This is a genomic window from Streptomyces sp. NPDC006296 (genome assembly GCF_040613235.1).
In the GTDB taxonomy this organism is placed as follows: Bacteria; Actinomycetota; Actinomycetes; order Streptomycetales; family Streptomycetaceae; genus Streptomyces.
The window spans coordinates 1-53,268 of record NZ_JBEXRT010000045.1; the positions used below are offsets into that span (position 1 = coordinate 1).

Annotated in this window: 46 protein-coding genes and 2 pseudogenes; 23 read left to right on the forward strand and 25 right to left on the reverse strand. The window is 74.1% G+C overall.

Features of this window, described 5'->3' with window-relative positions; translation table 11 throughout:
• Positions 1–52: 52 nt before the first annotated feature.
• Positions 53–1,417: a dipeptidase gene (locus ABZ172_RS25415; protein ID WP_356886795.1), complete on the reverse strand. Its 1,365-nt coding sequence runs from the start codon at positions 1,415–1,417 to the stop codon at positions 53–55.
• Positions 1,418–1,611: 194 nt separating this feature from the next.
• Between ABZ172_RS25415 and ABZ172_RS25420 the strand changes: the two genes are divergently transcribed.
• Positions 1,612–2,877 carry a geranylgeranyl reductase family protein gene (locus ABZ172_RS25420; RefSeq protein ID WP_356886797.1) on the forward strand — a complete coding sequence of 422 codons (1,266 nt, stop codon included), beginning with the start codon at positions 1,612–1,614 and terminating at the stop codon, positions 2,875–2,877.
• 659 nt (positions 2,878–3,536) lie between these two features.
• On the opposite strand, the gene ABZ172_RS25425 is transcribed toward ABZ172_RS25420, so the two are convergent.
• The 4 genes from ABZ172_RS25425 to ABZ172_RS25440 form a co-directional block, all read right to left on the reverse strand.
• Entirely contained in the window at positions 3,537–4,145 is a 609-nt protein-coding gene (locus tag ABZ172_RS25425) for an SMI1/KNR4 family protein (protein WP_356886799.1), read from the reverse strand.
• Positions 4,146–4,259: 114 nt separating this feature from the next.
• On the reverse strand, positions 4,260–4,556 hold the full coding sequence (locus ABZ172_RS25430) for a DUF6332 family protein (protein WP_356886801.1): 297 nt from the start codon (positions 4,554–4,556) through the stop codon (positions 4,260–4,262).
• Between the two features lie 346 nt (positions 4,557–4,902).
• Complete coding sequence (locus tag ABZ172_RS25435) at positions 4,903–5,271, reverse strand: hypothetical protein (RefSeq protein WP_356886803.1); 369 nt, start codon at positions 5,269–5,271, stop codon at positions 4,903–4,905.
• Positions 5,272–5,350: 79 nt separating this feature from the next.
• Positions 5,351–6,574, reverse strand: a complete 1,224-nt coding sequence (locus tag ABZ172_RS25440; protein WP_356886805.1) for an MFS transporter — start codon at positions 6,572–6,574, stop codon at positions 5,351–5,353.
• 121 nt (positions 6,575–6,695) lie between these two features.
• Here ABZ172_RS25440 and ABZ172_RS25445 point away from each other — a divergent pair, with 121 nt between their 5' ends.
• Positions 6,696–7,910, forward strand: a complete 1,215-nt coding sequence (locus ABZ172_RS25445; protein WP_356886807.1) for an ROK family protein — start codon at positions 6,696–6,698, stop codon at positions 7,908–7,910.
• A gap of 125 nt (positions 7,911–8,035) precedes the next feature.
• Here the strand turns inward: ABZ172_RS25445 and ABZ172_RS25450 are convergent, their stop codons facing one another.
• Positions 8,036–8,563 carry an ATP-binding protein gene (locus tag ABZ172_RS25450; protein ID WP_356886809.1) on the reverse strand — a complete coding sequence of 176 codons (528 nt, stop codon included), beginning with the start codon at positions 8,561–8,563 and terminating at the stop codon, positions 8,036–8,038.
• 215 nt (positions 8,564–8,778) lie between these two features.
• Positions 8,779–9,087: a hypothetical protein gene (locus tag ABZ172_RS25455; protein ID WP_356886876.1), complete on the reverse strand. Its 309-nt coding sequence runs from the start codon at positions 9,085–9,087 to the stop codon at positions 8,779–8,781.
• 300 nt (positions 9,088–9,387) lie between these two features.
• On the opposite strand from ABZ172_RS25455, the gene ABZ172_RS25460 reads away from it, so the two are divergent.
• Positions 9,388–10,521 carry a PLP-dependent cysteine synthase family protein gene (locus ABZ172_RS25460; RefSeq protein ID WP_356886811.1) on the forward strand — a complete coding sequence of 378 codons (1,134 nt, stop codon included), beginning with the start codon at positions 9,388–9,390 and terminating at the stop codon, positions 10,519–10,521.
• A gap of 25 nt (positions 10,522–10,546) precedes the next feature.
• On the opposite strand, the gene ABZ172_RS25465 is transcribed toward ABZ172_RS25460, so the two are convergent.
• Together ABZ172_RS25465 and ABZ172_RS25470 are read right to left on the reverse strand one after the other, a co-directional pair.
• On the reverse strand, positions 10,547–10,981 hold the full coding sequence (locus tag ABZ172_RS25465; RefSeq protein WP_356886813.1) for an SRPBCC family protein: 435 nt from the start codon (positions 10,979–10,981) through the stop codon (positions 10,547–10,549).
• Between the two features lie 36 nt (positions 10,982–11,017).
• Complete coding sequence (locus tag ABZ172_RS25470) at positions 11,018–11,848, reverse strand: DeoR/GlpR family DNA-binding transcription regulator (protein ID WP_356886815.1); 831 nt, start codon at positions 11,846–11,848, stop codon at positions 11,018–11,020.
• A 314-nt stretch (positions 11,849–12,162) separates the two neighbouring features.
• Between ABZ172_RS25470 and ABZ172_RS25475 the strand changes: the two genes are divergently transcribed.
• Complete coding sequence (locus ABZ172_RS25475; protein WP_356886878.1) at positions 12,163–14,454, forward strand: hypothetical protein; 2,292 nt, start codon at positions 12,163–12,165, stop codon at positions 14,452–14,454.
• Here ABZ172_RS25475 and ABZ172_RS25480 read toward each other — a convergent pair.
• The 4 genes from ABZ172_RS25480 to ABZ172_RS25495 form a co-directional block, all read right to left on the reverse strand.
• A complete protein-coding gene (locus tag ABZ172_RS25480) occupies positions 14,424–16,856 on the reverse strand; it encodes a right-handed parallel beta-helix repeat-containing protein (RefSeq protein WP_356886817.1) in 2,433 nt (810 codons plus the stop codon). The two genes, ABZ172_RS25475 and ABZ172_RS25480, sit on opposite strands and share 31 nt — an antisense overlap.
• 205 nt (positions 16,857–17,061) lie before the next feature.
• Positions 17,062–17,673: a hypothetical protein gene (locus ABZ172_RS25485; RefSeq protein WP_356886819.1), complete on the reverse strand. Its 612-nt coding sequence runs from the start codon at positions 17,671–17,673 to the stop codon at positions 17,062–17,064.
• A 139-nt stretch (positions 17,674–17,812) separates the two neighbouring features.
• Positions 17,813–18,637 carry an MOSC N-terminal beta barrel domain-containing protein gene (locus ABZ172_RS25490; RefSeq protein ID WP_356886821.1) on the reverse strand — a complete coding sequence of 275 codons (825 nt, stop codon included), beginning with the start codon at positions 18,635–18,637 and terminating at the stop codon, positions 17,813–17,815.
• A 46-nt stretch (positions 18,638–18,683) separates the two neighbouring features.
• A complete protein-coding gene (locus ABZ172_RS25495) occupies positions 18,684–19,184 on the reverse strand; it encodes a DUF6643 family protein (protein WP_356886823.1) in 501 nt (166 codons plus the stop codon).
• Between the two features lie 264 nt (positions 19,185–19,448).
• On the opposite strand from ABZ172_RS25495, the gene ABZ172_RS25500 reads away from it, so the two are divergent.
• Entirely contained in the window at positions 19,449–20,771 is a 1,323-nt protein-coding gene (locus ABZ172_RS25500; protein ID WP_356886880.1) for a TerD family protein, read from the forward strand.
• Positions 20,772–20,795: 24 nt separating this feature from the next.
• On the opposite strand, the gene ABZ172_RS25505 is transcribed toward ABZ172_RS25500, so the two are convergent.
• Complete coding sequence (locus ABZ172_RS25505; protein ID WP_356886825.1) at positions 20,796–21,977, reverse strand: glycosyltransferase; 1,182 nt, start codon at positions 21,975–21,977, stop codon at positions 20,796–20,798.
• Positions 21,978–22,035: 58 nt separating this feature from the next.
• Between ABZ172_RS25505 and ABZ172_RS25510 the strand changes: the two genes are divergently transcribed.
• The 11 genes from ABZ172_RS25510 (at position 22,036) to ABZ172_RS25560 (ending at position 32,894) form a co-directional block, all read left to right on the forward strand.
• Complete coding sequence (locus ABZ172_RS25510; RefSeq protein ID WP_356886827.1) at positions 22,036–22,827, forward strand: aspartate/glutamate racemase family protein; 792 nt, start codon at positions 22,036–22,038, stop codon at positions 22,825–22,827.
• A 69-nt stretch (positions 22,828–22,896) separates the two neighbouring features.
• On the forward strand, positions 22,897–23,460 hold the full coding sequence (locus ABZ172_RS25515; RefSeq protein WP_356886828.1) for a hypothetical protein: 564 nt from the start codon (positions 22,897–22,899) through the stop codon (positions 23,458–23,460).
• Positions 23,461–23,516: 56 nt separating this feature from the next.
• Entirely contained in the window at positions 23,517–25,154 is a 1,638-nt protein-coding gene (gene lnt, locus ABZ172_RS25520; RefSeq protein WP_356886830.1) for an apolipoprotein N-acyltransferase, read from the forward strand.
• Between the two features lie 9 nt (positions 25,155–25,163).
• On the forward strand, positions 25,164–25,643 hold the full coding sequence (locus tag ABZ172_RS25525) for an NUDIX domain-containing protein (RefSeq protein ID WP_356886832.1): 480 nt from the start codon (positions 25,164–25,166) through the stop codon (positions 25,641–25,643).
• A gap of 582 nt (positions 25,644–26,225) precedes the next feature.
• Complete coding sequence (locus ABZ172_RS25530) at positions 26,226–27,095, forward strand: STAS domain-containing protein (protein ID WP_356886834.1); 870 nt, start codon at positions 26,226–26,228, stop codon at positions 27,093–27,095.
• Entirely contained in the window at positions 27,092–27,469 is a 378-nt protein-coding gene (locus tag ABZ172_RS25535) for an STAS domain-containing protein (RefSeq protein WP_356886836.1), read from the forward strand. The genes ABZ172_RS25530 and ABZ172_RS25535 overlap by 4 nt, the downstream gene beginning before the upstream one ends.
• Positions 27,466–27,891 carry an anti-sigma regulatory factor gene (locus tag ABZ172_RS25540; RefSeq protein ID WP_356886838.1) on the forward strand — a complete coding sequence of 142 codons (426 nt, stop codon included), beginning with the start codon at positions 27,466–27,468 and terminating at the stop codon, positions 27,889–27,891. The genes ABZ172_RS25535 and ABZ172_RS25540 overlap by 4 nt, the downstream gene beginning before the upstream one ends.
• Positions 27,879–29,075 (forward strand): ATP-binding SpoIIE family protein phosphatase, encoded by a 1,197-nt coding sequence (locus ABZ172_RS25545; RefSeq protein WP_356886840.1) that lies wholly within the window; start codon positions 27,879–27,881, stop codon positions 29,073–29,075. Before ABZ172_RS25540 ends, ABZ172_RS25545 begins: the two co-directional genes overlap by 13 nt.
• Entirely contained in the window at positions 29,072–30,841 is a 1,770-nt protein-coding gene (locus ABZ172_RS25550; RefSeq protein WP_356886842.1) for an ATP-binding protein, read from the forward strand. Before ABZ172_RS25545 ends, ABZ172_RS25550 begins: the two co-directional genes overlap by 4 nt.
• Entirely contained in the window at positions 30,838–32,496 is a 1,659-nt protein-coding gene (locus ABZ172_RS25555; RefSeq protein WP_356886844.1) for a fused response regulator/phosphatase, read from the forward strand. Before ABZ172_RS25550 ends, ABZ172_RS25555 begins: the two co-directional genes overlap by 4 nt.
• A 68-nt stretch (positions 32,497–32,564) precedes the next feature.
• Positions 32,565–32,894 (forward strand): STAS domain-containing protein, encoded by a 330-nt coding sequence (locus ABZ172_RS25560; RefSeq protein WP_356886846.1) that lies wholly within the window; start codon positions 32,565–32,567, stop codon positions 32,892–32,894.
• A gap of 254 nt (positions 32,895–33,148) precedes the next feature.
• On the opposite strand, the gene ABZ172_RS25565 is transcribed toward ABZ172_RS25560, so the two are convergent.
• The 3 genes and pseudogenes from ABZ172_RS25565 to ABZ172_RS25575 all read right to left on the reverse strand — a co-directional run.
• Positions 33,149–34,546: an MFS transporter gene (locus tag ABZ172_RS25565; RefSeq protein WP_356886848.1), complete on the reverse strand. Its 1,398-nt coding sequence runs from the start codon at positions 34,544–34,546 to the stop codon at positions 33,149–33,151.
• A gap of 181 nt (positions 34,547–34,727) precedes the next feature.
• Positions 34,728–36,551: a sugar-binding domain-containing protein gene (locus ABZ172_RS25570; RefSeq protein WP_356886850.1), complete on the reverse strand. Its 1,824-nt coding sequence runs from the start codon at positions 36,549–36,551 to the stop codon at positions 34,728–34,730.
• A 75-nt stretch (positions 36,552–36,626) separates the two neighbouring features.
• Positions 36,627–37,034: pseudogene (locus tag ABZ172_RS25575) on the reverse strand (carbohydrate ABC transporter permease); the annotation flags it as partial.
• Here ABZ172_RS25575 and ABZ172_RS25580 point away from each other — a divergent pair.
• Together ABZ172_RS25580 and ABZ172_RS25585 are read left to right on the forward strand one after the other, a co-directional pair.
• Positions 37,034–37,771, forward strand: a pseudogene (locus tag ABZ172_RS25580) (substrate-binding domain-containing protein); the annotation flags it as partial. The pseudogenes ABZ172_RS25575 and ABZ172_RS25580 sit on opposite strands and share 1 nt — an antisense overlap.
• A gap of 147 nt (positions 37,772–37,918) precedes the next feature.
• Positions 37,919–38,839 (forward strand): AEC family transporter, encoded by a 921-nt coding sequence (locus tag ABZ172_RS25585; protein WP_356886852.1) that lies wholly within the window; start codon positions 37,919–37,921, stop codon positions 38,837–38,839.
• A 238-nt stretch (positions 38,840–39,077) separates the two neighbouring features.
• Here the strand turns inward: ABZ172_RS25585 and ABZ172_RS25590 are convergent, their stop codons facing one another.
• On the reverse strand, positions 39,078–40,205 hold the full coding sequence (locus ABZ172_RS25590; protein ID WP_356886854.1) for a polyprenyl synthetase family protein: 1,128 nt from the start codon (positions 40,203–40,205) through the stop codon (positions 39,078–39,080).
• Positions 40,202–41,224, reverse strand: coding sequence for a tetratricopeptide repeat protein (locus tag ABZ172_RS25595; protein WP_356886882.1), 1,023 nt, complete (start codon positions 41,222–41,224; stop codon positions 40,202–40,204). Before ABZ172_RS25595 ends, ABZ172_RS25590 begins: the two co-directional genes overlap by 4 nt.
• Positions 41,225–41,571: 347 nt before the next feature.
• Between ABZ172_RS25595 and ABZ172_RS25600 the strand changes: the two genes are divergently transcribed.
• Positions 41,572–41,790, forward strand: coding sequence for an MbtH family protein (locus tag ABZ172_RS25600; protein WP_356886884.1), 219 nt, complete (start codon positions 41,572–41,574; stop codon positions 41,788–41,790).
• A gap of 51 nt (positions 41,791–41,841) precedes the next feature.
• On the opposite strand, the gene ABZ172_RS25605 is transcribed toward ABZ172_RS25600, so the two are convergent.
• The 3 genes from ABZ172_RS25605 to ABZ172_RS25615 form a co-directional block, all read right to left on the reverse strand.
• On the reverse strand, positions 41,842–42,768 hold the full coding sequence (locus tag ABZ172_RS25605) for an SDR family oxidoreductase (protein WP_356886856.1): 927 nt from the start codon (positions 42,766–42,768) through the stop codon (positions 41,842–41,844).
• Between the two features lie 249 nt (positions 42,769–43,017).
• A complete protein-coding gene (locus tag ABZ172_RS25610; RefSeq protein ID WP_356886858.1) occupies positions 43,018–44,037 on the reverse strand; it encodes a bile acid:sodium symporter family protein in 1,020 nt (339 codons plus the stop codon).
• Between the two features lie 144 nt (positions 44,038–44,181).
• Positions 44,182–44,892: a DUF4232 domain-containing protein gene (locus tag ABZ172_RS25615; protein ID WP_356886860.1), complete on the reverse strand. Its 711-nt coding sequence runs from the start codon at positions 44,890–44,892 to the stop codon at positions 44,182–44,184.
• A 230-nt stretch (positions 44,893–45,122) separates the two neighbouring features.
• Here ABZ172_RS25615 and ABZ172_RS25620 point away from each other — a divergent pair, with 230 nt between their 5' ends.
• Both ABZ172_RS25620 and ABZ172_RS25625 read left to right on the forward strand, forming a co-directional pair.
• Positions 45,123–46,265 carry a PP2C family protein-serine/threonine phosphatase gene (locus ABZ172_RS25620; RefSeq protein ID WP_356886862.1) on the forward strand — a complete coding sequence of 381 codons (1,143 nt, stop codon included), beginning with the start codon at positions 45,123–45,125 and terminating at the stop codon, positions 46,263–46,265.
• A gap of 194 nt (positions 46,266–46,459) precedes the next feature.
• Entirely contained in the window at positions 46,460–47,389 is a 930-nt protein-coding gene (locus tag ABZ172_RS25625; protein WP_356886864.1) for an oxidoreductase, read from the forward strand.
• A 54-nt stretch (positions 47,390–47,443) separates the two neighbouring features.
• Here ABZ172_RS25625 and ABZ172_RS25630 read toward each other — a convergent pair whose 3' ends face one another.
• The 3 genes from ABZ172_RS25630 to ABZ172_RS25640 form a co-directional block, all read right to left on the reverse strand.
• A complete protein-coding gene (locus tag ABZ172_RS25630) occupies positions 47,444–48,235 on the reverse strand; it encodes a DeoR/GlpR family DNA-binding transcription regulator (RefSeq protein ID WP_356886866.1) in 792 nt (263 codons plus the stop codon).
• 86 nt (positions 48,236–48,321) lie between these two features.
• The gene (locus tag ABZ172_RS25635) at positions 48,322–49,680 is read right to left on the reverse strand and encodes a gluconate:H+ symporter (protein WP_356886868.1); all 1,359 of its coding nucleotides are present in this window, start codon (positions 49,678–49,680) and stop codon (positions 48,322–48,324) included.
• Positions 49,680–51,089, reverse strand: coding sequence for a homoserine dehydrogenase (locus ABZ172_RS25640; protein ID WP_356886870.1), 1,410 nt, complete (start codon positions 51,087–51,089; stop codon positions 49,680–49,682). The genes ABZ172_RS25635 and ABZ172_RS25640 overlap by 1 nt, the downstream gene beginning before the upstream one ends.
• Positions 51,090–51,300: 211 nt before the next feature.
• Here ABZ172_RS25640 and otnK point away from each other — a divergent pair, with 211 nt between their 5' ends.
• On the forward strand, positions 51,301–52,584 hold the full coding sequence (gene otnK / locus ABZ172_RS25645) for a 3-oxo-tetronate kinase (protein WP_356886872.1): 1,284 nt from the start codon (positions 51,301–51,303) through the stop codon (positions 52,582–52,584).
• Complete coding sequence (locus ABZ172_RS25650) at positions 52,581–53,222, forward strand: class II aldolase/adducin family protein (protein ID WP_356886874.1); 642 nt, start codon at positions 52,581–52,583, stop codon at positions 53,220–53,222. Before otnK ends, ABZ172_RS25650 begins: the two co-directional genes overlap by 4 nt.
• Positions 53,223–53,268: the final 46 nt, after the last annotated feature.

The window sequence follows — 53,268 nt, forward strand, 5'->3', positions numbered from 1 at the left end:
GCCCGGCGAACCGCGCCGGGCCGCCGGCCGCCCGGCGCGCCCTCGGTCCGCCTCAGCCCTTCTTGGACTCCGCGTAGGTGCGCAGGAACAGCGCCTCGGCGACCGAGAGCCGTTCGAGCTCCTCGGGGGAGACGCTCTCGTTCACGGCGTGGATCTGCGCCTCGGGCTCGCTCAGCCCGATGAGCAGGATCTCCGCCTCCGGGTACAGGCCGGCCAGGGTGTTGCACAGCGGGATGGAACCGCCCATCCCGGAGGTCTGCATCTCCTCGCCCGGGTAGGCGAGGCGCATCGCCTCGGCCATCGACGTGTAGGCGGGGCTGGTGACGTCGGCCCGGAACGGCTGCCCCTGGCCGACCTGTTCGACGGAGACCCGCGCTCCCCAGGGGGCGTGCGACTCCAGGTGGGCGGTCAGCAGCCGGGTGGCCTCGGCGGCGTCCTGGCCGGGCGGCACCCGCAGGCTGACCTGGGCCCGCGCGCTCGCCTGCAGCGACGGGGTGGCTCCGACCACCGGCGGGCAGTCGATGCCGACGACGGTGACCGCGGGCCGGGCCCAGATGCGGTCGGCGACCGTCCCCGAACCGATCAGCCCGACACCGTCGAGCACCTTGGCGTCCGCGCGGAAGTCCTCCTCCGGGTACTGCAGCCCGTCCCACCGCGCGTCGCCGGTGAGCCCGTCGACCGTGGTCGTGCCGTCCTCGGCGCGCAGGGTGGCCAGCAGCTGGATCATCGCGGCCAGCGCGTCCGGGGCCGCGCCGCCGAACTGCCCCGAGTGCAGGTTGCCCGCCAGGGTGTCCAGCTGCACCCGCAGCATGGTCATGCCCCGCAGCGTGGCGGTGACGGTGGGCAGCCCCACACGGAAGTTGCCGGTGTCGCCGATGACGATCGTGTCGGCGGTCAGCAGGTCCGGATGCGCCTCGGCGTACTCCTCGAGACCGCTCGTGCCCTGCTCCTCGGAACCCTCCGCGATCACCTTGACGGTGACCGGGACGCCGCCGTTCGCCTTGAGGGCGCGCAGCGCGAGCAGATGCATGATGAAGCCGCCCTTGCAGTCGGCCGCACCCCGGCCGAACCAGCGGCCGTCGCGCTCGGTCAGTTCGAACGGCGGGGAGAGCCAGGCGGACTCGTCCAGCGGCGGCTGCACGTCGTAGTGCGCGTAGAGCAGCACCGTCGGGGCGCCGGCGGGGCCGGGCAGGCAGCCGTACACCGACTGGGTCCCGTCGGGGGTGTCGAGCAGGGCGACGTCCTGGAAGTCCTCGGCGCGCAGCGCGTCTGCGACCCAGCCGGCCGCCGCCTCGCACTCGCTCCGGGGGAACTGCGCTGGGTCCGCCACCGACCGGAAGGCCACCAGCTCGGCCAGCTCCGCCTTGGCGCGGGGCATCAGCGAGGCAACGGTCTCGGAAATCGGACGGGCGGTCATGGGCACGCTCCTCGTGGGTGCGACGTCAGGACTGTGGCGCGCGGGTGCACGCCGCCGGGTGCGGCGCCGTGGTGGTGGCGTCACGTCCCGGCGGATTCACCGCAGATCCTCCCACAGAGGAGTTCGGCCGCGACGCGCCGTAGGATGCCGTGAGCAGTCGGGGCCACTGGTCGGATCGGGAGCAGAAGCACATCGTGAGCAGCGAGAACGCAGACGCCGGACGTGAGCCGGATGAGTCGTCGTCGGTACCGCAGGAGTCCTCGGTATGGGACGTCGTCGTGGTCGGCGCGGGCCCGGCCGGAGCCTCCGCGGCGTACGCGGCGGCCGTCGCAGGCCGCCGGGTGCTGTTGCTGGAGAAGGCGGAGATCCCCCGCTACAAGACATGCGGCGGCGGAATCATCGGGTTCTCGCGGGATTCCCTGCCCCCCGGGTTCGAACTGCCCCTGAAGGACCGGATCCACGCGGTCACCTTCTCGCTCAACGGGAAGCTGGCCCGCACCCGCAAGTCCAAGCGGATGCTCTTCGGGCTCATCAACCGGCCGGAGTTCGACGCCGGTCTGGTCGAGGAGGCCCAGAAGGCGGGCGCCGAACTGCGCACGGGTGCCGCGGTGGCACGGGTCGAGCAGCACGGGACCGCGGTGCCCGACCGGCGTACGGTCGCGGTGGTGCTCGCCGGCGGTGAGACGGTGCTCGCACGCGCCGTCGTCGGCGCGGACGGGAGCGCGGGGCGGATAGGGGCCCATGTCGGGGTGAAGCTCGACCAGGTGGACCTCGGCCTGGAGGCCGAGATCCCCGTCCCGGAGACCGTCGCGGAGGACTGGGCGGGCCGGGTGCTCATCGACTGGGGCCCGATGCCCGGGAGTTACGGCTGGGTCTTCCCCAAGGGCGACACCCTGACCGTCGGAGTGATCTCGGCGCGTGGTGACGGCGCGGGCACCAAGCGCTATCTGGAGGACTTCGTCGGCCGGCTGGGCCTCGCCGGGTTCGAGCCGACGGTCTCCTCCGGCCATCTCACCCGCTGCCGCAGCGAGGACTCGCCGCTCTCCCGGGGGCGGGTGGTGGTCTGCGGCGACGCCGCCGGGCTGCTGGAGCCCTGGACCAGGGAAGGGATCTCCTTCGCCCTGCGGTCCGGACGGCTCGCCGGCGAGTGGGCGGTCCGGATCGCCGAGTCGCACGACGCGGTCGACGCACGGCGCCAGGCCCTCAACTACGCGTTCGCGATCAAGGCCGGGCTGGGTGTCGAGATGAGCGTCGGGCGCCGCATGCTCCGGCTCTTCGAACGGCGCCCCGGCGTCCTGCACGCGGTCCTGACGGGCTTCCGGCCCGCCTGGAACGCCTTCGCGGGCGTCACCCGGGGGACCACGTCGCTGGCCGAGCTGGTCCGCTCGCATCCGCTGGCCCAGCGCGCCCTGCACGCGATGGACCGTCAGGGGGCGGACGGGGCCGGCTCCCGGTCCTGATCCGGAGGACGCGGCGGCCTGGGCGGTCGGCCGGGAGTCCGGCGCCGGCCGACCTCGCCCCGGACGCCCCGGCCGGTCCTCCCGGCCCGGGCGCTTCGGACGGGCCCGCAGGATCCGCACCTCCGGCCCGCCGTCCGCGGCCTCCACGGCGGTGAAGGCGCGTACCCCGCCGTCCTCGTGAGCTTCCCGCCACCGCATGTCCCGGCCCTACGGGAGCTCCCGCGGGCGGAGCCCGGGCGCTGCGCGCCGTGGGTGGTGGGGCTTCACCGGGACGGGCCGTGTCCGGCCGCTCCTGCGGCCCCGCAGCGGCACCACCGGCGGCGCCCGGTGGCCCGCTCCGACACGGACAGCACGACATGATCGTCGACGGGAGGCGCCGATCACCGGTGGCCGCACGTCCGGCACGGACCTCGGTGGCGGTCCTGCCGGACCGGTCGCCGCGGTCATCGCCCCGGCCGTCATGGCCGCCCTCTCCGGCCCCGCCCGCCCCTGGTCGTCGCGGGGGCTTCACCGCCTGGTTCGTCCTCGCCCCGACCCTCATCCGGATCAGGGGAGGCCGCGGCGGCGGAGCCGTCCGGCGGGCCGGCCTCGCCCCTTTCGGACGGGGCGGCCACCTCACTCCCTGAGCGAGCGGAACGGCGGGCCCGGTCCGCGTCCTCCTACCGGTCCATGCTCTTGTACTCGGACCGGAACAGCGCCGAGAAGCTGGGGAACCTCGTCGGACCGCCGTACTTCGGCGCGAACTCGTAGGCGGCCCACTCCCCGTCCGGTCCGACGTCGGCCGGATCGAGCAACCAGAAGTCCTCGCCACGGGCGATCTCGACGGAACGACGGAACAGCCGCACCTCGTCCTCGTTGCCGGGTATGGAGTCGTAGATCTCGGTCACCCGCCTGCCGGCGTCGCCGTCCCGCATCCACGAGACGCGGCCGCACGGATGCACCCCGTCCACCCAGGTGTCCAGGTGCTTCCATCCGTCGCTCGCCAGGAAGAACCCCCTCAGGCTCGGCGGGAAACGCACCCCGAGCCGCTCCTCGGAGGCCACCAGGGCGTCCTCCTGAGCCGGCGGTTCACCCAGCCACAGCTCGACCCGCTCCTCCCGGTCCAGCGCGTCCCACTGGTCCTCGTCCAGCAGATCGGCCAACTCGTCGGTGTCGGCGCAGTTCTTCACGTACCGCTCGCCGTACCGCTCCAGAAAGCCACGCCACTCCTGCGGTGTGGTCAGCACAGCGTCAACTGCGGTCCCGGTAAAGCCATGTGCCTCGGTCATGCCGGCCATGCTGCCAGGTGGCTGTGACAACGCAGGCCGCCGCCGGTACCGCGGGAGGATCCGCCCGTGGTTCCCGCCCGTGCGCGCGGACGACGTGGCGCGTGACGACCCGCCCTACGAGTCCTGGCGCGTGCGCTCCGGTCGCCCGGACCGCCTGCCGGGCAGGGGCTGTTCGCCGGCCGACCGGGGAAAGCGCCACAGCACGTGGACGACCCGGACCGTGAACGCCGACGCCCCGAGCACGGCCCCGGCCAGGAACAGGCCGCGCTCGACCCCGGCCGGCAGAGCGAGGAGCAGAGCGGGGAGGGAGACCCCGGTGAACGTCGCCGCGGCGACCAGGGCGCCGCTGACGAAGGCGTAGCCGATCTCGACGGTCATCGCGTCCCGCTCCACCTGGCTGCGTCGTGGCATGACCGGAGTGTCGCAGCGGGCCGGGCGACCGGCAAGGACGCCTCCCGTTCCTCGCGCCGGGGCCGGTGCACAGCGGCGAGGCCGACACCCGGGCCGGTGCGACCCGTGAGGGCCTCGGGGCCGACCCGGTCAGGTTCACCGGGGGACCCCCACGGGCCGCACCGCCGGGGCGCATCGCCGGGCCGGACCGCCGGGCCGCACCGCTCCGGGCCCCCGGACGGACCCCGCCGGCCACGGGCACGGCCACGACCAGGCGCGCGAGCGCCGCCACGTCCCGGTGGCGAGCACGGACGACGGCCCCGTACCGCCCTCCGCAGGCGGTACGGGGCCGGAGCGCGGCCGCCCGTCAGGCGCTCTGCGGATGCGCCGAGTGGCTCCGGCCGGGGCGCTGCAGCAGCCGGGAGAACCAGCCGAGCGCGCAGGCCTGGACGAGGACCGACACGACGAGCGCCAGGTAGACGAACCAGGCGGGACCCCCGGCGTCCGCCCCCGCCATCGAGCTGCCGAGGAGGAAGGCGAACACGGTCGGCGCCGCCAGGAAGAACAGCCAGACCCCGGCGAACGAGGCGTCGTCGTGGGTCACGAACACGGTGTCGACCGTCACGAACACCGCGACCGCCAGCACGAGGCCGAGGTAGATCCGCGAAGCCGTGTTGCCGAAGGTCAGTCGTGCCAGTGCACGCAGGTGCCGCACGTCCGCAAGCCGGTGATTCATGTCCGCTCCCTGTCGATGGCTGAGGTCTCCATCGTGCTCCGGACCGCCGGACCGCGCCTGAGTACGCCTACTCAATCGCTCAGTTGTTCGTCGTCCGGCGGGCCGCGAAGCCGAGGACCGACGCCGTGGCGGCGAGCAGGGTCACGGTCGTGAGCGCCACCGGGAGGGAGATCCAGTCGGCGAGGAAACCGATCACCGGCGGGCCCAGCAGCATCCCGCCGTAGCCGAGGGTCGAGGCCGCGGCCACCCCGCCGGGCCCCGCCAGCGCGCCCGCCCTGCCGACCGCGACGGGGAATATGTTCGCCAGCCCCAGACCGGCCACCGCGAAGCCCAGCAGCGCGAGCCAGAGGGCCGGGGCCAGCGCGCCGAGCAGCATCCCCGCCGCGGCCGTCGCCCCGCCCACCACCAGCGTGCGGGTCTGCCCGAACCGTTCGAGGAGCGTGGTGCCGCTGAGCCTGCCGACCGCCATCGTCAGCGCGAACAGGGAGTACCCGGCGGCTGCGGGACCGGGGGAGGCGCCCAGGTCCTGGCTCAGGTGCAGCGCTCCCCACTCGGCCAGCGCCCCTTCGCCGTACGCCGTGCAGAGGGCGATCACGCCGAACAGCACCACGATCCGGCGCGCCCCGGTGCCCGTCACCGCGGGCGGGCCGGGGGCGTCCGCCGCCCGCCGCTCCGCGGGGGCCGCTGCGGCCCCGCCGCGCAGCAGCGCCGGGGCGGTCACCGCCGTGACGAGCAGCCCGACGGCCGTCAGGGCGGCGAGATGGATCGCGGGCGACAGGCTGCCCGCGACCAGGCCGCCGAGCCCCGCGCCCGCCATGCCGCCGAAGCTGAACGCGGCGTGGAAGCTCGGCATCACCGGGCGCCGCAGCGCGGTCACCAGATCGACGGCCGCGCTGTTCATCGCGACGTTCATCCCGCCGTACGCGGCGCCGAAGAGGAGCAGCACGAGACCGAGCGAGAGGGCCGAATGCGTCTGCGCGGGGAGGGCGATGCTCAGGGACAGCAGGACGCCGCAGACCACGGTGACCGCATGGCTCCCGTGGCGCCGGCAGAGCCGCCCGGTGAGCATCATGGTGACCACCGCGCCCGCGGAGACGCCGAGCAGGGCGAGTCCGAGCGTGGACGCGGTGGCTCCCGTCTGGTGCTTGACGGCCGGGATGCGGACCACCCAGCCGGCGAAGAGGAAGCCGTCGAGGGCGAAGAACACGGTCAGGGCGGCGCGGAGGCGGGCCGGCGGAGGCGCGGAGGTGTCCGCGCCGCGTTCCCCCGGCGGGGCCGTCCGCAGTTTGTTTACGCGCGGCACAAAGTGAGCATAGGGTGGCCCCGACATCGCACGCAAGGCCGTTGCCCCGGTGGCCGGCCGGTGAACGGTGCGGGGCGCGGGAGCGTCGGCGAAGCCCTCGGACCATGGGAGACTCGCCCCCATGAACGGCAAGCCGACCACCACGCGGACCAAGCTGGAGAGGGGCCGCAGCGCCCTCGGGCCCGCTCTGGAACTCGTGCACACGGGGCGCGCCCCCACCCGTGCCGTACTGACCTCCGAACTGGGGGTCACCCGTGCCACGGCGGGTGCGGTGGCCGCCGAGCTGGAGGCGCTCGGGCTCATCAGGGTCGACTCCAGCCCTGGCTCCGCCGCCGGTTCCCAGGGCCGCCCGTCGCACCGGCTGTCCGTCCGGGACGACGGGCCCGTGGCCCTCGCGGCCCAGGTGCACTCCGACGGCTTCCGTGCCGCGCTGGTGGGGCTCGGAGGCCGGATCGTCGCCACCGCGCCCGGCTGCGTCGCCGTCATGGCCGACCCCGCCCAGGTCCTCGGCGAGGTCGTGGAGGCCGGGGCCCGGCTCCTGCGGGAGAGCGGGCTGCGCTGTGTCGGCGCCGGCCTCGCCGTCCCCTCCGCGGTCGCCGAACCCGAGGGGACCGCGCTCAACCCGCTGCACATCGCCTGGCCGGCCGGAGCGCCGGTCCGGGAGATCTTCTCCGCCCGCGTCCGCGCGGCGGGCATCGCCGGCCCCGCGTTCACCGGGAACGACGTCAACCTCGCCGCCCTGGCCGAGCACCGGCACGGCGCGGGACGTGGCGCCCAGCACCTGCTCTGCGTGGCCACCGGCCACCGGGGGGTGGGCGGCGCCCTCGTCCTGGACGGACGTCTGCACAGCGGGAGTTCGGGGCTCGCCCTGGAGGTGGGGCACCTCACGGTGAACCCCGAGGGCCGCCCCTGCCACTGCGGCGGCCGGGGCTGTCTCGACGTCGAGACCGACCCCCTGGCCTTCCTCACGGCGGCCCGCCGGGAGCCCGGCCCCGAGGAGTCCCTGCTCAAGCAGTCCGGCGACCTGCTGCGCACGGAGTACGGGGACCCCGACGTGCGGGCCGCCGCGCAGGAGCTGATCGACCGGCTCGGCCTCGGCCTCGCCGGACTGGTGAACATCCTGAACCCGGACCGCATCGTCCTGGGCGGGCTGCACCGCGACCTCCTGCAGGCCGACCCCGAACGACTGCGCGCCGTGGTCGCCGACCGCAGCCTGTGGGGGCGCAGCGGCAGCGTGCCGATCCTCTCCTGCACGCTGGACCACAACAGCCTGGTGGGCGCCGCCGAGATGGCGTGGCAGCCCGTGCTCGACGACCCGCTGTCCGCGCCGGCCTGACCGGCGGCCGGGCGGGCCGGCGCGCACCCGGTGGCGCGCCCCGGCGCCGTGCGCACCGCGGTGGTGCCCCGGGGCCCTCAGATCCAGGGCCCTCAGCCTCCGGGGGCCCTCAGCCCCGGGGGGCCTCAGCCGACGACGGCCGACCGGGCCCGGGCCCGCGCCGTCGAGGGCTCCAGGAGCCCGGCGGCGTCCGGTCCGAACGGGCCGTCGGTCGTCGACCCGTACACCGGCAGGGAGTGCGGCGCGGCGCCGGTGAACGAGGGGGCGGGCAGGGTGAACCAGATGACCTTCCCCGCGTCCTCGCTCGGTCGTACGCCCCAGCTCTCGCTGACCGCGGCGATCATCGCCAGTCCGCGCCCGGAGGTGGCGGACGAGTCGGCGTCGCACACGGTCGGCAGCCGGGGGTCGTGGTCGTGGACGGAGACCGTCAGCCGGTCGAGCAGCAGCTGGACCTCGACGGTGCATGATTTGTCCGGCTGTGCGTGCCGGTGGACGTTGGTCAGCAGCTCGGTGACACCCAGCGCGGCAGAGTCGATCAGAGGATCGAGATGCCAGTAGCGCAGTTGCGCCGAGATGATTCTGCGGACCTGACCGATCCGCGACGGCAGGGCCTGGAGCTCCACCGCGCAGTGCCTGCTTGGCTCGCTGATCACGGCTGCGACTCCCCGAAAGAGGTCCGGAAGAAGACGGAGGAACGGATCCAGCAGATGGCTGGCTGCTGTGTCTGGTCATGCGTGGTCCGTCCTGCGGGGCTACCGGCGGAAGACGGCTTTCGTTGTCACCGCCGGTACACCATCAGTGACGTGAGACCAGCGTGACCCAGGGGGTTGGGCTCCGCAACTCGCGGTGCCCGCGCCGGACCGCAGCGTCAGATACGCCTGCCCGCGGCCTTCCGCAGGGCCTCCAGGAACCTGCGGACCGGAGCGGCCCCGCCGGGGCGGCGATTGCGCTGGCCCATGGTCAGCCGGTACCGCACCCCGTTGATGCGGGCGATCGCCGAGTCGGCGGCCAGGAACCACGGCTTGCCGGCGCTCACGGTCGTCACCGGGGCACTGGCGATCTCCCGCCCGTTGCTCGTCAGCAGGGCGATCCGGCCGTCCTTGACGATCACTTGCCCCGCTCTGGTCAGCGACCGGGCCCACCGCTGGATCCTGACGTCGCTCGCGCGGAAGTCCACCGCGCCGAACTCCGGCCTGCCGAACTCCGGCGCACCGAAATCCGCAGCACTGAACTCTGTCTCGGCCACTTCGCCCCCCTCGTACCCGCTTCTGCAAGTCTGCCCGCGGACCCGGCCCGTGCGCCAGGCCTCGTCATCTCTTCCGGCAGCGACCGGGATCCGTGCCCGCCCCCGGCCCGCGGAAGCTCGAACACCTGGGCCAAGGAAAGGCTATGGACCGTCAAAGCAAACGTTTGTGCAGGTAGGGGGAATATCGTGGGGACGTCACGCAGGACCGTCGTCACCCGAAGGAGACCGCTGATGGACACCGGTGAGCAGACCCCCGGCGGTGGCGTCATCGACACCGTGGACGTCGACCGGAGTGACCCGGACTACCGGACCTGGCTCAAGGAGGCGGTGCGCAAGGTCCAGGCGGACGCCAACCGTTCGGCCGACACCCACCTCCTGCGCTTCCCGCTGCCGGAGCACTGGGGCATCGACCTCTACCTCAAGGACGAGTCGACGCACCCGACGGGCAGCCTCAAGCACCGGCTGGCCCGCTCGCTGTTCCTCTACGGGCTCTGCAACGGCTGGATCCGCCCCGGCAAACCGGTCATCGAGGCGTCCAGCGGCTCGACCGCCGTCTCGGAGGCGTACTTCGCCAAGCTGATCGGCGTGCCGTTCGTCGCCGTGATGCCCCGGACCACCAGCCCCGAGAAGTGCCGCCTGATCGAATTCCACGGCGGCCGGTGCCACTTCGTGGACGACTCCCGCCGGCTGTACGAGGAGTCGGCGGCCCTCGCGGCCGAGACCGGTGGACACTACATGGACCAGTTCACCTACGCCGAACGCGCCACCGACTGGCGGGGCAACAACAACATCGCCGAGTCCATCTACCAGCAACTGCGCCTGGAGCGGTATCCCGAGCCGGCCTGGATCGTCGCCACCGCCGGCACCGGCGGAACCTCCGCGACCATCGGCCGCTACGTCCGCTACATGCAGCACGACACCCGGATCTGCGTACCCGACCCGGAGAACTCCTGCTTCTTCGACGGATGGACCCGCCACGACCCGCTGGCGACCGCCGACTGCGGCTCACGCATCGAGGGCATCGGCCGGCCGCGGATGGAGCCCAGCTTCGTGCCCGGGGCCATCGACCGGATGATGAAGGTGCCGGACGCGGCCAGCGTCGCGGCGGTCCGGGTGCTCGAACGCGCCATCGGCCGCAAGGCGGGCGGCTCGACCGGCACCGGCCTGTGGAGCGCCTTCCGGCTCGTCGCCGAGATGGTGGAGCGGGGGAGCACGGGCAGTGTCGTCACGCTGTTCTGCGACCCCGGGGACCGCTACCTCGACAAGTACTACGCGGACGACTGGCTGCGCGGGCAGGGCCTTGACATCCGGCCGTACACCGAGGCGATCGACCACTTCCTGGCCACCGGCACCTGGCCCGCCTGACCCGGCCCCGGGAGCGGCGCGGCCTTCAGTCCTCCAGGAGGACGCCCAGCTCCCGGGAGAAGACCCGCCGGCCCGTCGTCGCCAGCAGCGGATCCGCCCAGCGGGGGAGCAGCCGCACACGCAGCTCCTCGACCCAGATCACATGGGAGCCCGAACCGGTCGGGCAGACGTCGATGGAGGCACGGCCGCGCACCACGGACCCGCGCTTCTCCAGCCGGCACACCCCGGCCCGGCCCGCCGCGGGCGGGGTCCAGCGCACCACTTCCATCGGATCGTCGAAACCCAGCGGACCCACCCCGGTACGGGCCACGAAGACCGTCCCGACCCGGGTGGGCCCCCCGGCAGGGACGGTGACCGAGGTGAGCGGCACGGTCCCGCCGTGCCGCTCCCAGTCGGTCACCCGCCGCCACGCCTCGGCGGCGGGCAGGGGGGTGAAACGCTCGATACGGAAGAGGGCCACGGCCCGATCCTAAGCGCACCCGCGAGGCGCCGCGGACTACTCGTCCGCCGGTCCGCCCGCCACCACCAGGCCGGGAAGATGCTCCGCTATCTCCTGCCGGGCGCCGTCCGGCACCCCCGCGTCCGTCACGAACGCGTCGACCTCGTCAAGGGCCGCGAACGAACTCAGGCCCACCGTGCCCCACTTGGTGTGATCGGCGACCACGACGACCCGCCTGGCCGCCCGCACGAAGCGGCGGTTCGTCTCGGCCTCCGCGAGGTTCGGCGTGGAGAGCCCGGCCTCGACCGAGATCCCGTGCACCCCGAGAAACAGGACGTCGAAGTGGAGCGAGCCGATCGCACGGTCCGCGACGGGTCCCACGAGCGAGTCCGACGGCGTACGGACCCCGCCGGTCAGGACCACCGTCGCCGCCCCGGTCCGCGCCCCGCCGACGGCCGTCGGGCGCTGCGCGTCGTGGAAGACGTCGGCGACCCGCACCGAGTTCGTCACCACCGTCAGCCCCGGTACCTCCAGCAGGTGACGGGCCAGCGCGAACGTCGTCGTGCCGCCGGAGAGCGCGATCGCACTGCCGGGCGCCGCCATCGGGGCCGCGGCCCGCGCGATGTCCTCCTTGGCGCTGAGTTCCAGCGTCGACTTGGCCTCGAACCCCGGCTCGTGCGTGCTCGCCTCGACGACCGGCACGGCCCCGCCGTGCACCTTCTCGATGACGCCCTGACGCGCCAGCGCGTCCAGGTCACGGCGGATGGTCATGTCGGAGACGCTCAGCTTGCGGGTCAGCTCGTTGACCCTGACCCCGCCGCGCCTGCGCACGTCGTCGAGGATGAGCGCGCGCCGCTGCTCCGCGAGCAGGTTCTGATTGTCGCTCAACGCCGGGCCCGGCCCTTTCCTCTGTCCGCACGGTCCGGCAGCGGTCCTGCGGGACCTCGCCATCCTCCCACGCAGGAGTGCAGGTCGTCCCACTGGGGAGATTCGGTGAGAGCCGCTGCGGCGGACCCCTGCCGTCGGAGAAGGTGGTGACGCCACATCAGTCCAGACGCCGTACGCCCACCGGCCGACCGCCGGACGGACCGGAGAGGGAGCCGCCGACCGTGCACCCCGCACCCCGTGCCGAGGCCGCGCAGAGCAGCGGCGCCACCCTGGAACTGCTCGTCCACGGCGTCGGCGGCACCACCCCGCAGGAGATGCTCGGTGATCCGCGGACGACCAGGATCACCGGTGACGCCACGGCCGCCGTGTACCGGCGCACCGAGGACGTCGGAGCCGAACACGACCCCGGACGCCACCGTGACGGCCCCGTCGCCGAGGCCTACTGCTGGTCCAACCTCACCTCGGGCAACGGCTCCCGTGCCCTGTGGCTGCTCCTGCTCCCCTTCATGGTGGTCAACCTCGCCCACTGGATGAGACCCGCCGCCCGCGGACGCGCCCGGACCGTCCGGCTCTACGGGGTGCTGGTGCGGCTCGTCGCCCTCAGCCTCACCGTGCTGCTGACCGCCGCGGCCTGCGAGGTCGCCCTCGACCTGGTGGCCTGGCAGTGCGCCGGGACGGCCGAGTGCTCCGTGCAGCGCTCCTGGCTCGGTTTCCTGTCCGCACGCCAGGACGGGTGGTTCGCCCAGCCCGGACGCCGCCTGGCCGTCGCCGCGCTCGTGCCCACCGCCCTGGTGGCGCTGCTCTGGTACCTGTCCAACCGCACCTGGAGCGCCTACGAGTCGCAGCGCCCGCTGACCTGGGAGGAACCGGCCGGAGCGGACACCGGCCCCGACGAGGACCCCGGGGCCCGGACCGGCGCCCCCCTGGTACGCCCGGCCCTCGGCCGGCCCGGATTCTGGTACGGGCGACGGCTGGTGGCCCGGCTCCGCGCCGCGCACACCGCGGCCGGATTCCTCACGGTCGCGGCCACGATCGGCGTCACCACCGCCCGGTACGACCGGTCCGCCGGCAGCCCTGTACCGGCGGTTTTCGGACACCTGGTCGAGGGCGGCCTCCTGCTGTGCGGAGTCGTGGCCGTCACGGTCGTCTGCCACCGGGGGCGCAGCGAGCGGCGCCTCGACCACCGGATCGACCGCGCCGTCACCTCGTTCCTGCCCGGCACCGCACTCGTCCTGCTGCTCTGCACGGTGGTCCACGCCGGCTGGTCGCGCCCCGGATGGGAGTCCTCGGGCACTCTGCCCGGCGAGGCCGTGTTCCGTGCGCTGGCCCTCGGCCAGGGCCTGTGCGTCGTCGCGCTGGCCGGGGTGGCACTGAGCCTGTACCGGCGCGCCCCCGAGCCGCGCACCACCCTGCACGGCCTCGGCGGCCCCGCCGTGGCCATGCTCGCGTGCGCCCTCGGAGGTGTGATGACCGGCGGCGTCGCCCAGCGGGTGGCCGACTGGCTCGACGGTCCCGGAACCCCCGGCATGGGGGCGGGCGCCGACATACCGGGACCGCCGGTCCTCCTCAGCTGGCAGGCCTCCGTCATCCCCGTCCTGCTGCTGCTCCTGGTCCCGCCGGTCCTCTGGCTGGCGGTCCGCACCCTGCGCGTCGCCCGCCGCACCGGACCCGCGATCGAGGCGGAGTACGGCGAGGAGCACCCCCAGCCCGGACGCACCCGGCGGATCGCCCGCACCCGTGCCACCGCCGCCCTCACCGACTCCGCACCCGGCATCCTCGGACTGCTCTCCGCCGCCACCCTGCTGCTCGGGGTCGGGGCCGTGGCCGGTTCCTGGCTCACCGGCGAGGTCCCCGGGCTCGCGGCGGACGGCACCGGGTCCGTCGCCGAGTCGCTCGCCGAGACGGCCCAGTCGACCGGCTCCTGGCTGACCGGGTTCGGGGTCATACTGTTCGTCACCTGGGGCCGGCGCGCCTACCGCGACGTCTCCGCCCGCCGCACCATCGGCATCCTCTGGGACGTGGGCACGTTCTGGCCGCGCGCCGCACACCCCTTCGCACCGCCCTGCTACGCCGAGCGGGCCGTCCCCGACCTCTCCTCCCGGATGTCCGCCTGGACCGGCAGCACCCGGGGACGCCTCGTCATCTCCGGGCACTCCCAGGGCAGCGTGCTCGCCGCGGCGGCGGTCTGGCAGCTCCCCGACCCGGCGCGCCGCAGGGTCGCCCTGCTCACGTACGGATCACCGATCGAACGGCTCTACGGCCGGTGGTTCCCCGCCTACTTCGGCCGGGAGCCCCTCGAAGGCCTCCAGCGGTCCGTGCACTGCTGGCGCAACCTCTGGCGTGCCACGGACCCGATCGGCGGCCCGGTCCTGATCGACGAGGGGCCCGGCGGCCCCGAGGTGGACCGCGGTCCGCTGAAGGACCCGCTGGTCTACGGACGGACCGTCGAACACCCGCTGCCGGAACCGGTCCTGGGGCACTCGGACTACCAGGCCGACCCGGTCTTCGCCGTCGAACGCGCCGCCCTCCTGGACCGGCTCGGGCCCGTCGTGCCCCGGCAGTCGGGCGGCGCCGCTCAGGTCAGCTCCGGGAGGTCCTCCGGATAGAGCATGGTCAGGTCGTCCGTGCTCGGCTCGGCGAGCTGGGCGACCCGGCCCGCGTGCCGCTCCACCATCGACTCGAACGTCTGACGCGCCGTACGGCCGTTGCCGAAGGCGGGCCCCTTGGGGAGCTCCGTGAAGTACTTCAGCAGCGCGTCCCCGGTCCCCTCCGCCAGGCTGTACTCGTGCTCGTCGCTCTGCTGCCCGACGATGCGCAGCAGCTCCTCCGGCGCGTAGTCGCTGAAGGTGATGGTCCGGGAGAAGCGGGACGCCACCCCGGGGTTGACGGTGAGGAAGCGCTCCATCTCGTGCGTGTACCCGGCCACGATCACCACCACGGCGTCGCGGTGGTCCTCCATCAGCTTGACCAGCGTGTCGATGGCCTCCCGGCCGAAGTCGCGGCCGGAGTCCTCGGGGGACAGGGCGTACGCCTCGTCGACGAACAGCACCCCGCCGCGCGCCCGGTCGAACGCCTCCTGGGTCCGGATGGCGGTGGAACCGATGTGCTCCCCGACCAGGTCGACACGGGACACCTCCACGAGGTGACCGTGCTCCAGCACCCCGAGCGAGGCCAGGATCTCCCCGTACAGCCGGGCGACGGTCGTCTTGCCCGTGCCGGGGGAGCCGGTGAAGACCAGGTGACGGCGCACCGAGGCGGCCTTCAGACCGGCCAGCCGGCGGCGCCGGCCCACCTCGATCATGTCGGTCAGCGCCCGCACCTCGCGTTTGACGCTGTCCAGCCCCACCAGGGCGTCCAGCTCGCCCAGCACCTCGCCCGCGTCGCGCACCGGCCCGGCCGGCGGCGCGGGGGCGTCGACCGGCTCCGGGGTGCTGCGCTGCTCCGGCATCGCGCTCAGCAGCCCGGGTGTCGTCTGCGTCGCGGTGAGGACCGCCGGCGGGGGAGCGGCGGCGCGCAGCCCGCTCTCGTCGCTGGTGCAGTCCCGGGCCACCGGGCCGGCCGCGTGGCCGTCCCCGCCGGCGGCGTCGGGGAACTCGTAACCGCCGCGGGCGCAGCGCTCCGTCCGGCAGCGGGTCAGGGTGGAGCGGCAGCCGTCCATCACGTGGAAGCCGTAGCCCTCGCTGCCGGTGACCCGGCAGCCGTCGAACGTGCCACGGCCCTCCGCCGAGACGTAGAAGCCGGCCTCCGCCGGCGAGGTGACCGTGCACCGCTCGATGGTCGGGTCGGCGCCCTTGGTCACGATGACCCCGGTCTGCGCCGCGTCGATGGTGCAGTTGTTCAGCGTGCCGCCGCTGCCGTGGTCACGGAACCAGGCCCCGGTGGACGCCTCCCGGATCCGGCAGTCGTCGAGCTGGGCGGTGGCCCCGTCGCTGACCGAGACCGCCGTGTTGCGGATCTGGGACAGGTCGCTGTCCACGACGTCCGCGCGCGAACCGCGGTCCAGGACGAAGAGGGCGTCGGGCACGTCGTGGACCCGGCACGAGTCGAGTATCACCGTGGCCCCGTCGCTGACCCACACCGCCGGATAGTCGCCCGTGCTGTCGTGGATCTCGCACTGGTTGGCGTCCACCCGGGTGCCCGGGTCCCAGACCGACAGGCCGTTGCGGCCGAACCTGCGGACCGTCGAGCGGGTCAGCGTGAGGACCGAACGGGACCGCAGGTCGACCGCGTTCTCCGGGATGTCGTGGATGTCGCAGTCCGCCAGCGTGAGGACCGCGTCGGTGTCCAGGGTGACCCCGTCGGCGGACGTGCGGTGGACGGTGCAGTCGGTGAGGTGCGCGGTGCCGCGCGAGGTGACCTGCACCCCGCTGCCCTTGATCTCGTAGATCTCGCAGCCCACCGCCTCCAGCCCGCTGCCCTCGCCGGTCACGCTCAGCCCCGCGCCCGAGGCGTGGTGCACCCGGCAGCGTTCCAGCCGCGGGTGCGCGCCGTCGCGGACCGAGACGCCGGACTGCCCGGCGGAGACGATCTCGCACTCCTCGAACACCCCGCCGGCGCCGTCCAGCACGGCGATGCCCACGCCCGCCGGGTTGTCGACCGTGCAGCGGCGCACGGTCGGCCGGGCCGCGCCCCGCACCTCCATGCCGGCGGCCGACCTGGTCACGATGCGCAGGTCGGACAGTTCGGGAGCGCCCTCCTCGACCAGCAGGGCGGGGGCGGCCGAGTCCTGGCCCTCCACGTGCAGGTCCTGGACGACGGCGGAGGCGCGGACGGTCAGGGGGACGCCGTCGGCCGGGGCGATCCGCACGGACCCCGCCGAGCCCTCCGGCCCGCGCAGCGTCACCGCGCGGTGGACGACGAGATTCTCCCGGTAGGTGCCGGGGGCGATGGTGAGGACGTCACCGTCCGCTGCGGCCTCCAGGGCGGCGGTGAGGGAAGCGTATTCGCCCGTGCGGCGGCGCCATCGCGATGTGCCGGTGTGCGTCACCTGGACCGTGCCCTGTGCCATGGTGCTGCTGTGCCCCCACCTCGTGCCGTGTGCGCCGCCTCGTGCCTGTCCGCGCGGGCGGCCGGTCCACCGGCAGCCCGCCGGCCCGCCGGCCGAGGAGTCGGGCGGGCCGGTCCACCGTAGCGCGCGTGGCGGGTGCGAGTTGACGGGTCCGCCACCGAAGACCCTCCTCAGCCGTGCGCGAGCGGGACCCGCGCCGCCCGCGTCAGCTGCCGGTGCCCGTTCTGCCCCAGTCGGGGCCGACTTCGGCCCAGGCGCGGTCGATCCGGGCGTACCGCTGCTGCCTCATGCGCCATACGACGATCCTGCGGGCGGCCTCCGTCGCGCCGACCGCGAGCAGGGCCGCGCCGATACCGGCGAGCACCGCGTGGGTGTGGGCGGTGGAGGTGTCCATCGGGCGCGTCACCGGCATGCCCCGCTGGTCCGTCCAGATCCGGATCAGGGTGCCCGGAGCGCTCTTCGAGGACGCCGTCCACACCGTGGCCGTCCGGGGCGTACCGTCCGGGGCGGCCCACCGGGCGAGCACCGACCTGCGCAGGGGCTCCTCGGTGACGGCCGAATCGGGATCCTGGGCGAAACGGGACGCGCCGGAGGCCGTGCGGACCACGACGGCCGCGGTGAGGTGCCGCTGCTTCTGCTGGGTCACGGCGCTCCGCCGGAACGCCTCGTCCGCGAGCGAACCGGTCGTCCAGCCGACGGCCGGCGCCGCGAGCAGCACCAGCAGCAGCGCGGCCAGCGCCACCCGGGCCTCGTGGCGGTCGGTGTCCCGGCACACCGGATTGCGGCGCCACCGCCGGATACCCAGAACCGCTCGCACTCCCCGTGCACCCCTCTTTCCTTTTCCCTCCGCGACCCGGCGGGGCCGTGAACCCCTCCCCGCGCGTCGTGCAGAGCATAATCACGCGGGCAACACCCTCCGGAACCGGCCGAGTTCCGGTAGCGCGTGGTCCGGGCGGTCAGCCGACGACGCGCACCGGGTCCCCGACCCGGACCGTCCCCGTGCCCTCCGGGACCAGGTTCTGGCCGAAGAGCAGGTGCCGCCCGTCCCGGCGGTGCCGGGCCAGGGTCCGCAGCGGCTCCTTGCCCCGTTGCGCCGTGCGCTGGTCGGTGGTCGTGACGACGCACCGTCCGCACGGCTTCACGACACGGAAGGCGACCTCCCCGATCGCGATCCGCCGCCAGCCGTCCTCGGCCCAGGGCGCGGTGCCGTCCACCACCACGTTCGGCCGGAACCGGTCCATCGGCAGCGGTCCCTCCTCCGGGTGGTCCCCCCGGGCCACCAGTGAGTTGAGCGCGTCCAGGGAGGCCCGTGCGGTGAGCAGCAGCGGGAAGCCGTCGGCCAGCGACACCGTCTCGCCGGGACGGCCGAACTCCGGGTCGACCGGCCTGCGGTGCGACGGCGCGTCGAGATGAACCAGCCGGACCTCCGCGCCGAGCCGCGCGCCGAGCCAGGCGTGCGCCTCCTCCGCCGCCACGGCCACCTCGACCTTGTCCCGGTGCAGCTCCGCCACGACCCTGCGGGCCGGATCGGGCACGTCCACGGCCAGGGACGGGCTCCCGGGCGCCGACAGGACCACTCCGCCGCCGGGCAGCACCTCGGCGGACAGCAGTGCCGTGCGGGGCCGCTGCCGCTGGGTCACCACCCGGTTCGCGGTGTCGATCAGCATCCAGCGGCGGTCGCCGCGGAGTCCCCAGGGCTCGACGACGGCCTCGTCGGCCGTGCGGGCGGCCAGCGACTTCACCGGATGGATGTGCACGGCGCCGAGTACGGGAGGAGGCATGGCGTCATCCTGCCAGCCCCCGCCGGGCGGTGCCGGACGGCGGGGGTCAGTACCCCCGGCTCTGGTACGGCCGGCTGTACGGGTCCTCGTACGGCGACTGCGCGGGGGTCGGCGCCGGCCGCGGGGACGCGGGGCGCATCGCCTCGTACCCCGTGCCGGGCCGCTGCGGCTGCCGCTGAGGCTGCTGCTGCGGGTAGCCGCGCGAGGCCGAGGGCTGCTGCGGGATGTACGGCGCCGGGGTCTGGTGCAGGTGTGCGGGCTGCATCATCGGCGACTGCTGCATCCCGGCGCTCTGGTACTGCGGCTGCGCCGCCTGCTGCGGGTAGCCGTAGGAGCCGGACTGCTGCGAGGGGCCGGCCGGCAGCGCGGGGAGCGCCGACGGCAGCGCCGGCAGGTAGCTGTTCCCGGTGTCGTAGGCGGCCGGGACCCGGATCGGTGCGATCTGAGGGGTCCCCCGCTCGGCTACCAGGGAGTCGTATATCGGGGTGTCGGGGAACGACGGCGTGGCGTAGTAGCCGCTGCCGTAGGTGGAGCGGGGGGAGGTCATGACACCTAAGTTAAGCCCACGACGCGCCGGTTGGGGAGCCCCGATCGTATGGTTATCCGATTTATGCTGCTTCTGGTCATCCGCCCGGCCGCGACAGCGCCGAAGCTTCCGTGCACGGCGTGTGCCGCCCCGCTGAAGTCCCGGTGGCCGAAAGACGCGGTGCCCCGGGTCCGGGGGTGCCGGAACCCGGACAACGGCACGGTGGGCCCGGCCGCGCGGCGGAGGTTAGGTTTGCGGGAGACTCTCCGGGATGCCGGATTCGTGATGGGGGCGGACATGACCATGCACAAGGGAAGCAACATCGTGGTGCCGGCTCGGGCCGTGCGGGTCGAACTCGGCTGGCACACCTCTCCCGGCACCCCCGACGTGGACGCCTCCGCGCTCCTCCTCGTCGAGGGAAAGGTGCGCAGCGACGCCGACTTCGTCTTCTACAACCAGCCGGCGCACGCGTCCGGCGCGGTGCGCCACGAGGGCAAGCGGACGGCCGGGGGGACCGTCACGGACAGCCTCGCGGTCGATCTCGCGCGGGTCGAGCCGGCGATCGACCGCGTGGTCGTCGCGGCATCGGCGGACGGCGGCGCCTTCGGACGCGTCACCGGGCTGCACGTGCGGATCGTCGACGGGGCGAACGGCTCCGAGATCGCCCGCTTCGACACCGCCGACGCCACCGTCGAGACCGCGTTCATCCTCGGGGAGCTCTACCGGCGCCAGGGGGCCTGGAAGTTCAGGGCCGTCGGACAGGGGTACGACACCGGACTCGCCGGACTCGCCACGGACTTCGGGATCTCGGTGGACGAACCGCAGAAGGCTCCCCGGCCGCCCGCGCCCGCTCCTGCGGCCCCGGCGCCCTCGCCCCGGTCCGCGCCGGCATCCCCGGCGGCGCCCTCGTCGCCGGCCGCACCGCAGCACGTCCCCGCACCCCCCGCCGCACCCCCCGCCGCGCAGCCCGTGCGGCTGACCAAGGTCACGCTGACGAAGGACGCCCCCTCGGTGTCGCTGGCCAAGCAGGGCGCCACCTCCGGAGCGCTGCGCGTCAACCTCAACTGGGAGGTGCGCAAGCAGTTCAAGGGCTGGGGCGCGAAGCTCGGCAGGGCCACCGCCGTGCACGCGGACCTGGACCTCGACCTCTGCGCGCTGTACGAGCTCACCGACGGGCGCAAGGGCGTCGTCCAGGCTCTCGGCAACGCCTTCGGCTCGCTCCGGCTGCCCCCGTACATCCACCTCGACGGGGACGACCGCACCGGAGCGGTGTCCACGGGCGAGAACCTCACGGTCAACCTCGACCACAAGGACCGGCTGCGCCGTGTGCTGATCTTCGTCACCATCTACGAGGGCGCCCGGAGCTTCGCCGATCTGCACGCCACGGTCACCCTCCAGCCGCAGAACGGCGCACCGGTCGACTTCTCCCTCGACGAGTGCACCGTCCCGTCCACCGTCTGCGCCCTCGCCCTGATCACCAACGACGGGCGGGACCTCACGGTGCAGCGCGAGGCCCGCTACCTCGTCCCCGAGCGCGGGGTCAGCCCCCAGCGGACCATCGACGCGGCCTACGGCTGGGGCATGAACTGGACCCCCGGCCGCAAATGACGTCCGGCCCCGCGCCGGCCGGGCTCAGGACTCCGGCGCGGTCTCGGGACGGGCGTACGTGCGCCCCTTCCAGGCCGCGCCGCGCCCCCGGTGGTGGCGCACCGCCGAGTCCACGGTCATCAGGAGGTAGAGGACGGCGGTGAAGGGCAGCAGCGGTGCCAGCCACAGCGACTGCCGGTAGTACCCGAGCATCGGCATGTAGGTGCCCGCCATCACGGCCCAGGCCGCCCCGCCCGCCACCGCCGCCACCGGATCGTCCGTCAGCACACCGGCGGCCAGCGTGACGGGCGGCGCGACGTAGACCAGGCCCAGGCCCAGCACCGCACCCGCCAGCAGCCAGGGACTGTGCCGCAGCTGCGCGTACGCGCTCCGCGCGACCATCTGCCACAGGTCCGCCAGCCGCGGATAGGGCCGCACGCTGTCCACCCGGTCCGCGAGCCCCAGCCAGATGCGGCCCCCGCTGCGCCGGACCGCGCGCGCCAGCGACACGTCGTCGATCACCGCCTGGCGGATGGACTCCGGGACACCCGCCCGCTCCGCCGCCCCGGCACGCAGCAGGACACAGCCGCCCGCCGCCGCGGCGGTCCGCGAGCCCGCCCCGTTCACCCGCCGGAAGGGATAGAGCTGGCCGAAGAAGTACACGAACGCCGGCACGACCAGCCGCTCCCAGGTGCTCGTCACCCGCAGCCGCGCCATCTGCGACACCAGTTCGAAACCGTCCGCGCCCTCGGTCCCGGCCGCGCTGACGAGTTCCCGCAGGCTGTCCGGCTCATGGGCGATGTCGGCGTCCGTCAGCAGCAGGAACTCGGGCTTCCGCCGCCGTGCCAGCGCCATCCCGTGCCGCAGCGCCCAGAGCTTTCCCGTCCACCCGGGCTCCGGTTCGCCCGTCGTGACCACCGTCAGCGGAAGCCCTCCGAACCGCTCGGACAGCTCACGCGCCAGCCCGCCCGTGCCGTCGGCGCTGCAGTCGTCGACCAGGATGATCTCCGCCTCACCCGGATAGTCCTGGGCGAGCAGCGACGGCAGGCTGACCGGCAGCACCTCGGCCTCGTCCCGCGCGGGAACGACCACCGCGACCGAGGGCCAGCGCTCCGGGTACCCGCGCAGCGGGAGGCGCTGGTCCGTCCGCCAGAAGAACCCCTGGCCCAGCAACAGCCACACCCACGCGATCAGTGAACCCACGGCGATCCAGGCAACGGCGCTCATCCGTCGAAGTGTGCCCCACTCCGGCGGCGCCGCAAGGGCTGTCGACTATGGTGACCGGGTGAAGATCGCACTCATGGACTCGGGAATCGGCCTGCTCGCGGCAGCGGCCGCGGTACGCCGACTGCGGCCGGACGCCGATCTCGTGCTGTCCTCGGACCCCGGCTCGATGCCCTGGGGACCGCGCACCCCCGAGGACGTGACCGGCCGGGCGCTCGCCGTCGCCCGGGCCGCCGCCACCCACCGGCCGGACGCCCTGATCGTCGCCTGCAACACCGCCTCCGTGCACGCGCTCCCCACCCTCCGGGCCGTGCTGGAGCCCGGCCTCCCGGTCGTCGGCACGGTGCCCGCGATCAAGCCGGCCGCCGCCGGCGGCGGCCCGTTCGCGATCTGGGCCACCCCGGCGACCACCGGGAGCCCCTACCAGCGCGGGCTGATCCGCGACTTCGCGCGGGCCGCGGACGTCACCGAGGTGCCCTGCCCCGGCCTCGCCGACGCCGTCGAGCACGCCGACGAGCCGGCGATCGACCGCGCGGTGGCCGCCGCCGCGGCCCTCACCCCGGCCCAGGTCACCGACGTCGTCCTCGGCTGCACCCACTACGAGCTCGTCGCCGAGCGCATCCGCGCCGCGGTCGAGCGCGGCCGGCCCGGCCGGGCGCCGCTCGCCCTGCACGGCTCCGCCGACGCGGTGGCCGCGCAGGCGCTGCGCCGGATCGGAGCGGTTCCCGCTCCGTCGGCCGAACCGACCGGCACCCTCACGGTCCTCCTCGCCGGAGAGACCGCCGAGCTCCCCGGACCCGCTCTGGCCTACGCCGAGGGGCTCCTGCTCAAGGCCGTCAGCCCCGCGCTCTGACCCGTACGGGCGCCCCGCCGGGCCGCGTGACCCGTCCCCGCCCCGCGGAACGTGGGTACGCTGCGGGGCATGACGGACCACCCCCGTAACGCACGGCACGGTTCGAGCCAGGCACCGGACACGGTCTGGACGGGACGGGCCACCAACCGCTTCCAGTGGCTGCTCGCGGCCGTGGGGGCGGCGTGCCTGGCGCTCGGTGTCGTCCTGGCCGTCGGCTCGGCGTGGGGCGGCGGGTCCGTACCGCTGCTCATGTCCGTCATCGGCTGTGTCGCCGCCGGACTCCTGATCCTCTTCGGGACCCTGGCCTTCGTGCACGTGGCCGTCCGGGTCGACGGCGACGCCCTGGAGGTCCGCTGCGGCTACGCCGGGCTCCCCAGACGCCGGATCCTGCTCACGCACGTGGTGGGCGCGGAGTTCGTCCCCCGGGTCACCCCGCGCCAGTGGGGCGGCTGGGGCTACCGCTGGCGGCCCGAACAGGGCACGGCCGTCGTCGTGCGCCGCGGGGAGGCCCTGGTGCTCCGGCTGGGGGACGGCAGGACCTTCACCGTCACGGTGGACGACGCCGAGACCGCCGTACGCTTCATCCGCGACCGGCTGCACCTCACGGCCACCGGCAGGGCGCCGGCCCCCTGAGGCGGAGGGCCGGAGCGGCCGCCGCCCGCACAGCGGACCGCCGTACACTCCAGCAGGTGAGCGCCACCATCAGCCCCGTCGAACCCCCGCCCGCCTCCGCCCCCGCCTCCCGCCGGGGCGGCCCGTGGCCGCGGCTCGCCCGGCCGGCCGCAGCCGTCCTGTCCGGTGCGCTGCTCTACGCGAGCTTCCCGCCCCGCCCCCTGTGGTGGCTGGTGCTGCCGGGCTTCGCCCTGCTGGGCTGGGTCCTCTCGGCGCGCAGGATCCGCGCGGCGCTGGGCCTCGGACTCCTCGCGGGCCTCGGGTTCATGCTGCCGCTGCTGCACTGGACGGGGGAGGAGGTCGGGCCCGTTCCCTGGCTGGCGCTCGCGCTCGCCGAAGCGGTGTTCATCGCCGTCGGCTGCGCCGGTGTCGCCGCCGTCTCCCGGCTCCCGTACTGGCCGGTGTGGGCGGCGGCCGTCTGGACCCTCGATGAGGCCCTGCGCGCCCGCGTGCCCTTCGGCGGGTTCCCCTGGGGCAGGATCGCCTTCGGCCAGGCCGACAGCGCGTTCCTGCCGCTGGCCGCCCTCGGCGGTACCCCGCTGCTCTCGTTCGCCGTCGTGCTGTGCGGCTTCGGTCTCCTGGAGGTCCTTCGGCAGATCCGCCGGTACCGCGCGACGGGCGGCGTGCCGCGCTCCGCCGTCGTCGCGGCGGCCGTCGCCGTGGCGGCCCCGGTCGTCGCCGCGCTGGCCGCCCTGCCGCTGGTCGACGACTCGCCGGAGGACGGCACCGCCACGGTCGCCGCCGTCCAGGGCAACGTGCCGCGCCTGGGCCTCGACTTCAACTCCCAGCGCCGGGCCGTCCTGGACAACCACGCGAACCGGACGGAGCAGCTCGCCCGGGACGTGCGGGCCGGCAAGGTGCCCCGGCCCGACTTCGTCCTGTGGCCGGAGAACTCCTCGGACCTCGACCCGTACCGCAACCCCGACGCCCGTGAGGTCATCGACCGGGCCGTGCGTGCCATCGGGGCCCCCACCGTCATCGGCGCCGTCCTGACCCCCGACACCGGGCCGCTGCGCAACACGCTCATCGAGTGGGACCCGGAGAAGGGCCCCGAGGAGACCTACGACAAGCGGCACATCCAGCCGTTCGGCGAGTACATGCCGATGCGGTCGGTCGCACGGATCTTCAGCAAGGACGTCGACCGGGTGCAGCGCGACTTCGGCCCGGGCCGAAAGGTCGGCGTGTTCGATCTGGCGGGCACCCAGGTCGGGTTCGTGACCTGCTACGAGGCCGCCTTCGACGACGCCGTGCGCGACACCGTCCTGCACGGCGGACAGCTGATCGCCGTACCGAGCAACAACGCGACCTTCGGGCGCAGCGAGATGACCTACCAGCAGCTGGCCATGAGCCGGGTGCGGGCGGTCGAGCACGGACGTTCCGTCGTCGTGCCCGTCACCAGCGGGGTCAGCGCGGTGATCCGGCCGGACGGGACGATCGTGCGGCAGACGAAGATGTTCACCCCGGACGCGCTGGTCGACGAGGTGCCGCTGCGCTCCTCGCTCACACCCGCCACCCGGATGGGAGCCCTGCCGGAAGGCGTCCTGGCGCTGCTCGCCGTCGGCGGGCTCGGCCTGGCCGCCGCCCGTTCGCTGCGGGCGAGGAACGCCCGCCGGGCCGCCGAAGCCGGTTCCGGGGACGTCCGGGCCGCCGCGTAGGCTCCTCGCATGGCTACTCCTGACTTCATCCGCGAGATCCGGGCCACCGCCGGACACCAGCTGCTCCTCCTGCCGGGCGTCACCGCGGTCGTCTTCGACGACGAGGGCAGGGTGCTGCTGGGCCGCCGCGCGGACACCGGCGCGTGGTCGGTCATCGGGGGCATCGGGGAGCCGGGCGAGGAGCCTGCTCTGACGGCGGAGCGCGAGGTCTACGAGGAGACGGCCGTCCGCTGTGTGGCCGAGCGGGTCGTGCTGACCCAGGCGCTCAAGCCGGTGGAGTACGCCAACGGGGACCGCTGCCAGTACGTCGACATCACCTTCCGCTGCCGGGCCACCGGCGGCGAGGCGCGGGTGAACGACGACGAGTCGCTGGAGGTCGCGTGGTTCGACACCGACGCCCTGCCGCCGCTCAGCGAGTTCTCCCTCTTCCGTATCAAGCAGTCCCTCACCGACGGCCCCACCTGGTTCGCGCGCACGCCGGAGGCCTGATCCCCGGGGCGGCGGCCCGGCGGACACCGGCGGTGCGGTGAGCGGTGCCCCGATGACCTCCCCAGGTCCGTGGGACGACCGCTTCCCGTCCTTGCCGGTCCTCCGGGGGCTCACGCGTCCCGTACGACCGAGGCACCGTCTCACCCGGAACGGCCGTCCTAAACCTCTCAGCCGAAGTTGACCGGAATCCGGCCCCTGGCGCGACGGTCCCTGACGCGACGGCCGGGGCGTCCGGGCGGAGCACCGCGGTGCCCGGCGCGGACCCGCGACCCCGCGCGCGGTGAGAATCCCGTCGCGCACAGGAGTGAAGTACCGGTGAAAGGGCACCCGGTGGTCATGCTTGCCGTCCTGATCGTCCTCCTCCTCGGCCTCGTCCTGCTCTGTGCCGGGTTCGCACTCGAGGAGCTGTGAGCCGGCGCGTCCCCCGCAGCCGGTCGCGCGCGGCCCCGGCCGGCGGCGGGCCCAAGCGGTGCCCGCACGGCCTGCCCACCCCTGTCGGAGCGGTGGCCGTCGGGGCAGGTGGGAGCCCCTCAGGGGCGCCCAGGGCATGGCATACGCTGCGCAGGACCGGTAAGGACGGGTATGAGAGAAGGAGTCACTTCGGTGGCAGAGCACGCGACATCGACCCGCCTGGTGGAACTGCTGACGCAGCAGCGTGAAGCGCTCGGCACCGCATGGCTGGAGAGCGTCTCGCGCACCCTCCGGGGCCGGATCTCCGTGGCGGAGCTGGACCGTGAGCTGCGGGAGCTGTACTCCGCGCTGGTGGAAGGACTGCGGGCGGGCGGATTCGACTGGCAGGGCGACGCCTACGCCGAGGTCCGTGCCCTCCTCGGCGAGCTGTCCCGCAACCGCGCGCGGCAGGGGTTCACACCGACCGAGACCGCGATCAGCGTCCTCGCCTGCAAGGAGGTCCTCGAACCCACGACGGAGACCCCGGCCGAGGACATCCACGCCTACCTCCGGCTGAGCCGCCTCATGGACGCGCTCGGCCTGTTCACGCTGGAGGTCTACGCGAAGACCCGCGAGGAGATCATCAGCGCCCAGTCCGAGCAGCTCATGGAGCTCTCCACCCCGGTGGTCAAACTGTGGGAGGGCGTGGTCGCCGTGCCGCTGGTCGGCACCCTCGACTCGGCACGCACCCAGGTGGTGATGGAGAAGCTCCTCCAGACCCTGGTGGACACCGGGTCCGACCAGGCGATCATCGACATCACCGGGGTCCCCGCCGTCGACACCGAGGTGGCCCAGCACCTGCTCAAGACGGTCGTCGCCGCCCGGCTGATGGGCGCGGAGTGCACCATCTCCGGCATCCGGCCCCAGATCGCCCAGACGATCGTGGCGCTCGGCATCCAGTTCGGCGACATCGTCACCAAGGCGACGCTCGCCGACGCGCTCAAGCACGCCCTGCGGCGCAACAGCGTCGAACCGGGCCGGGCGGCCGGAGCCGGAGCGTGACCGAGCGAGTCCCCGTGCTGCGGATCGGTGAGGTCCTGCTGGTCTCCCTCCAGGTCGGCCTGGAGGACCGGACCGTCCTGGACCTCCAGGACGACCTCGCGGCGCGGATCGTGGAGACCGGGGCCACCGGCGTCGTCATCGACATCACCGCGGTCGAGATCGTCGACTCGTTCGTCGGCCGCATGCTCGCGACGACGGCCTCCCTCTCCCGGGTACTGGGCGCCGGGACCGTCGTGGTCGGCATGCGGCCCGCCGTCGCCATCACCCTCGTCGAACTGGGTCTCTCGCTCGGCGGTGTCCGCACGGCTCTCACCCTGGAGAAGGGCCTCGCCCTGCTGGCCGGGCCGGTCAGCCGCTCCGCGGCCCCTTCATGAGCGGGTACCGGCCCGTGCTCGACGCCCACCACGAGACGATCACCATCGACGCGAACGACGACGTGGTACGGGCCCGCCAGCTGGTGCGCACCCTCGCCCAGCGCTGCAAGCTCTCCCTGGTCGACCAGACCAAGCTGGTCACCGCGGCGAGCGAACTCGCGCGCAACACCCTGGTGCACGGAGGCGGAGGCGTCATGCGCACCGGGCTCGTCCGGGAGGACGACCGGGTCGGCGTCACGGCCGTCTTCGAGGACAACGGCCCCGGCATCCCGGACGTGGAGCTGGCGCTCACCGACGGCTGGACGTCCGGCGGGGGACTCGGCCTGGGCCTCAGCGGAGCACGCAGACTGGTGGACGCCTTCTCCCTCGACACCGAGGCCGGCCGCGGCACACAGGTTGCGGTGACCAAATGGGCCCGCTGACCCTCCCCCTGCTGGAGACCGAGGACATCGCCTGGTTCCGTGACGACGAGTCGCTGCCCGCCTCCGCGAGGAGAGCCGCCACCGCGCTCGCCGCACGTCTCGGATTCGGCGAGCAGCGCTGCGCCGAGGTCGCGCTCGCCGTCAGCGAGGCCGCCACCAATCTGCGCAAACACGCCGTCGAGGGCGCGCTGCTGCTCCGGATCGTCCGCACGGAACACGACGCCGGGCTCGAATTCGTCACGACGGACGAGGGCCCCGGCATGGCCGACGTCGCCGCGTGCCTGGTGGACGGCTCGTCCTCGGCCGGCACGCTGGGGATCGGCCTGGGGGCGATCCTCCGCCTCGCCGACACCTTCGACGTGCACTCGCTGCCGGGCCGGGGCACGGCCCTGTCCGCCCGGTTCTGGACGAAGGACGCGGCCGGACGCTCCGCCGCGCTGGGGGAGCCGGTCGTCGCCGGACTCACCCGGCCCCTCACCGGCGAGACCGTGTGCGGGGACGTCTGGGCCGCACGCACCGTCGGCGGCGGGCACGGACCGGCGGACGGCCGGACCGAGACGACACAGGAGTCCGCGGCGCAGCCGCTCGGATGGGCCGCGCTGACCGGATTCCGCCCCGAGCCGGACCGCGACCGCCGGGTGCGGACCGCCCCGGCACCGCTCGACGGGGACCGCGATCCCGCTCTGCTGCTGATGTTCTGCGACGGACTCGGCCACGGCCCCCTCGCGCACCGTGCCGCCCAGGCCGCCGTGACGGCGTTCCGCCTCAGCCGGGCGGAGGAGCCCGAAGGCCTGCTCACCGACATCCACCGGGCCCTGCGCGGCGGACGCGGCGGAGCGGTCGCCGTGGTGCGCGTCGAACCGCTGACGAGGAGTCTGCTCTTCTGCGGCGTGGGCAACGTGAGCACGTTCGTCGTCGACCGGGACACCCGCAGGCGGCGTTCCCTCCCCTCGGCGCCCGGGATCGTCGGCCACCAGCTGCCGCGGCTCCGCGCCGTACGCCAGGAACTCCCGCGCCAGGGAGGGGTGGTCATGCACTCCGACGGGCTCACCGGACGCTGGCAGCCGGCCGACCTGCCCGGTTTCCTGGAGCACTCCCCGCTGATGGCCGCCGCCCAACTGCTCCGCGAGGCCGGGATCCGCCGTGACGACGCGGGCGTCGCCGTGCTGAAAGGGAACTGGTGACCCCGACCGCGCCGGACGGCATCGTCCACCTGGCCACGATCGCCCTCGCCACCGAACAGGACGTCCGCACCCTGCGCCGCGGCGCCGAGGCGGCCGCCGCGGCCCTGGGCGCCGAGGGGCCTGACCGCACACGCCTGGCGACCGCGCTGGGCGGGCTCGGCCCCGCGCTCCCCGGCTCCCTCGACCTGCGGGTGGCGCTGAGCACGGTCCAGGGACCGTGCCCCGTGCTGCGGGCCGCTCTCCTGTGGGCGGACGGCCCCGGCCCCGACGAGGGCTTCGTGCAGGCCGCCTCCGGCCTGGTCCGGGTGCACCACGAGGACGGCAGCCGCACGCTGCTGATGGAGCAGCGGCTCACGGCGGAGGCGCAGAGCGCCGAACGCGTCCAGCGGGCCCGGGACCTCCTCGTGCGGCACATCGGCGGCCACGTGATCGAGGACGACCGTGCCCGGACCGTCGATCTGATCGCCGCACTGGAGGAGTCCCGGGCGCAGCGCGAGGAGCTCCACCGCCTCAACGAGGAGCTGGAGGCCACGAACCGGGGCGTGGTGGCCCTCTACACCCAGCTGTCCGAGGAACTGGAGGAGACCAACCGGGGGGTCGTCGCCCTCTACGCCGAACTCGACGAGAAGTCCCACCAGCTGAGGCGGGCCAGCGAGGCGAAGACACGGTTCTGGGCGCACGTGAGCCACGAACTGCGCACCCCGGTGAACTCCGTGGTGGGCCTCGCCCGGCTGCTGCTCGACGCCGGCTCCGGAGGGCTCGACGAGGAACAGCGCCGGCAGGTGTCCCTCATCTCCGCCTCCGGGGCCACCCTGCTCGCGCTCGTGGACGAGCTCCTGGACGTCGCGAAGGCCGAGTCCGGCCGGCTCGAACCGCACCCGTCCGCGGTCGACCTCCGGGCGCTCCTCGGGCAGCTGCGCGGCACTCTGAAGGGGTACGGAACCCGGGGAGAGGTGGACCTCTCGGTGGCCACCTCCGGCCTCCCGCTCGTCACCGACGAGGTGATGCTCACCCGGATCCTGCGCAACCTCCTGTCCAACGCGCTCAAGTTCACCGAGCGGGGCACCGTGCGCCTCGACGTCGCGGCCGACGGCGGACCCGGGGACGAGCAGGTGGTCTTCACGGTGACCGACACGGGAGTCGGGATCCCCGAGGAGGAACAGCAGCAGATCTTCGAGGAGTTCTACCAGGTGCGCGGCCCGCACCAGCGCGGACGGCCGGGAACGGGCCTGGGCCTGCCCTACGCGCGGCGGCTCACCGAACTCCTCGGCGGAACCCTGACCCTCACCAGCCGGCCGGGCGCGGGCACCCGGGTCGTCGTGCGGCTGCCCGCCGGAACCACCGCAGCGCCCGGCGGCGAGCGGCCCCCGGCCCTCGCACGGCTGGTCACCGTGGACGACGACGCGGCGTTCCGCAGCACCGTCCGCCCCGTCCTGGCCCGACTGGCGCAGCAGGTGTCCGAGGTCGGCGAGGGCGCACGCGCGATCGACACCGTACGCACCGAGCGGCCCGACGCGGTGCTGCTCGACCTGCACATGCCGGACGTGGACGGCTACCAGGTCCTGGCCGGACTCGCCGACGACCCCGAACTGCGCGGCACGCCGGTCGTGGTCGTCACCTCCGCGCCGGTCGCCTCGCTGGACAGCGCGAGGCTGACGCACGCCCGCGCCGTCCTGGACAAGTCCACGCTCGACCTCGCCCGGCTCCTCGCCGTCCTCGAGGACCTCGACCGCCCCCGCACCGCAGGAGAGGACACCGGCCGGTGAGTCCCCACACGCACCCGGACAGCGCCGTCGCGACGGTTCTGGTGCTCGACGACAACGACACGAAGCGCTACATCGTGGGCAGCTGGCTGCGGCGCGCCGGGCACACGGTGGTGGAGGCCGCCGACGGGGCCGAGGGGCTCGCCCTGCTGGCCGGAGCCAGTGACGCGGACCTGCCGGAACTGGCCGTCGTGGACGTCCGGCTGCCGGACATGAGCGGGTTCGAGGTGTGCGAGCAGATCAAGGCGGCCCCCCGCACCGCCTCCCTCCCCGTCATCCACGTCTCCGCGACGGCGGTCGAGGTGAGCGACCGCGCCCAGGGGCTGCACCGAGGCGCCGACGCCTACCTGACCGAGCCGATCGACCCGGACGAGCTGCTGGCCACGGTCACGGCGGCGCTGCGCTACGCCCGGGCCCGCCGGCGCGCCGAGCGGCTCGTCACCCGGGTGGCCGCCCTGAACAGCAGCACCCTCGCCGTGTACGGCGCCGAGGAGGGCGAGGCGTTCACCACCGCCGCCGCCACGGGGGCGGCCGCCCTGATGTCCTCACCCGCCGTCGCCGTCGCCCTGAGCCCCGACAGCAGCACCCTCCTCCTCGCCGCCGCTCGGCCGGGCCGCCCCGGGACCGCGAGCGCCCCGGACGGGCCCGCCCCCTCCGCCTGGCAGGCGGACCCGCGCCTCCTGGACCTCCTCGCAGAGACGGCCCTCGGGGACGGCATCGGCACCGAGACGGTGCTGCTCCCGGGCGAGCGGTGGAAGGAGCTCGTCGCCCGGGACCCGTCCGGCCGGGCCGACGTGTTCCCCGGCCGGGTGGGCCTGATCCTCGCCCGGACGAAGCAGGGGCGCCCGCCGGTCGCCCTCGCGGTGGACGCCACGACGCTCGCGGGGGTCGACGACGGGGAGCTCCTGTCCCAGCTGGCCCAGGCGTGCGCGCTGGCCCTGGAGGCCCTGCACAGCCAGAGCGAGGAGCACGCCCTCGTGCTCACCCTCCAGCGCACGTTCCTGCCGGACCGGCTCCCGCGGGTGCCGGGGGTGGACATGGCCGTACGGTACGAGCCGGCGGCCGACCACACCGAGATCGGCGGCGACTTCTACGAGGTGCTGGAGACGCCCGACGGTCTGCTGCTGGCCATCGGCGACGTGGCCGGGCACTCCCTCCAGGCCGCCGTGGTGATGGGCGAGGTGCGCCACGCGCTGCGGGCGTACGCCATCGAGGGACACGACCCCCGGACCCTGCTGGACCGGCTCGACGCACTGCTGGTGCGGCTGCGCCCCGCCATCACCGTCACCGTCTGCCTCGTCCTGGTCGAGCCCGGCGGCCGGCGGATCCACGTCGCCAACGCCGGGCACATACCTCCCCTGCTCAGAGGCACCGACGGCGCCACGCGCTACCTGACGGAGCACGGTCCGCTGCTCGGGCTCCAGCTGCCGCACCCGCCCGCCACGACGCACGACGTGCCGGAGGGCTCCACCCTCCTGCTGCTGACGGACGGACTCGTCGAGGTCCCGGGGGAGGACATCGACGACAGCATGGCGGCGCTGAGCGACACGCTCCGCGGCGCGCCGCAGGAACTGGAGGAGCTGTGCGACCTCCTGCTCGACACCTTCGGAAAGGGAAAGACCGATGACATCGCACTGCTGGCGGCACGGCTGCTCTGACGGCCGGCACGTCCCGCCCCGCGTCCACCGCACCCGGGACACCCGCGCCGTCCGACGGGGCGTCGACGGTGCCTGACCAGGCGCTGGTCCTCACCACCGAGCGCGGGCCCGCGGGCACCACCGTCCTGCGGCTCACCGGCACCCTCGACCACCTCACCGCCGACCGCTTCCGGCGGGCCGTCGAGGAGCTCCCCCTGGGCGCGGGCCCGCCGCTCGTCCTGGACCTGTCCCGACTGGTGTTCTGCGACTCGGTGGGCCTCACGGTGCTCGTCCTCGCCCACCGCAGGGCCGAGGCGGCGCGTACGTCCGTCCTGCTGGTGGGGGTCGGCAAGGAACTCCGCCACCTCTTCGAGCTCACCGGCGTCGACCGGGTCCTGACACCGGCGCGCGAACCCTGACCCGGGCCGGAGCAGGGCGTCCGGCCGGCGCGGCACCGGGTGCCGACGCGCGGCCGGTGCACCGGGGCAGGGCCGTGGAGACGGGCCCGGCGCCACCCGGCCGCGGAGACCGTCCTGCCCGGCCGCGGAGACCGTCCTGCCCGGCCGCGGAGACCGTCCGGCCCCGGCCCGGGACCGGACAGCCCGCGGGGGCCCGTCCCCGGCCCGCGGAGCTGCGGGACGGGAACGGGCCCCCGCAGGCCCGGGACGCGGGGTCAGCTGCTCCGCACGTCGGCGGGGCGCCCCGTGCCGTCCCCGGCCCGCGCGCCCTCCTCGGGACCGATGTCCGCGAGGTCGCGGCTCCTGGTCTCCTTCGCGCAGACGACCGCCAGCACGGTGAGCAGCGAGGCGGCGATGACGTACAGCGAGATCGGCGTCGAGCTGCCGAAGTCGGCGAGCAGCGCGGTGGCGATGAGCGGCGCCGGGGCGCCCGCGGCGACCGAGGAGAACTGGGCGCCGATCGACGCCCCCGAGTAGCGCATCCGGGTCGCGAACATCTCGGCGAAGAAGGCCGCCTGCGGCGCGTACATGGCTCCGTGGAAGATCAGCCCCACCGTGACGGCGAGCAGCAGGCTCCCGAAGCTCCTGCTGTCGATCAGCGCGAAGAACGGGAACATCCACAGCGCCACGCCGACGGCTCCGACCAGGTAGACGGGCCTGCGCCCGATCCGGTCGGACAGCGCGCCCCACAGCGGGATCACGCCGAAGTGCACGGCGGACGCGATGAGTACGGCGTTCAGAGCCGTCTGCTTGCTCAGGTCCGCCGAGGTCGTCGCGTACACCAGGATGAACGCGGTGATCACGTAGTAGCTGATGTTCTCGGCCATCCGGGCGCCCATGGCGATCAGGACGTCGCGCCAGTGGTGCCGCAACACGGCGACCAGCGGCATCTTCTCGGCCGGTGCGGCCGCCGCCTTGCGCTCCGCGGCCTGGGCCAGGGCCGCCTTGAAGACGGGCGACTCGTCGACGGAGAGACGGATCCACAGCCCGAGGAGCACGAGCACACCGGAGAGCAGGAAGGGAATCCGCCAGCCCCACGACTCGAACGCGGACTCGGACAGGACGGCGGTGAGGACGGAGAGCACCGCGGTGGCGAGCAACTGCCCGGCGGGCGCACCCGTCTGGGGCCAGGACGCCCAGAACCCGCGCCGCTTCGCGTCGCCGTGCTCCGACACGAGCAGCACCGCGCCGCCCCACTCGCCGCCGAGGGCGAAGCCCTGCACCAGGCGCAGCACGGTGAGCAGGACGGGTGCGGCGGAACCGATGGTGGCGTGCGTGGGCAGCAGCCCGATGGCGAAGGTCGCCCCTCCCATCATCAGCAGGCTGAGCACCAGCAGCTTCTTGCGCCCCAGCCGGTCTCCGTAGTGCCCGAACACCAGGGCCCCGATCGGGCGTGCGGCGAAGCCCACGGCGTAGGTGAGGAAGGAGAGGAGGGTTCCGACGAGCGGGTCGGAGTCCGGGAAGAAGAGCTTGTTGAAGACCAGTGCGGCAGCGGAGCCGTAGAGGAAGAAGTCGTACCACTCCACCGTGGTCCCGACGAGGCTCGCCGCGACGATGCGGCGGAGGTTCGACGGGGGTGACGAGGGCGGGGGAGCGGATGCTGGGGCGGCCATGGGTACCACTTCCGGACAGTTGGCGGGGACGTTTCCGTGTCGCCATACCGTAGGAAGGCCCAGGTCGGGGGCGTATGTGGCGGGACACCATAGTTCGGTCCGCAGAAATGAGCGTGCCCACCATGGGGTGATCGGGCGGAGGCGGCCCCGGATCCGCCGGTGCCGCCTCCGCCCGCCGGTGTCAGCGGCCGTCCTGCTCCTCGATCGCCGCGGGGCGCGTCTGGGCGGCCCGGATGCGCTCCACGTCGAGCTTGGTGCCGCGGTCGAAGCGGTAGACGCCGTTCTGCTCCTGGAAGACGTCCGTCAACTGCGTGTAGCAGTAGCCGAACATGGCGGGGTCCCCGAGCAGCACACCGGTGAGGCCGGCGAAGCGCTCGTGGAACTCCTCCTCGTTCCGCACCCGCTCGCCGTAGCCCCAGGACACGGTCCGGTCCTCGCCGGACTGCGCCGCGGCGGCCTCCGGGTCCCACCAGATCCCGCCGAACTCGCTCACGAAGTACGGCTGGCCCCGGTAGGGCTGCGAGTAGGCGGCCCCGCTCTCGTAGCTGTTGACGAAGGGGTCGTCCCCGGCCAGTCCGGCCATCTGCCGGCGGAAGGCCTCCGGGTCCTGCTCGTAGCTGTGGGAGTCGTAGACGTCGGTCTCCGCGACCCGGTGGGCGTAGCCGGACGCGTCGATCACCGGCCGTGTGGCGTCCAGGGCCTTGGTGGCCAGGAACATCGCGCGGGTGACGTCGTCGAGCCGGGTGATGCGGTCGTGCAGCTTCTGGTACGTCTCGTTCAGCGGGCACCAGCCGACGATCGAGGGGTGTGAGTAGTCGCGTTCCACGGCTTCGAGCCACTGGCCGACGTAGGACGCGTCGGGCTGCTGGTTGTCCCCCGACGAACCGCCCGTCTCGCAGCCCCAGTCGCCGAACTCGCCCCAGACCAGGTACCCGAGGCGGTCCGCGTGGTAGAGGAAGCGCTCCTCGAAGACCTTCTGGTGGAGCCGGGCCCCGTTGAAGCCGGCCTCCAGGGCGAGCTCGATGTCCCGGACCAGCGCCTCGTCGGTGGGGGCGGTCATCAGCCCGTCCGGGTACCAGCCCTGGTCGAGGACGAGCCGCTGGAAGAGCGGGCGCCCGTTCAGGGTGACCGCCTTGCCCCGCAGGCCGACCGCGCGCAGCCCGGCGTAGCTGTCCACCGCGTCGAGCACCTCCCCCTGCCCGTCGACCAGTTCGAGACGCAGGCCGTACAGGTGCGGGTCGTCCGGGCCCCACTCGCGCCGCCGGTCCGCCGGGACCGGGAGGTGGAGGCGGGGAGCGAGATCGAGGTCGGCGCGCGCCTCGGCCCGGCTCACCTCGCCCTGCCCGTCGCTGAGCACGGCGCGCACCAGGTGGCCCGGACGGTTCCCGGACAGCGGGAGCTCCAGGTGGAACGCCGAGCCGGCCAGGTCCGGGGTGATCCGCGGGCGCCTCAGATGTGCCTCGTGGACGGGCTCCAGCCAGACGGTCTGCCAGATCCCGGTGACCCGTGTGTAGTTGCAGTCGTGGTTGGCGTACTCGACCGCCTGCTTGCCGCGGGCCTGCGGGCCCGAGCGGGGGTCACGGGCCCGGACGGTGACGACGATGTCCTGCCCGGCGCCCGCGATGTCGCCGAGGTCGGCGGTGAACGGGGTGAATCCGCCGCGGTGGCGGGCCACCTCGGTGCCGTTCGCCCAGACCGTCGTGTCGTGGTCGACCGCCCCGAAGTGCAGCAGGACCCGGCGCCCGGCCCAGTCGGCCGGCAGGGTCAGGACGCGGCGGTACCAGACGGCTTCGAGGAAGTCGGTGTCGCCGATCCCGGACAGCTCGGACTCGGGAGGGAAGGGGACCAGGATCCGCCGGTCCAGCTCGCGGTCCAGGAGACCGCGTTCCAGGCCGCTGTCCCCCCGGTCGGTCTCGAACTGCCACAGGCCGTTGAGGTTCAGCCAGTCGCGGCGGACGAACTGCGGGCGCGGGTACTCCGGGCGGGGTACGGAGTGAGTGGGCACACATGCTCCAGTGGGTCGTCGGACCGGCGGCGCGGCCGGCTCCGGGTGGTACGGCGGGACGGGGGGACGGACGGGTCAGGCTCCGCCGAGCCCGGTGGTGGCCACCGAGCTGACGATGCGGCGCTGGAAGAGGAGGAACACCACGACCAGCGGCAGCGCCGCCAGCAGGGCCGAGGCCATGGCCTGGGCGTACTGGATCCCGAAGGCGTCCTTGACGGTGGCGAGACCGACGGGCAGCGTCATCAGACCGGGGTCGTTGGTGACGATGAACGGCCACATGAAGTTGTTCCAGGCGCCGATGAACACGAAGATCGACACGGCCGCCACGATCGGCCGGGACAGCGGCAGCACGACGGACAGGAAGACCCTGACCTCGGACGCGCCGTCGAGCCGGGCGGCGTCCTCCAGCTCCCGGGGCACCCCGTCGAAGAACCGCTTGAGGATGAACACCATCATCGGCGCCACCACCTGGGGCAGGATCACTGGCCGCGCTGGCCGGGTTCGGCTCCGACTTCGTCGACGGGATCATCCTCAGCCCGCTCGCCCTCACCGCACAGGACGTCAGCGAACGCGCGGGGGCGCCGCCGACCGTCCTGCTCGGGGAGCTGCTGGAGGAGGGCGCCGACCACGTGGCCATCGACAACGAGGGGGCGGCGCGCGAGGCCACGGAGCACCTGATCGGCCTCGGCCGCCGGACGATCCTCGCGGTCGGCGGCGTCGAGGCTCCGGGACTCGGTACCGCGGAGGCCCGCACCCGCGGCTATCTGACCGCCCTGGACGGGGCGGGGATCGCCCGCCGCCCGGAGGCGCTGCTGCCGGTGGGCGACTTCAGGATGCCCGACGGCGCCCGTGCGGTGACGGCGGCCCTGCGCGCCGGAGCACGGCCGGACGCGCTGCTGTGCCTCAACGACCAGCTCGCCCTCGGCGCGTTGCGCGCCCTGTACGAGGCCGGCCTCCGCGTTCCGGAGGACGTGGCGGTGATCGGCTTCGACGACGTGGAGGGGGGCCGCTTCAGCGTGCCGACGCTGAGCACCGTGGCGCCCGACAAGGCCGCGGTCGCCCGGGTCGCCGTCGAGCTCCTGCACCGGCGCATCGAGGAGGCCGCGCAGGGGGCCCGGACGCCCGGCGCGGCGACGCCCGCCGACCGGACGACCCAGGACCGGGTGGTCTCCCACCGGCTGGTCCTGCGCGAGAGCACCGGGGAGCCCGGCGCGGGCTGAGCCGCCCGCCGGACCGGTCCGCGGGGGAGCCGGCCGCTACCGCGCCCGTACGGCGGCCCGGTCCGGCCGGGTCGGGCACCGCTCCGCGCCGACCTTAGGGTGAGTCCCGGTCAAGGATCAGTGAGCGGTACATCGACAAGGACATCCATGCAGGGAGTTCTCACCGGCTTCGCGGTGATCGCCGTCGTCATAGGCATCGGCTACGTCCTCGGACGCCGCGGACACCTGGGGGAGGACGGCCGGACGGTCCTGACCCGGCTGGCCTTCAACGTGGCCACCCCCGCCCTGCTCTTCACGACCCTGGCGCGGGCCGACCTGTCCGTGGTGTTCTCCCAGCGGCTCCTGGTCACGGCGGCCGCGACGGCCGCCGCGGCCGCCGTCTTCGTCACCGTGGGACTGCTGCGCGGCTGGGGAGCGGGACAGCTCACCATCGGCGCCCTGTGCTCCAGTTACGTCAACGCCGGCAACCTCGGGATCCCGATCGCCGTCTACGTGCTCGGGGACGCCTCGCTCGTCGCCCCCGTCCTGCTGTTCCAGCAGATCGTCGTCACCCCGCTCGCCCTGACCGTCCTGGACCTGAGCCGGCCCGGCGAGCCCCGCCCCCTGCTGCAACGCCTCACCACACCGCTGCGCAACCCCATGGCGGTCGCCTCGCTGGCGGGCGTCGTCGTGTCCGCCACCGGCTGGACCGTGCCGGCGCCCGCCCTCGAACCCCTCACGCTCCTCGGCAACATGTCCGTCCCCGCGGTCCTGCTGGCCTTCGGGATCTCCCTGCGCGGCAGCGGCCTGCCCGCCCGCGGGGACAACCGCCCCGCCATCGTCCTGTCCGCCGCCCTCAAGACGACGCTCCAGCCCCTGGCCGCCTGGGCCATCGGCGCCGGGGTCTTCGGCCTGCACGGCGCGGCGCTCCTCGACGTCGTGGTGACCTCGGCGCTCCCCGCCGCACAGAACCTCTACACCTACGCCTCGCAGTACCGGGTGGCCGAGCAACTCGCCCGGGAGTCGATCCTGTTGTCCACGATCGGCTCGATCCCGGCCCTGATCACCGTCGCCGCCCTGCTGGGCTGAGGGGTGTCCCGTGATCCCCGGTGGACGGGCGCGCGGCGTCGGACGCGGTGCGTCGCGAGGCGGAGGGGCGTCCGCGTACCGGATGCGTGCGGGCGTCCCGGCAACGCGGCGAGGTGCCGTGGCTGTCGTCGTGCGCCCACCAGGGATCACGGGACAGCCCTGAGGCCCGCCCTCGCAGGAGCACCGCGAGGGCGGGCCGGACCCGCGGGACCCTGTGAAGGGGGCGTGGCGGGTCCCCTCACAGACTCCGGTGCAGCAGGAAACCGAGCAGAGCCTCGATCTCGTGCGCGGCACCCGGGGCGAGGGGAACGGCGCGCAGGCAGGCACGGGCGGCGCCCAGGTGCCGACGGGCCTCGTCCAGCGTCGCGTCCCGGCCCCCGCACGCCTCGACGAGTGCCGCCGCCCGCCGGACTCCGGCGTCGTCCAGCGGCGTCCCGGAGTCCAGGAGCGCGGCGAGCTCCACCGCACGCGGACCCTCCGACGCCAGGGCGGCCAGCACGGGATAGGTCTTCTTCCGCTGCCGCAGGTCGCTGTGCACGGGCTTGCCGGTGACGGCCGGATCCCCCCAGACGCCGAGCAGGTCGTCGACGGCCTGGAAGGCCACCCCGAGATGGCGCCCCGCCCGGTCCAGTGCCGCCACGACGGAGCCGGGCGCCCCGCCCAGCAGCCCGCCGAGGGCCGCCGCGCAGCCGAGCAGCGTTCCGGTCTTGAGCTCGGCCATGGTGCGGTACTCGTCGAGGCGCACCGCGTCGGGTCCCGTCCAGTCCCGGGCCTCGAAGAGCAGGTCCTCGGCCTGTCCGTGCGCGAGGCCGCTCAGGGTGGCGGACAGCCGGCTCACGGCCTCGGCGGTGAGGGGCCCCGGCGCCTCGGCGAGGGTCTGCACCGCGAGGGCGAAGAGCGCGTCGCCCGTGAGCACCGCGGGCCCGGTGCCGTACGCCTTCCAGACGGTCTCCCGCTGCCGCCGGGTCCCGTCCCCGTCCATGATGTCGTCGTGCAGCAGCGAGAAGGTGTGGACCAGTTCGACGGCCACCGCCGCCGCCACCCCGCTCTCCCCGGGAGCCCCCGCGGCCTCGGCGCACAGGACGGCGAGGGCCTGGCGCACGCCCTTGCCCTCGCGTGCGCCGTCGGCGGGCCCGCCGCCGGCCTCGCACCAGCCCAGCGAGAACGCGGCCATCTCGCCCTGCCACGGATGAAGCCGCCCGATCGCCGCGGACAGCGAGGGGCGCACCAGGTCGCGGCAGCGGGCGAGGGTGCGGCGGGCGGTGTCCGCGGCCTCCTGCGACCCGGCGCCCGCGAACGCCGCCTCCGCGAGGGCCGCGGATCCGGCGGACGGGCCGCCGGCGCGGACGGTCGTGGGAGAGCTCATCGGGCCGCCACCCGCTCCGGGAGGCTCCCGGCGTCCGGCAGCGGACCCACCCCCAGCTCGGCCGTCGCCTTGTCGACCATGTCCCGTGCGTGCCGCAGCCCGATCCGGTCCAGGTCCCGGCGGAGCCCGGCCAGTTCGGCGGCGGTCTCCTCCGGGTCGCGCCCCAGCCGCGCCAGCGACTTGGCGAGCCCCAGCCGCGACAGCGCGGTCCCGCGCGGCTCGTTCATCTCCTCGAACTCCGCCAGCGCCCGGCTGTAGAGGTCACGGGACTGCGCGTACTGCCCCGCCCGGTAGTGCACGTTGCCCCGCATCTTGTGGTTGTACGCCAGCGCGCTGGAGAGCTTCATCTCACGGCAGACGGCCTCCCCCCGGGTCAGCAGCTCCAGCGCGCGCTCCACGTCACCGTCGCGCACCGACACCACGTCGGCGATGCCGCGCAGGGCCCACGCGTGGCCCCGCCGGTCGTCGGCCCGCTCCGCCGTCTCGGCCGCCTCCTCGAAGAGGGCCAGCGCCCGGTCGTACGAGCCGGTGTTGCGGTGCATCTGGGCTATGCCCTCCAGGGCCCAGACCGTGTGCCGCGCCTCGCCGCGCCTGCGGGCCTCGGCGAGCAGCTGCTCGTGCAGCTCCCCGACGGCCTGGTAGTCGCCCTGGATCCGCCCGGTCTCCGCGAGGCCGGCGAGCGAGTAGCCGCGCACCACCACGTCGCCCCCGCGCTCGCCCAGCTCGGCCGCCAGCCGGAGCAGCCGGTACGCCAGGGCCAGCGAACCCCGCTGGCGGGCCAGCGTGCCCCCGCTCCACAACGCCCAGGCCATCGCCCCGATGTCACCGGCCGACCGTGCGGCGCGGTAGCTCGCCTTCCAGGCGGCGTCGGCCTCCGCCACCCGCCCCAGCCGCCGGAACGCCTCCGCCACGGCGAGCCCGCAGCGCGCCATCTCCCCGTGCTCGCCCGTGCGTTCAGCCGCCCGGAGCTCCTCGATCCCCTTGTCCAGCACCTCGGTGAGGGAGGAGTTCACCGACATTGAGCCGAGTGCTCCCTGGTATTCGGGAGCGAACGCCTTGTCCGTCGGCCGATTGTGCTGATCCACCCGCGCCACCTGCTCACTGTCTCGCCTGTTTCCGAACCGTCCGGGGCGGCGTCGGTCGGTCGCCGCCCTTGATCAAGACGGTATGAGCGGGCGGGGTTCCACGAATCCCTCTCCCAGTCGGTTCCGGGTCATCCCTGAGGGCCACGGAAAGCGGACCGCGTAGTCAGCAGGAGGGACCCGGCGCGCGGGCGGGTCGCGGGGTCCGCTGTCGCCGCGGGGTGCGGCTCGGTTAAGGTGACCGGGCGAAGTAAAGGCAGCCTTACCTAAGTCGAGGAGTCATGGTGACCAATCCCTTCGAGGACGAGAACGGCACCTACCTGGTGCTCGTCAACGACGAGGGGCAGCACTCGCTGTGGCCCGCCTTCGCCGAGGTGCCAGGCGGCTGGACCGTCGCCCACCCGGAGGACACGCGCCAGGCCTGCCTCGATCACGTCGAGCGGAACTGGACCGACCTGCGGCCCAGGAGCCTCGTCGAGAGCATGGCCGCCGACACCGCCTGAACGCCGGGGCGCCGGACCGCCGACGCGGTCCGGCGCCCGTGGGGTGTCCCGTCACCGGTACCCGGCCGGGTCCGCGGGCCTGCCCGCGCCCTCGACCTCGACCAGATAGCGCCAGCAGTCCGGACGTGAGCCGTCCAGGTCCGTGAAGCCGTACTCCTGGGCGAGCTGCCCGCTGGACAGCGACCGACCGCTGCGGCGGGCGACGTCGGGGTCGCCGGCCAGCGCCGCGACCGCGCGTCCTACGTACGACGGACTCTCCGAGATGCAGAAGTGCGGCACCGCGGGCAGCGCGTCACGCCAGCCGTCCTCGGTGACGCCGAACGCCTCCAGCATCATCTCCGACCGCATCCAGCCCGGGGTGAGCGCGACCGCCGTCCCGCCGTGCGGCTTCAGCTCGTGGGCGAGCACGAACGCCGTACGCAGCACGCTGTTCTTGACGAGGTCGTAGAAGTACGAGTTGCGGTAGTGCGCGCTGTTGTACGCGGCGGTCCCGTCGGTCATCTCGACCACCAGCCCGCCCGGCCGGCGCACCAGGAGCGGAAGGGCGAAGTGGCTGGTGATCGCGTGGGTCTCCACGCCGAGCCGGAGCAGCCGCAGCCCGTCGTCGAGATCGTGCTCCCACACCGGCTTGTCGAACGCGAACAGTCGCTCCCCGCCCCAGACGTCGTTGACCAGGACGTCGAGCCGTCCCTGCTCGGTGTCGACCCGCTCGGCCAGGGCGCGCACCTGCTCCGGCACCAGGTGGTCGGTCGGCACCGCGACACCCTTTCCGCCCGCGGCCGTCACCAGCTCCGCGGTTTCCTCGATCGTCTCCGGCCGGTCGTACTCCGAGCGGCGTTCCCGCGTCGTGCGGCCGGTGACGTAGACGGTCGCACCCGCCGCGCCCAGCTGGACGGCGATCCCGCGCCCCGCTCCCCGTGTGGCCCCCGCGACCAGTGCGACCTTCCCGCCGAGGTCCGGTGACGATGTGCCGGTCATGAGTCCCATCGTGTTCCTTTGTCTGTGCGCACGTCCGGACGGCGTCCCCGTCGACGCCGGCTTCCGGGACCATCCTCGACCGGAAACCCGACATCCTGTGTCCCCCTTTGCCGCGCGTCCCGGGGAAACGGGTGGACGGCCCCCCGGTACCGCCCCCGGCACCGCTCAACCCCCGTCCGACAGCGCGGCCCGCCCTCCCCTCCGGACCGTCGGAGGGGAGGGCGGGCCCGCGCGGATGCGGTGTGCCGGTCAGGACTCCTCGGCGGCGACGGCCCCCGGCGCCGGGCCTGCCGCCGCGGGCACCGGCTCCTCGCGCCGCGACCGGTGGGACATCCAGGCGGCGACCAGGGCGCCCGAGATGTTGTGCCACACCGAGAACACTGCGGCGGGCAGAGCCGCCAGCGGGCTGAAGTGGGCGGTCGCCAGCGACGCGGCCAGCCCGGAGTTCTGCATGCCGACCTCGAAGGCCATGGCCCGGCTGGCGGGCCGGCCGAGCCCCGAGATCTTGCCAGCGCCGTAGCCGAGCGCGAGTCCGAGACCGTTGTGCAGCACCACGGCGACCAGCACGGTCACGGCGGCCGACCTGATCGCGCCGGCACTGCCGGCCACGACCGCGCAGACGATCGCGGCGACGGCCACCGAGGACAGCCAGGGCATCAGGCCCAGCACCCGGTCGACCAGCCTGCCCGCCACCAGCCGCACGACCAGGCCGCCGAGCACCGGGAGCAGCACCGTCTTGAGGATGTCGGTGATCATCGACCCCGCGTCCACCGGCAGGTACGCGCCGGCCAGCAGCAGGGTGAGCGGCGGGGTCACCAGCGGGGCCACCAGCGTCGAGACGGTGGCCACGGAGACCGACAGCGCCACGTCGCCGCGGGCCAGGAACGTCACCACGTTCGACGCCGTACCGCTCGGCGCGCAGCCGACCAGGATGAGTCCGGCGGCCAGCTGGGGCGGCAGCCCGAGCAGATGGGCGATGGCCCAGCCGAGCCCCGGCATGATCGCGTAGTGCGCCACCAGGCCGATGGCCACGGCCCACGGACGCTTTGCCACGCCCCTGAAGTCGAGCGGGGTCATCGTCAGCCCCATGCAGAACATCACGATGCCCAGCAGGTACGGGACCGACTCCGTCCAGCCGTCGAACGTCCCGGGGGTGACGAGTCCGGCCACGCCCGCCACGAGGACGAGCACCGGGAACACCGTGACGGCGCGCCGCGCCGCCTTGTCGTCGGAGGCCGGTTGATCAGGGGTTATCTGTTCACTCTGCACAGCCGCGATCAGACGCCGCGAGCACGGGGCTCCGCAAGCGCGTCTCATCATACGGACCAAATGTCCAGGATGCGTTCAGCGGCCGCCCTCTCCGGAGGTGCCCGGCGTCGTCCGGAGGTGCCCGCCGGGGAGGAGCCGGCGTCGTCACTTGCCCGAGCCCACCGGATCCACCGTGGCACCGGAACCGGAACCCGCGGGGATGCCGACGGCGAGGGACACGCGGTGCGAGCGGGTCTCGTCCGGCGGTGTCACCAGGGCCGAGGTGAAGGCGGCCCCCGAGCCCCCGCCCCCGTCCGGCCGGAAGCGCAGGGAGAAGTTGCTGCTCTCGCCCGGGGCCAGGGTGACCGTCGGGATCCGCCGGCCGCTGCCGCGCCCGGCGCTCACGGTCCCGTCCTCGCCCGTGAGGTCGACGCCGGGGAACCCGTGCATCGAACAGGACGCGGATCCGGTGTTCCGCAGGTTGATCAGCATCTCGCCCTCCGCCATCCCGCCCGAACTGCTGAAGGCGAGGTCCGCGGTCCGGCACTTGTCGCCGTACGGCGCGCCGGCGGGGGCCGAGGTCGCCGGGTCCGGGGCCTGCCCGCCCCCGCCCCCGTCACCGGAACCCGGCGCGCTTCCGGGGCCGGTGGAGGCGTGCGGGCCGCCGTCCCCACCACCGTCCCCGTCGCCGGCGGTCCCGGAGGGCGTCATCGTCGGCCCGGGGGCCGCGGCCGACGCCGACGCCGACGCGGAGGAGGAGGCGGACGCCGACGCGGGCGGCGCCGCCGCTCCGGTGTCCGCGTCGCCGCCGCAGGCGGTGAGGGACACGGCGGCCACCGCAGCGGCGATGACGGCGTGTGTCTTCTGAAGGCGCATGAATTCCCCCCGGGGACGAGGACCGGTTGCTCCGTTCGAGCATGTCACTGTGTGCGGCACGTGCGTGTCCCACGGGGACGACGGGCCGAACCGAAGATCATCGCAACGGACGGACCACCGGCCCGGCACACGGCCACACGCTGATCGTGCCCGTCAGGAGCCCCGCCATGTGCGCCGCACCGCGGCGGTCCTGGGATGCGGAGGACCGCGCTTGCGGGCAGCGTGGGGGAGTGTCGCAACTGCTGAGAACCCGGTGGATCCCCGTAGGCCTGATCGTGCTGGCCGTGCTGGTCGACCTGGTGACCCCTCACGATGTGACATCCGCGCCGCTCCTGATGGCGGCCCCGGTGGCCGCGGCACCGCTCCTCGGCGTCCGGGGGATCATCGGTGTCGGCCTCACCGCGATGGCCGTGCACACGCTCCTGGCGCAGTTCGACGGGACCTTCGGCTGGCGCTCGGGCGTCGCCAACCAGATCACCCTGGCGGCTGTCACCGCGCTCGCCGTCCTGATCCACCGCACGCTGCGCCGCCAGGACGACCGCGCCCGGCGCGCGCAGCACGTCGCGGCCGTCGCCCAGCAGGCGGTGCTCCCCAGGCCCCCGTCCCGCCTCGGGGACCTGCACATCGAGGCGCGGTACGTGCCCGCCGAGAGCGAGGCGCTGATCGGCGGGGACCTGTACGTGGTGCAGAGCACCCCCTTCGGCATCCGGGTCATGGTCGGCGACGTACGCGGCAAGGGCCTCGGGGCGGTCAGTGCCGTCAGCGCCGACCTGGGCGCCTTCCGGTACGCGGCCGACGAGTCGGAGGACCTGCCGCAGCTGGTGGCCCGGCTGGAGCGCGCCCTGCTGCGGGAGGGGAGCCGGCGCGGCGGCCAGCAGCAGGAGGAGGGCTTCACGACGGCCCTGATCGCGGAGTTCTCCCAGGACCTGGAGACCCTGCGGCTGGTGAACCGCGGCCATCCGCCGCCGGTCCTGATGGACGCACAGGGCCGCGCCACGCTCCTGGAGGCGTCCGAGGAGGCGCCCCCGCTGGGCATGAGCGACCTGGGTGCCTGGTCCTCCCCGGTGGACAGCTTCCCCTTCCCGGCCGGTTCGACGCTGCTCTGCTACACCGACGGAGTCACCGAGTCCCGCGACGCCACCGGGCGCTTCTACGACCCGGTCGCCCGCCTCCCGCTGGTGTTCCTGCGGCGCGCGCGGGGCGGCCGCCTCTCGCCCGGACAGCTCCTGGACATGCTGATCCACGACGTACGACGGCACGTCGGCGGCCGGCCCCAGGACGACCAGGCCATGCTGGCCCTCCACCGCGCCGCCGCCGGGACCGGGACGGCCACGGGCGAGGGAGGCCCGGCCCCGGCGGCCTCCCCGGGCTGAGGCGCGGGGCCGGACGGCGCGGCGGGCGCCCCCGTCCCGCCCGCGTGCCGGGCGCAGGGCCGGACCGGCGGACCGGCGCGCCCCGGCCCTGCGGACACGCCGCCTCGCCGTCCCCGGCCCCACCCGTCCCGGCCCGCCGGGGACCGGCCGGCGGGATGACGTGTGCGGGCGCGCTCGCAGGGGAGGCGTGACCCATGCACTCATGGACACTCGACGACATGCCCGACCTCTCCGGCACCACCGCGGTGGTCACGGGGGCCAACAGCGGCATCGGCGCCGTGACGGCGCTCGCCCTGGCCCGCTCCGGGGCCCGCACGATCCTCGCCTGCCGTGACCCCGAGCGCGGCACCCGGGCCCTGTCCGCCGTCCGGCGCGCCGCACCGGGATCGGACACCCGGCTCGTCGGTCTCGACCTGGCCGACCTGTCGTCCGTCGCGGAGGCGGCGGGGCACATCGCGAAGGCCACCGACGGGAGGCTCGACCTCCTCGTCAACAACGCGGGCGTGATGGCCCTGCCGCTGCTGCACACCGCCGACGGGTTCGAGATGCAGTTCGGGACCAATCACCTCGGCCACTTCGCCCTCACCCACCACCTGCTGCCGCTCCTCGGCACCGGGGGCATGTCGCGGGTGGTGACGGTGACGTCGCTGGCTCACCGGATCGGCCGCATCGACTTCGGTAACCTCAACGCCGAACGCGGGTACGACAAGTGGCGTGCCTACGCCCAGTCCAAGCTGGCCAACCTGCTCTTCACCGCGGAGCTCCAGCGCAGGGCCGACGAGGCGGGCAGGCCCTTGCTCTCGCTGGCCGCCCACCCGGGCCTGACGGCCACGGAGCTCGGGCAGGCCGGTCCCCGGCTGGCCGGCCGCACCTGGGCGGCGAAGCTGGAGCGGGTGACGCGGATCTACACGCAGCCCGCCTCCGTGGGCGCGCTGCCCACGCTGTACGCGGCCACCCTGCCCACCGCGCTCGGCGGGAGCGTCTACGGCCCCCGGCTGCTCGGCGGCACCAAGGGAGGCCCCGGCCCGGCACCCGTGTCGGCCCGGGCCCAGGACATGGACACGGCCCGCACGCTGTGGGAGGAGTCGGCGCGGCTGACCGGCACGGACGCCGACGCCGTCTGAGCACGACGCCGCCCCCGCTCCCCGGGCGGGGGAACGGGGGCGGCAGCGGCGGACTCAGACGGCGGCCAGCCGCAGGTCCGCCCCGCCGGCGCGCAGTCCCTCGGCGGCGGCCTCCGCGAGGGCGTCGTCGGTGACGATGGTGTCGAACGCGCCGAGCGGGGCCACCCGGAACTTGCCGAACGTCCCGTACTTCGACGAGCCCGCGACCAGCACGCTCGCCCCCGTGCACTCCATCGCCGCCTGTTTGACCTCCACCTTCGCCGCCGAGGGGGTGGTCACCCCCCGCAGCAGGTCCCAGGAGCTGGTGCTGATGAAGGCGATATCGAGGGCGAGCTGACGCAGGGTCGTCGCCGCGAGCCGGCCCACGCTGGAGCGGTTGGACGGGTCGACCTGGCCGCCGATGTGTATGACGTCGAGGTGCGACGAGTCCATCAGGCGGTCGACGGTCGTGAAGTCGTTGGTGACGACCGTCAGCGACTCGTGGCGGGCGAGCAGCGGCACCATGGCGAGCAGCGTCGTACCCGCGTCGAGGTACACCGTCATGCCCTCCCGGACCAGTCCGGCGGCGACGGTGGCCATGGCCTCCTTCTCCGGCTGCTCTATCAGCGACTTCGCCTGGAAGCTGGGCTCGCTCCGGAGGTGACTGGCGATCCGGGCACCGCCGGGAACCGAGAACACCAGCCCCCGCCGTTCCAGCTCGGCGATGTCGCGGCGGACGGTCATGTGGGAGACGCCGAAGAGCTGGGTGATCTGCTGCACGCTCAGGACCCCGTCGCGCCGCAGGTGCTTCAACAGGAGCTCGCGCCGCTGGTCCGGGATCAGGGGCAACTGCTCTTCGTCGGCCACTGCTTCTTACCTTTCCTCGCGCGGCCCCCGCGGCCGCTGCTCGATTGTGCCGCCCCCGTCCCGGCCGTCCCAACAGGGCACGGCGTTCAGGACCCGACGAACGTGCTCAGCAGGAGTACTCCGCCGAGACTGAGCATCGACTGCAGGGACAGCATCAGCGTCCAGGTGCGGAACGTCTGGGCCACGGAGAGCTGGTAGTACTCCTTGAACAGCCAGAACCCGGAGTCGTTGACGTGCGAGAGCATGACGGCACCGGACGCGGTCGCCAGCACCAGCAGCTCCGGGGAGAGGCCCGGGTAGGCGCCGATCAGCGGAGCGACGATGCCGGTGGCCGCCGCGGTCGCCACCGTCGCGGAGCCGAGGCAGATGCGCAGCAGTGCGGCGACCAGCCAGGCGAGCAGCAGCGGGGGGATCGACCAGTCCACCGCGTAGTCCGAGATCAGCTTGTCGATGCCGGTCGCGGTGAGCATCGCCTTGAGACCGCCGCCGGCGCCGAGGATCAGCACGATCCCGCCGACCGGACCGAGGCCCTTGCCCGCCATCTTCTGCAGCTGGCCCAGACCGAAGCCGGAGCGCAGGCCCAGGGCGAAGAACGCGAAGATCACGGCGGCCAGCAGCGAGATGACCGAGGAGTCGCAGGCCTCGAAGACCGCGTAGGGCAGCGAGCCCTCCGCGGTGTTCGCGGTGCCGACGGTCCCGATCAGCATGAGGGCGGGCGGCAGCAGCACCGTGATGAGGGCGAGCACGAAGGAGGCCGGCCGCTTGCGGTTCTCCGGCTCGGGGCTCGACTCGGGGATGGGCCCCTTGTCCAGGTCCGGGGCCGGGCCGAACCACCGTGAGGCGAACTTCGTGAGGAGCGGTCCGCTGATCACGGCGATCGGGATGCCGATCATGAGGCCGTACAGGATGGTCAGGCCGGTGTTCGCCTCGTACGCCGAGACCGCCAGGGTGGGGGAGGGGTGCGGCGGGAGCAGGCCGTGCGAGATGTAGAGGCCGGCGGCCAGCGGCAGTCCCACGTACAGCAGGTGGGTGCCGGTGCGCTTGGCGACGGCGTACACCAGCGGGACGAGCATCACGAAGCTGACGTCGAAGAGGTGCGGCATCCCGATGAGCAGGGCCGCCGCCGTGATGGCGGTGGGGATCCACTTGACCGGGCGGGCGCCGATGAAGACGGTGGCGATCCGGTCGGCTCCGCCGGAGCCCAGCAGGATGCCGCCGAGTATGGTCCCCAGCCCGATGGTCGGACCGGTGCTCTTCAGCGCGTCGCCGAAGCCGTCCTGGAAGTGGCCGACTGTGTCGCCCGGGCCGAGGCCCGCCGCGAGGCCCAGGCCGAGGGCGGAGAGCGCCAGCGCCAGGAAGGGGTGGAGCTTGGCCTTCGTGATCAGCAGGATCAGGACGACGACCGCGGCGGCGCCCAGCAGGAGGTTCTGGAGGTCGGTGCTCATCAACGGCTCCCGTGGGCGGCGGAGGCGTCGGTGGCGCGCGAGGCGAGCCCGGAGGTCCAGGCCCGCAGGAGGTCCGCGTCCGGGTCGGCGAGGTCGCCGAGCGTGATCAGCGCACCGGCCCGGACGTCACGTCCGAGGGTGGCGTGCGCGGCGAGGTACAGCGGAGCCGTGTCGGCGGGAGCGTCCTCGTCGCGGAGCAGGACCGCCTGGACGCCGGTGACGTCGTGGTGGTGGCCGCCCATGTCCAGCACGGTCCCGGCGGGCAGGTCGCGCTTGGCCCGGCCGGCGAGCACGGCGTGGGCCCGCGGGTCGGTGCCGCCGGAGGGCCGGCCGTGGAGCACCGCGGACAGCAGCGAGACCGGCGTCTCGACACCCATGAGGTGGTACGGCAGGTAGATCGCCGCGTAGCGTCCGTCCCGGCTGACGACGTGGCCCTTCCCGCGCAGCGTCTCCCAGGTGACCGGGTCACCGGTGCGCACGACGACGAAGACGCCCCCGGCGAACGAGGCCTCGTCCGGCAGCCGCAGCGCGCTGAACACGTCGACCGCGCCGGCGCGGTGCAGCACACCGCCGTCCTCGCGCAGGGCGTAGACGTCGGCCAGCTCGGCGATCCGGGCGACCGGGTAGTGGAGGCGCTCGGCGTCCGGCCGGAATCCGGTGCTGGTCGCGACCACCGCCATCTCGCAGTAGTCGGCGGTGGCACCCGTCGGCAGGGCCGTCACGGCGGCCGCACGGGCGGCGAGCGTGGCGCGCACGTCGGTACCGAGGCCGAGCAGTCCGGCCAGTTCCGGAGCGGGAACCGTGGTGTCGAGCTGGGTGACCGAACCGGTTCCGGGGTCGAACACGAGGTCGTACTCGCTGGACTTGCCGATCGCCACGATGTCCAGGCCCAGCAGCTCCGCCCAGGTCACCAGGGCGATGAGGTTCGCGGGCTGGTCGCCGTCGGCCGTGGTGTAGACGACGCCGTTGTCACGGGCCAGATCCGCGAGGTGCAGACCGGCGACGGAGTCGACCTCCTTGCTGACCATCGCGACGTGGCGTCCGCCGGTCAGCGCCGCGCGGGCCATCGCGTAGCCGTCGGCGGGGCTCCCGGTCGCCTCCACGAGGATGTCCCAGGGCGCTGCGGTGAGCAGAGCGCCGTCCGCCACGAGGGCGACGGACCCCTCCTCGGCGGCACGCGCGACCTCGTCGGCGTCCGCGCAGACGGCCAGCCGGTCCGCCGGGTGACCCAGCTCCACGAGCATGTCGCGCAGCCGCTCCACGTCACGGTCGCACAGGACGGCGGGGGCCAGACGTCCGATGCGCGGGGTCTGGGCCAGCAGCGTCCGGGCGAAGCCGCCGCCGGCTCCGGACAGTGCGTAACGCACGGTCCGGTCGCCGGTTCCGGCGAACAGGTGATGCAGGTTCATGGGCTCTCCTCGACGGGCGCACGGCTCGGTTGTACGGCTCCGGCTGACGCGGTCCCGGCCACGGCACGAGCACCACTCTGGAGCGTGTTAACAAGATGTACCAGCAGATATCGTGTGCGTAAAGTCTGTTAACATTTTTTCACACAGGAACCTGCAGTTCACCCAGCTGCCGAGGTACGAACCCGGCCGCACACCGACGCAAGGAGGTCCGATGCCGACCCTCGGGGCCATCGCCGACGACTTCACCGGAGCAACCGATCTCGCCACCATGCTCGTCGCCCGGGGCCACCGGACCGTCGTGACCGTGGGCCCGGAGGCCCTCTCCGACGGTCCGGCAGGAGCGGCCGTGCGCGACGCCGACGCGGTGGTGGTGGCCCTGAAGTCGCGCACCGCGCCCGTGGACGAGGCCGTCGGCACCTCGCTCGCGGCCCTGCGCGCCCTGCGGCTGGCCGGCTGCCGGCGGTTCTACTTCAAGTACTGCTCCACCTTCGACTCCACCCCGCGCGGCAACATCGGACCGGTCGCCGACGCCCTCCTCGCGGAGCTGGGCGAGCACCGCACGGTCGTCGTCCCCTCCTTCCCCGCCACCGGGCGCACCGTCCACGGGGGCCGCCTCTTCGTCCACGGCGAACCGCTCGACGAGAGCCCCATGCGGCACCACCCCCTCACACCGATGCGCGACTCCCACGTCGACCGGCTGCTCACCCCGCAGACCCGCCACCCGGTCCGCCTCGTCGACCTCGACACCGTGCGCCGGGGCCCCGAGGCCCTGCGGGCCGTCCTCGACGCCCCGGACCTCGCCGACGCACTGGTCGTCGTGGACGCCGTGAGCGACGAGGACCTGGTCACCGTCTGCGCGGCCACCGCCCACCTCGCCCTCGTCACCGGGGCGGCCGGGCTCGCGCTCGGACTCACCGGCCCGCACCCCGAGGCCGCCCGCGCCACGCCCGCGTCCCGCCCGGGCGACCCGGGTGTCGTCCTGTCCGGCAGCGCCTCCTCCGCGACCCGGGCCCAGGTCGCCCACGCGCGGGCCCGCCTGCCGCACCGCAAGCTCGACGTCCCCGCCCTGCGCGCCGACTTCGCCGCCGAGGTCGCCGGACTCGTCGACTTCGTCCGCCGGTCCTGGGCGGACGAACCGGGGAAGCCGCCCCTCATCCACTCCGTCGACGACCTCGGCGATCTCGAGAGGACGGCGCCCGCCGAGGGCCCGGCCGCCGCGGAACTCGTCGAGCGCGCCCTCGCCACCTGCGCCACCGCCCTGGTCGCCGCGGGCGCGCGCCGCATCCTCGTCGCCGGGGGCGAGACCTCCGGAGCCGTCGTCACCGCCCTCGGCGTCCGCACCCTGTCCATCGGCTCACCCATCGCCCCCGGCGTCACCTGGGCGCGGGCCGAGGGCCGGGCCCACGGCCGCGACCACAGCGTGGACCTCGCCCTGAAGTCGGGCAACTTCGGCGACACCGCCATCTTCACGGAAGCATGGAGCGCGCTGGTATGAGCGACCCCCGCACCGACCTCGCCGCCGCCGGCGCCCGGCTGGCGGCCCTGGGGCTCAGCCCCGGCTCCTCCGGCAACCTCAGCGTCCGGGCCGACGACCGCATCCTCATCACCCCCACCGGGGCCGACCTCGCCGAGGTCGACCCCGACGCGCTCAGCGTGCTCGCCCTCGACGGCACCCACCTCGACGGACCGCGTCCGTCGAAGGAGTTCCCCCTGCACAGCGCCTTCTACCGGCGGGACGACTCCACCCGCGCCGTCGTGCACCTGCACGCCCGGAACGCCACCGCGGTGTCCTGCCTCCCGCCCTGGTCGGCCCGGAGCGCGGTCCCGCCGCTCACCCCCTACTTCGTGATGCGGGTCGGGCAGACCCCCCTCGTGCCCTACGCCCCGCCCGGCGACGCCGCGCAGGCCGAGGTCCTGTTCCGGCTGCCCTTCCCGCTCCGCGCCGCACTCCTCCAGAACCACGGGCCCGTCCTCGCCGGCCCCACGATGGCCCGCGCCGTCGACGCGGCGGTGGAGCTGGAAGAGGTGTCCGCGCTGCTCCTGGCGCTCGGGGACCGGTCCCCGAGGCTCCTGACGCCCGAGGAGGCGGAGATGCTCGCGCGGACGTACGGCGCGCCGTGGGGCGAGGGCTGACACGGACCGTCGCGGCGGCGGCCGGGTGTGGGGGGGCTCACCCGGC

Coding starts and splice junctions, on each gene's coding strand:
- ABZ172_RS25565 (WP_356886848.1), bottom strand. CDS start 34,546: ATGGCCGCCCCAGCATCCGCTCCCCCGCCCTCGTCACCCCCGTCGAAC.
- ABZ172_RS25490 (WP_356886821.1), bottom strand. CDS start 18,637: ATGCCTCCTCCCGTACTCGGCGCCGTGCACATCCATCCGGTGAAGTCG.
- ABZ172_RS25625 (WP_356886864.1), top strand. CDS start 46,460: ATGCACTCATGGACACTCGACGACATGCCCGACCTCTCCGGCACCACC.
- ABZ172_RS25415 (WP_356886795.1), bottom strand. CDS start 1,417: ATGACCGCCCGTCCGATTTCCGAGACCGTTGCCTCGCTGATGCCCCGC.
- ABZ172_RS25545 (WP_356886840.1), top strand. CDS start 27,879: ATGGGCCCGCTGACCCTCCCCCTGCTGGAGACCGAGGACATCGCCTGG.
- ABZ172_RS25505 (WP_356886825.1), bottom strand. CDS start 21,977: ATGAGCGCCGTTGCCTGGATCGCCGTGGGTTCACTGATCGCGTGGGTG.
- ABZ172_RS25605 (WP_356886856.1), bottom strand. CDS start 42,768: ATGACCGGCACATCGTCACCGGACCTCGGCGGGAAGGTCGCACTGGTC.
- ABZ172_RS25530 (WP_356886834.1), top strand. CDS start 26,226: ATGAGAGAAGGAGTCACTTCGGTGGCAGAGCACGCGACATCGACCCGC.
- ABZ172_RS25635 (WP_356886868.1), bottom strand. CDS start 49,680: ATGAGCACCGACCTCCAGAACCTCCTGCTGGGCGCCGCCGCGGTCGTC.
- ABZ172_RS25425 (WP_356886799.1), bottom strand. CDS start 4,145: ATGACCGAGGCACATGGCTTTACCGGGACCGCAGTTGACGCTGTGCTG.
- ABZ172_RS25540 (WP_356886838.1), top strand. CDS start 27,466: ATGAGCGGGTACCGGCCCGTGCTCGACGCCCACCACGAGACGATCACC.
- ABZ172_RS25475 (WP_356886878.1), top strand. CDS start 12,163: ATGCTCGGTGATCCGCGGACGACCAGGATCACCGGTGACGCCACGGCC.
- ABZ172_RS25445 (WP_356886807.1), top strand. CDS start 6,696: ATGAACGGCAAGCCGACCACCACGCGGACCAAGCTGGAGAGGGGCCGC.
- ABZ172_RS25650 (WP_356886874.1), top strand. CDS start 52,581: ATGAGCGACCCCCGCACCGACCTCGCCGCCGCCGGCGCCCGGCTGGCG.
- ABZ172_RS25480 (WP_356886817.1), bottom strand. CDS start 16,856: ATGGCACAGGGCACGGTCCAGGTGACGCACACCGGCACATCGCGATGG.
- ABZ172_RS25585 (WP_356886852.1), top strand. CDS start 37,919: ATGCAGGGAGTTCTCACCGGCTTCGCGGTGATCGCCGTCGTCATAGGC.
- ABZ172_RS25515 (WP_356886828.1), top strand. CDS start 22,897: ATGACGGACCACCCCCGTAACGCACGGCACGGTTCGAGCCAGGCACCG.
- ABZ172_RS25590 (WP_356886854.1), bottom strand. CDS start 40,205: ATGAGCTCTCCCACGACCGTCCGCGCCGGCGGCCCGTCCGCCGGATCC.
- ABZ172_RS25525 (WP_356886832.1), top strand. CDS start 25,164: ATGGCTACTCCTGACTTCATCCGCGAGATCCGGGCCACCGCCGGACAC.
- ABZ172_RS25640 (WP_356886870.1), bottom strand. CDS start 51,089: ATGAACCTGCATCACCTGTTCGCCGGAACCGGCGACCGGACCGTGCGT.
- ABZ172_RS25460 (WP_356886811.1), top strand. CDS start 9,388: ATGGACACCGGTGAGCAGACCCCCGGCGGTGGCGTCATCGACACCGTG.
- ABZ172_RS25595 (WP_356886882.1), bottom strand. CDS start 41,224: ATGTCGGTGAACTCCTCCCTCACCGAGGTGCTGGACAAGGGGATCGAG.
- ABZ172_RS25615 (WP_356886860.1), bottom strand. CDS start 44,892: ATGCGCCTTCAGAAGACACACGCCGTCATCGCCGCTGCGGTGGCCGCC.
- ABZ172_RS25435 (WP_356886803.1), bottom strand. CDS start 5,271: ATGAATCACCGGCTTGCGGACGTGCGGCACCTGCGTGCACTGGCACGA.
- otnK (WP_356886872.1), top strand. CDS start 51,301: ATGCCGACCCTCGGGGCCATCGCCGACGACTTCACCGGAGCAACCGAT.
- ABZ172_RS25495 (WP_356886823.1), bottom strand. CDS start 19,184: ATGACCTCCCCCCGCTCCACCTACGGCAGCGGCTACTACGCCACGCCG.
- ABZ172_RS25500 (WP_356886880.1), top strand. CDS start 19,449: ATGGGGGCGGACATGACCATGCACAAGGGAAGCAACATCGTGGTGCCG.
- ABZ172_RS25430 (WP_356886801.1), bottom strand. CDS start 4,556: ATGCCACGACGCAGCCAGGTGGAGCGGGACGCGATGACCGTCGAGATC.